We start from the raw sequence: 54,058 nt of genomic DNA on the forward strand, positions 1-54,058 counted from the left end.
GTGTCGCTGAGCTTCACAGAGCCATCGGTCAACCCGAGCGGCACGCTGTACACGGCGAGTTGCGCAACCGTCGATACCGGCACCACGGTCGGCACGGGCAGCAGTGGCCACACCCCCTTGAAGGTCACCGGTCTTGCCAACGGAAGCACCTATCTGTGCGGGATCACGTCCACACTGGCGGGCAAGGGAACAACCAAAGCGTCGGCTCCAGTGGTGCTGCCGGCGCTGGCTACCGTTCCCGGCGCGCCGACGAGTGTGTCTTTGACGGTCACCTGCAGCGGATCGCAAGGAGGTATTTCCGATGGGACCGTTTCCTGGGGTCTTCCGAGTTCGGATGGAGGCGCCGCGGTGGACTACTTCACCGTAACCCTCGTGCAAAGCGCCACCGGCAGCACAACCTCGAAGACGACCCAGAACACCACTGGCGCGGCGCCCGGTTCAATGCAATGGACTGACATTGGCAGTGGTGCGGGCAAACTGACCGTCAAGGTATCGGCACACAACGCCATTGGCAATGGTCCTACCGCTGACACGGCTCCAAAGGCCGTCTCATGCTGGAACGGTCAGGTTGCGACCTGACAAACGACGACCCGCCATCCAAAACACCGCCCTCCCGGGCGGTGTTTTTCATTCATCCCGCCTGCGTCGCCAGCGGATTCCTCAAGCGAATGTGCAGCTCCCGCAGCTGCTTCTCATCCACCGGGCTCGGCGCATGCGTCAGCAGGTCCTGCGCGCGATCGGGCATCGCCAACGCTGTCACACCGCCGTCTGCACAGAGTCTCCATATTTGACCGCCAAGCTCGCATCCCTCCGCAACCCAGGGATCGGACATGACCACAGCATCGCTTTCTCCAGCTCGCACCCTTGCTCCATGGCTTGGCTTCCCCCTGATGCTGCTGGCGGCTTGCGGAGGCGACGGCAGTGCAGACGGGGCTGTCGGTGATGCGAGCCTGAGCGCACCGCTCAACCTGCAGGCCATTCCGGGCGATGCCTCGGCGACGCTGAGTTTCACCGTCACCGTGCCGCGGACCGACCTGCTCTTCCAAGTCAGTTGCAGCGCTGACAACTCACAGGTGACGGTCAGCATGGTGTCGCACGCGACCGGCACCGAACAGATGCAGGTCACCGGCCTGACCAACGATCTCGCCTATTCGTGCACCGTGGCCATCACCGATGCCAGCGGCGCCAGCGCGACCTCACAGCCGGTCCAGGTGACACCCACCGCGGCCGCCCCGGTTTCGCAGGTACCCGCAGCACCCACCGACGTGCGGGCCACGGCCGCCGATGCGTCGGCCATCATCAGCTTCTCGGCGCCCGTCGCTACGGTGTCGTCGTACACCGTCACCTGCCAGGGAACCGAACTCAACGCCTACAGCACCGGCACGGCCAGCCCCATCACCGTCCCGGGGTTGGGCAACGGCCAGCGCTATGCATGCAGCGTCGTCGCAACGAACAGCGTCGGCGACAGCCCGGCTTCGGTGCAGGTCGAGGTGATCCCGGCAGCACCCGATGCACCGCCAGCCACCCGCCCCGACACGCCGACCATCCTCGGCGCTGCACCATCAGACGGCGCCCTGTCGGTGAGCTTCGAGCCCCCTGCCGGCATGGCCCCGCTGGCTACCTACCGCGCGACGTGTTCGGCGACCGGTGTCGTGGTGACCGCCGAGTCCAGCGCTTCGCCGGTGTTCGTCCCGGGATTGCAGAACGGCATGCCCTATGCCTGCAGCGTGACGGCCAACACCGCCGCCGGCGCGAGCGACGCGTCTGCCGGCGTGACGGCCACACCGCGAACGGTGCCGGATGCACCACGCGGGATCTCGGCGACGCCCGGCAGCGGCGCCGCCACGGTGTCGTTCGATGCACCCTCGTGGAACGGCGGGGCGACCATCACGGCATATCAGGTGCGGTGCGTGGCCGGACTGCATGAAGCCAGCGTCGATACCGCCACCGCAGGCACGGTGGTCATCGCCGGTCTGGCGAACGACAGCACGTACAGCTGCAGCGTCACCGCCAGCAACGCGGCCGGCAGCGGCCAGGCATCGACGCCGGCGATGCAGGTCACGCCCGTGCTGTCGACCGGCACGCCGATCCCGAGCGTCGATCCGGTGCCTGCCGCACCCTCGCTCGCCAGCGTGACTGCCGGCAACGCGCTGGCGATCGTGAACTTCGCGCCGAATGCCCCGGACGCGTCCATCCTCTCGTACACCGCCGCCTGCACGACACGCGATCTGCCGAAGGCCAGCTTCAGCACCACGAGGGCGGGTTCGCCGATCACCGTCAGCGGCCTGTCCAATGGTCGCCTCTACGACTGCGGCGTCACGGCACGCAACGCGAGTGGCGACAGCCTGCCGTCGCTGAGCCTGGACGTCACGCCGCGACCCGCCGTGCCGCAGGCGCCGGAGTTGTTGTATGCAGAGCCCGCGAATGCGTCCGCCGTGCTGCGGTTCACGCCGCGCTCGGACAACGGCTCGCCGATCATCCGCTACGACGCGAGCTGCGACCTTCTGCCCGCTTCGGGCACGGCTTCGCCGATCACGGTCGACGGACTGACGAACGGCACGCGCTACGCGTGCACGCTCACGGCCACCAACGCCGTCGGAAGCAGCGAAAGTTCGAACGCGCTGCCCGTCAGGCCGCTGACCATTCCGGATCCCGTCCAGGGGCTCGCCGCCCAGCCGGGCGACGGCAGCGTGACGCTCAGCTTCAGTGCGCCCGCGAGCAACGGCGGCGGCGACATCTCCGGCTATGCCGCCCGTTGCAGCGACAGCAACGGTACGAGCAAGTCCGTCCTTGCCGAGAGCACCGGCAGCCGCTCCATCATCGTTGTCGGCTTGAGCAACGGCGTCAGCTACAGCTGCGCGTTGATGGCCACCAACGGTGCCGGAAGCAGCACGGCCAGCCTCGTTGCGACCCCCAACGCATCGCTGCCCATCGCACCGACCTTCACGCTCAGTGACCCCGTCATCGGCGATGGCGCACTGACTTTCAAGTTCGGCAAGCCGGCCGCCAACCTGAGCGACGTCAGCTACGCGGTGGCGTGCAAGCAGACTGCGACACAGACTCCGGTGTCGCCAAGCGGCCTGAACCTCGCGGCGAACCCATTCTCCGCATCGCTCACCGGCCTGCTCAACGGCATCAGCTACACCTGCACAGCCACTGCCACCAACAGCAAGGGCTCGGTGTCTGCCAGCGCCAGTGCCACGCCGAACAAGGAACCTGCCGCACCGACCTATGCCGCCGGCAACACCGTCATCGGCGACGGCGCACTGACTTTCAAGTTCGGCAAGCCGGCCGGCAACGGTGCCGACACGGCCTACTCGGCGACCTGCAAGAACACCAGCACCAACGCCGGCGTCACGGCCACCGTCGCCACCGGCACGGACCCGTTCATCGTCTCGCTGACCGGGCTCGCCAACGGCAGCAGCTACACCTGCACCGCCGTCGCCACCAACAGCAGGAGTTCGGCCTCCGTCAACGCCAGCGCCACACCGTACACGGCACCGACCACCCCCACCGTGCTGAGCGAAGGCAACGGAAGCTCCGTCGGAAACCAGGCGGTGACAGTCGCCTTCGCTGCTTCCTCGTCCACCGGCGACACAAGCAGCAGCCTGATCTACAACGCCAGTTGCACCAACATCGCCAACGCGGTCGACCAGAAGATCGTCAGCGGCAGCGCGAGCCCGATCGTCGTGTCGCCACTCACGAACGGCGCGACCTACCGGTGCAGCGTCACGGCGAAGAACAGCCATTCAGCGGCAAGTTCTCCGTCGGCCGAGCTGCAGCTGAGCCCGTACACGCTACCCGACGCACCAGGTCTCACCGTCAGCGTGATCGGCCCGCCCGCGCTCGTCACCGACGCGACGGCAAGCGACTATTCGTCCGCAGCGAATGCCAAACTGAAGCTCACGGTGACGGCGCCGGCATCGAACGGCGGCCGAGCCATCAGCCGCTATGACCTCGGCTGCGCCGCCGCCGGCCAGGCCAGCGTCACGCCGGTCACGCTGACGGCAGCGGGCCCGGCGACCCTTGCCGGGCTGGCCAACAACGTCAGCTACAGCTGCTGGGCAACGGCCCACAACGTCGGCGGCGACAGCGCTGCAGCTGGTGGCGTCGCGTTGACGGCGAAGACTCAGCCAAGCGTTGTGACGTCGGTCAGCGCCTACGTCTGCAGCAGAAACCGTATCGTGCTCAAGTTCTCTGCACCGGCCTACAACGGCGCAGCCGCCGTCACAGGGTACGTCGCGAAGCTCCTGGTCAACAACGCCAGTGGCGCCCTGGTCAAGACCTACGGCACGACGACACCGGGACAGACCACGTTCACGGGCCTCGCCTACGACACGGAATACTCCATGGCCGTGTACGCCTCCAATGCCGTGGGCGACGGCCCCACCACCACGCTGACGCGAAAAACCTCTGGCGAAAGCGGCTTCGGGAGCGGATGGGAAAGTTGCCCGGAATAGCGGCGCGGCCCTCCGGGGCCGCACCCTTTGCTCATCCCGCCTGCGTCGCCTGCGGATTCCTCAGCCGGATGTGCAGCTCCCGCAGTTGCTTCTCATCCACCGGGCTCGGTGCATGGGTCAGCAGATCCTGCGCGCGCTGCGTCTTCGGGAACGCGATCACGTCGCGGATCGATTCGGCCTTGGTCATCAGCGTCACCAGGCGATCCAGCCCAAAGGCCAGGCCACCGTGCGGCGGGGCACCGTACTGCAGCGCGTCGAGCAGGAAGCCGAACTTGAGTTGCGCTTCTTCCGGCCCGATCTTCAGCGCGCTGAAGACCTTGCTCTGCACCTCGGCGCGGTGGATACGGATCGAGCCGCCGCCCAGTTCCCAGCCGTTGAGCACCATGTCGTAGGCCTTGGCGATGCACTTGCCCGGGTCGGTGTCCATGTAGTTTTCATGGCCGTCCTTCGGCGCGGTGAACGGGTGGTGCACCGCGTTCCAGCGCTCGCCGTCGTCGTCGTACTCGAACATCGGGAAATCGACCACCCACAGCGGTGCCCACTTGTCTTCGAACAGGCCGTTCTTCTTGCCGAACTCGCTGAGGCCGATCTTCACGCGCAGCCCGCCGATCGCGTCGTTGACGACCTTGGCCCGGTCGGCACCGAAGAAGATCAGGTCGCCGTTGCGCGCGCCGGTGCGCGCGATGATCGCGGTGATCGCCGCGTCGTGCAGGTTCTTCACGATCGGGCTCTGCAGGCCTTCGCGGCCCTTGCCGGCGTCGTTCACCTTGATCCAGGCCAGGCCCTTGGCACCGTAGATCTTCACAAAGTCGGTGTAGGCGTCGATCTCGCCGCGGCTCATCTCGCCGCCACCCGGCACGCGCAGTGCCACGACGCGGCCGTCGAGCGCGTTGGCCGGCGCCGAGAACACCTTGAAGTCGACGTCCTTCATCAGCTCGGTGAGTTCGGTGAACTCGAGCTTCACGCGCAGGTCGGGCTTGTCGGAGCCGAAGCGGAACATCGCGTCGGCATACGTCATCACCGGGTACACCGGCAGCTCCACGCCGATGGTGGTGCGGAACACCGTGCGGATCATCCCCTCGAACATGCCGCGGATCTCTTCCTCGGTCAGGAAGCTCGTCTCGATGTCGATCTGCGTGAACTCCGGCTGGCGGTCGGCACGCAGGTCTTCGTCGCGGAAGCACTTGGTGATCTGGTAGTAGCGGTCGAAGCCCGACACCATCAGCAGCTGCTTGAAGAGCTGCGGGCTCTGCGGCAGCGCGAAGAACATGCCTTCGTTGACGCGGCTCGGCACCAGGTAGTCGCGCGCGCCTTCGGGCGTGCTCTTCGTCAGCATCGGGGTCTCGATGTCGATGAAGCCGTTGGCATCGAGGAACTTGCGCACCTCCATCGCCACGCGGTAGCGCAGGATCAGGTTCTTCTGCATCGCCGGGCGGCGCAGGTCGAGCACGCGGTGCGTGAGGCGCGTGGTCTCCGACAGGTTGTCGTCGTCGATCTGGAACGGCGGCGTGACGCTCGGGTTCAGCACCTCGAGCTCATGGCACAGGATCTCGATCTTGCCGCTGGTGAGGTTGCTGTTCTCGGTGCCGGCCGGGCGCGGGCGCACCTTGCCGACGATCTTCAGGCAGAACTCGTTGCGCACGCCCTCGGCTGCCTTGAACATCTCGGCGCGGTCGGGGTCGCACACCAGCTGCACCAGGCCTTCGCGGTCGCGCAGGTCGATGAAGATCACGCCGCCATGGTCGCGGCGGCGGTGGGCCCAGCCCATCAGGGTGACGGTCTGGCCCATCAGTGCCTCGCTGACGAGGCCGCAATACGTTGTTCTCATGTGTCTTCTCCGGAATCGGTCATCGTGGCCGGCGCGCTGCGCACAGCGCGCGTCGGCATCATCAAAGTGGTAGGCGTTGGCGGGCGCGCTTGCAAGCCCCGCGGGGTGCGCACCGGTTGAGCGGCTGCCAGGCGCTCAACCGGTCTGATTTCGCGGCTCGTCCGGCGGCGTCCCTTGCGTCGTCCCTTGTGACATCACCAGCGGCGGCGTGGGCATCGGCGGCGCCACCACGCCCATCGAGATCACGTATTTCAGCGCTTCGTCGACGCTCATCGCGAGCACCACCACGTCGGCGCGCGGCACCATCAAAAAGAAGCCCGAGGTCGGGTTCGGCGTCGTCGGCACGTAGACGCTGAGGTAGTCGCCGCTCAGGTGCGTGGCCGCCTCGCCGCCGGGGCGGCCGGTGACGAACGCGATGGTCCACGACCCGGTGCGCGGGTACTGCACCAGCACGGCTTCGCGAAAGGCATTGCCGCTGCTCGAGAACAGCGTGTCCGACACCTGCTTCACCGAGCTGTAGATCGACTTGACGATCGGGATGTGGTTGAGCAGCCGGTGCGCCTGCGTCAGCCACCACTGGCCGAACATGTTCGCGGCGAACATGCCGGTGAGCAGCAGCCCGGCGATCAGCAGCACGATGCCCAGGCCCGGGATGTTGCGCAGGTCGGTCAGCGGCTGGCGCGCGGCCTCGGGCAGCACCGCCTGCGAGGCCGAGACCAGGCTGCCGAACACGTCGTCGAGCAGGCCCAGCACCGAGTGCAGCACCCAGATGGTCACGGCCAGCGGCAACCAGACCAGCAGGCCGGCGATCAGGTATTTCTTCACGGGTGTCCTTGGGGGCTCACTGGCTGGGCGGCGTGCTGCCGCCCTTGGTGCCGGCGCTGGGGGGCGGCGCAGAGGCAGCAGGTGCCGGCGCTGCAGCCGGGCTGGCGGAAGGTGCGGCGGCCGGTTTGTCGGTCGACGCCCCGGCGCCGTCGCCACCGTTCTTGGGTGCGTCGGCCTTGGCCCCATCGCCCGACGCCGCGGCGCCGCCGCTGGCCGGCGGGTTCGATCCGTTGCGGAAGTCGGTGACGTACCAGCCCGAGCCCTTCAGCTGGAAGCCGGCGGCGGTGACCTGTTTCTGGAAGGCCTCGGCCCCGCAGTTCGGGCACACGGTGAGCACGGGGTCGGAGATCTTTTGCAGGACGTCCTTGGCGTGGCCGCAGGCCGCACACCGGTAGGCGTAGATAGGCATGGCTAAGCCTTTGATTCAAAACACGAAATTATAGGTGGCCCCGGCTTTGCCCTCGGGGCCCGCGGTTGCAGACCCCGGCGCTCAGCCGTTCGAGCCCGCCATGTGGTGGCGCGGCTCGCTCCGGTTCTGCAGCACCTGGGGTGCCAGCGAACCCACGATCATGCCCGCAAACGCGGCGATCAGGCCGGCCAGCTGCCCCGGAAAGTGCTCGCCCCAGCTGGAGATCTGCGGAAAGAACACCAGCCACACCGCGATGCCGGCGCCGAGCGACACGATGGCGCCCTGCGTCGTCGAGCGCTTCCAGTACAGCCCCATCACCAGCGGCACGAAGGCGCCGACCAGCGTGATCTGGTAGGCCGCTGAGACCAGGTCGTAGATGGGCGTGCCCTTCATCGCGATCGCGTAGCCCAGCACCAGCGCGGCGAACACGACGATGGTGCAGCGCATCGCGAACAGCTGCTCGCGGTCTTTCATGCCGGGACGCAGGTTCTTCAGGATGTTCTCGACGAAGCTGGTGCTGGGCGCCAGCAGCGTGGCCGACGACGTGCTCTTGATGGCCGACAGCAGCGCGCCGAAGAACAGGATCTGCATCAGCAGCGGCATCTTGGTCAGCACGAACACCGGCAGCAGCCGCTGGTAGTCGTTCTTCGCGAGGTCCAGCGCGTTCTCGCCCATCACGATGACGGCGCACGCGACGATGAACATCGGCACGAAAGCGAACAGGATGTAGCTCACGCCGCCGATCACCGCGCCGTTGCGGGCGGTCTCGGCGCTGCGGGCCGACATCACGCGCTGGAACACGTCCTGCTGCGGAATGCTGCCCAGCATCATCGTGAGGCCCGCCCCGACGAACATCGCGATCTCGGTGAAGCTGGGGGCCGGCAGGAAGTGCCACAGTTCCTTCTGCTGGGCGAGCGCGAACACCTTGTCGGTGCCGCCGGCCAGGTCGCTCGCGAACACCGCGATGACGCTCAGGCCGATCACCAGCACGATCATCTGGATGAAATCGGTCCAGGCCACCGCCAGGAAGCCGCCCACCACCACGTAGACCAGCACCGCGAGCGTGCCGACGATCATGCCGGCGTTTTCGGACATGGCGCCGTTGGTGAGCACCGAGAAGACCACGCCCAGCGCGGTGATCTGCGCCGCCACCCAGCCGAGGTAGCTCAGGATGATGGCCAGCGAGCAGAACACTTCGACGCCCTTGCCGTAGCGCTTGCGATAGAAGTCGCCGATGGTCAGCAGGTTCTGCTTGTAGAGCTTGGTGGCGAAGAACAGGCCGACCAGGACCAGGCAGGTGCCGGCGCCGAACGGGTCTTCGACGATGGCGCCCAGGCCGCTCTGCACGAACTTGGCCGGGATGCCCATCACGGTTTCGGCGCCGAACCAGGTGGCGAAGGTGGTGGTGACCACCATGATCAGCGGCAGGCTGCGGCCGGCGATCGCGAAATCGCGGGTGGTCTTGATGCGCGTGCCGGCCCAGACGCCCAGGCCCAGGGTTCCCAGCAGATACAGCACGACGAAGGAAATCAGGGTGGTGTTCATCGACCTGGGCGCGCGGCGCGGGGTTGGAGGCGGGCGAGATTATCCATGCAAGTGCCGGGCCCGGATGCCATCCGGGACCCGGGTTACCGCCAGTGCGTCATCACCTGCGTCGCGACCAGGCCGAGCACGAACCCCACCGCCCCGTAGATGATCGCCCGCAGCAGCCGGTTGGTGCGCCGCTGCTCGGCGAGCACTGCCTCGAGCAGGCGCGGCTCGGTGCCGCGCGGCTGCTGCAGCGCGTGGTGCAGCAGGCGCGGCAGCTCGGGCAGCAGCTGCACGTAGCGCGGCGCCTCTTTCTTCAGGTTCTGCAGCAGCCCGCGCCAGCCGACCTGCTGGTTCATCCAGCGCTCGAGGAAGGGCTTGGCGGTGTTCCACAGGTCGAGTTCGGGGTCGAGCTGGCGGCCCAGGCCCTCGACGTTCAGCAGCGTCTTCTGCAGCAGCACCAGCTGCGGCTGGATCTCCACGTTGAAGCGGCGCGAGGTCTGGAACAGCCGCAGCAGCACCTGGCCCAGCGAGATGTCCTTCAGAGGCCGGTCGAAGTGCGGCTCGCAGACCGCGCGGATCGCGCCTTCGAGTTCGTCCACCCGCGTGGTCGACGGCACCCAGCCCGACTCCACGTGCAGCTCGGCGACGCGCTTGTAGTCGCGGCGGAAGAACGCGATGAAGTTCTGCGCAAGGTAGTCCTTGTCGAACTCGGTCAGCGTGCCGACGATGCCGAAATCGAGCGCGATGTAGTGCCCGAAGGTCTTCGGGTCGAGGCTCACCTGGATGTTGCCGGGGTGCATGTCGGCATGGAAGAAGCCGTCGCGGAACACCTGCGTGAAGAAGATGGTCACGCCGTCGCGCGCGAGCTTCGGGATGTCGACGCCGGCATCGCGCAGCCGTTGCGACTGGCTGATCGGCACGCCGTACATGCGCTCCATCACGATCACGCTGGTGGTGCACAGGTCCCACACCATCTCGGGCACCAGCACCAGGTTCAGGCCCTGCATGTTGCGGCGCAGCTGCGCGGCGTTGGCGGCCTCGCGCACCAGGTCGAGCTCGTCGTGCAGGTAGTTGTCGAATTCGGCCACCACCTCGCGCGGCTTCAGCCGCTTGCCGTCCGACGACAGGCGCTCGATCCAGCGCGCGATGCTGCGCAGCAGCGTCAGGTCGTCCTCGATCACCGCGAGCATGCCGGGGCGCAGCACCTTCACCGCGACCTGGCGGCCGCTCTTCAGCGTCGCGAAGTGCACCTGCGCGATCGACGCGCTGGCCACCGGCTCGGCCTCGAAGCTCGCGAAGATGTCCTCGATCGGCCGGCCGTAGGCCCGCTCGACCAGCTGGCGCGCCAGCACGGCCGGGAACGGCGGCACGTTGTCCTGCAGCCGGGCCAGCTCGTCGGCCAGGTCATCGGGCAGCAGGTCGCGCCGGGTCGACAGCACCTGGCCGAACTTGACGAAGATCGGCCCGAGCCGCTCCAGCGCCTCGCGCAGCCGCACGCCGCGCGGCGCATGCAGCCGGCGGCCGAGCGTCATCACGCGCACCAGCAGCCGCACCCAGCGCTGGCGGAAGCCCGAGAGTGCGAGTTCGTCGAGCCCGTAGCGCAGGACGATGAAGCCGATGAACAGCAGGCGAAGCAGGTGCCTCATCGGGGGGTGCCGCCCCCGTTGCGGTTCACGAGGCCCTGCAGCACGTGCACGGCCTCGCGCAGGCCGCCGGCCACCATCGCCGCGAAGCGCGACAGCTCATGCGCGGGGGCCGGGCCGATGATCTTGGCCAGGTCGTCCTGCAGGTCCCAGCGCAAGTTGTCGATCAGCCAGCTGACGTCGGCGGCGAAGGCCGAATCGCCCTCGATGCCGACCTTCGGGCGCACGCCGCTGAACCACTGGGCGGCCAGCCGCGCCGGGTTCGAGGCGTCGAGCGTCAGGCGCAGGTCCGGATTGGCGGGCGGTTCCTCGCCGCACCATTCGAGCAGCCCGGCCGGCGTCACGCGGAACGCGATCTGCGGGGGCGCCGGCAGCATCGACGGCCAGCCGCTGAGCGTGAGCTGCACGCTGCGGCCGGCATGCGGCTTGAGGCGATCGGTCGCGATGGTCTCGGACGCGATCACGTGGTTGAGCAACAGGGTGATGCGCTCCAGCGCACCGGCGCCTAGCGACGCGAAGAAGGCATTCAGCATGGGCGGGGATTGTAGGTGGCGGGGCGCTGCCCTTCATCCCGGGGGCTCTCGCCGCGGCCCCTGCAACCTATGATCCGTCGCCCTGCGCAGAACGAACGATCCCATGCCCACGATCCTGCTGACCGGTGCCACCGGCTACATCGCCTCCCACACCTGGCTTGCGCTGCAGGCCGCCGGCTTCGACGTGGTCGGCGTCGACAATTTCGCGAACAGCTCGCGCATCGTGCTGGACCGGCTGGCCGAACTGGGCGGCCGCACGCCAGTCTTCATCGAGGCCGATGTCTGCGAGCGCGCGGCGATGGATGCGGTGTTCCGCCAGCATCGGATCGACGCGGTGGTGCATTTCGCGGCGCACAAGGCGGTCGGCGAATCGGCGCAGAAGCCGCTGGAGTACTACCGCAACAACCTGGGCGGGCTGATCAACGTGGCGCAGGTGATGCAGGACCACGGTTGCAAGCGGCTGGTGTTCAGCTCGTCGGCCACCGTCTACGGCCAGCCCGAGCGGCTGCCGATCACCGAGGATTCGGCGCTGTCGGCCACCAACCCCTATGGCACCACCAAGCTGCTCGGCGAGGAGCTGTTGCGCGAGCTGGCGCGCTGCGACGCGGCCTGGCAGATCGCCTTCCTGCGCTACTTCAACCCGGTGGGCGCACACCCGAGCGGGCGCATCGGCGAAGACCCGCGCGGCGTGCCGAACAACCTGATGCCGTACGTGGCGCAGGTGGCAGTCGGCCAGCGCGAGTTCCTGCAGGTGTTCGGCGACGACTACGACACGCTCGACGGCACCGGCGTGCGCGACTACATCCACGTGATGGACCTGGCCGACGGGCACGTGGCGGCGTTGGGCTACTTGCTCGCGCAGCAGAAGTCGCTGACGGTCAACCTCGGGACGGGGCGCGGCTACAGCGTACTGGAGGTGGTGAAGGCCTTCGAGCGGGCCAGCGGCAAGGCGGTTCCGTACCGCATCGTGCCGCGCCGGCCGGGGGATGTGGCGGCCTGCTATGCGGATCCGTCGAAGGCGCGCGAGCTGCTCGGGTGGTCGGCGACGCGCGACATCGACGCGATGTGCGTGGATGCGTGGCGGTGGCAGAGCGGGAATCCGCGCGGCTTCTCGTCGCCCGGGTGACAAACCGGGACCCCGATTGGCATCCGGGCTACTTGAAGCGCTCCTTCAACCGCCTGCCGATCGCCGCCACCACCTGCTGCCTCGCCGCCTCGCGCGAGAACGTGTGGTCGGCCTCGTCGATGAACTCGAGCGCGAGGTCACCGCTCTTGATCGCCCGCCGCGCCGTCTGGCGCGCGCCGTCCTGCAGCATGTCCCAGCCCGGGTCGCCCGCTGACACGATCAAGGTCACGTGCCGCTTCGCCGCGAACAGCTGCCGCAGTTGCCGCGACAGCAGCGGCCCGCGCGACGGGAACAGCAGCTCGTTGACCGCGCTCACGCGCGATGCCACCTGCTTGCGCAGGTGCGACAGCACCACGCCCGCGAGGTAGACCAGGTTCACCTGCCCGCGCAGCAGCTTCTTCCAGCTGTCGAGCCGGCGCATCGTGCCCTTGTAGTGCGCCACCGCCGAGAAGTGCTTCGTGTCGACCGCGTCGCCCTCGACCCAGCGCCAGGTCAGCGGGTTGATCAGCACCAGCTCGCTGATCTGCGCCGCCTGCTCGACCAGCCCGGTCTGGAACGCGGTGTACGCGCCCGAGCACAAGCCCATCAGCACGAACTCGCGCACCCCGAAACGCTCGCGCAGGCTGTGCAGCACCTGCTGTGCGTCGGGCACCGCGCTGTCCGGGTAAGGATGATTCTCGCGCCCGGCGCCGCGTTGCACGCTGTCGCCCAGGCCCTCCAGGTCGCAGCGCACCGTCGGGAAACCGAGCGCGGCCAGTTCGCGCGCCAGCATCACGTACAGCCGGTTCGGGCCCACGTGGTGCACCGTGCCGGAGTTGAACAGCACGACCATCGGCCGCGTGGAAGACTCTGCAGGGGCATCGGCCTGCACATGCAGCCCGAACAGCTGCCCCTCGGTGCCGAGCGCGCACAGCGTCTCGGTCAGCGCCACCGTGCGGCCATCGGCCGTCGCATGCGTGAAGCGCGCCTGCGTCGCCCCCTCCGGTGACGGCAACAGCGGCACCGCCGCCTCGCGCAGCGCCGTCTGCGCCACCATCCACTGCACGATGCTGTCGAGCGCCTGGCGCGGCACGACGGTGTGCACCGGCTCGGCCATCATGTCGGCATAGCCGGCGCAGGCGATCGCATCGGTCGCGATGCCGAGCGTCATCAGGTGCTCGCGCAGCGCGTCCTCCTCGCCGATCAGGTCGTCGCGCGCGACCAGCAGCGCGCGGCCGCTGACGCGCAGCGCCTCGCGCGTCAGCTGCACGGCCTTCACGGCATCCTGCGTCTCGCGGCTCATCAGGAAGCCCGCCGGCTCCAGCGGCGCACTCACCGGCCGCTGCCCGCCACCGGCCGCCATGTCGAGCGCCTGCATCTCGCGCACATGGCGCCGGCCCGAGGCACACACGTTCCACAACACCAGCCAGTCGACCTCGCGCTGCGCGGCGACCAGCGCCGCGAGCGTCGCGCCCAGCCGCACGCCGAGCAGCCCGACGCGCGCGCTGCCGCTGAGCGACTGCGCGGCGGCGATCGCCGCATGCACATCGTCCTGCCAGCGCTGCAGCCGGCCGGCGTCGGTCTCCAGCCCCGGCGAATCGCCGGTGCCGTGGTAGTCGAAGCGCAGCGCCGGCACGCCGGAGCGCGCGAGGTCGTCGGCCAGGTGGCGCAGCGAGCGGTGGCCGTGCGCGTACTCGTAGCCCATCGGGTTGCAGATCACGACGACCGCGTCGCGGCGCGGCACCGCATCGGCCACGTGGTACCAGCCGAACAGCGGCTGCTCGGCGCTGCCGAGCATCAGCGGCTCGCGCCTCACCTCGGGGCGCCGCGCGGCGTCCGGCTGCAACGGGATGTCGTCAGTCCGCACGGACGGTCACCGTCTCTCGCAGGTTCAGCGCACCGAGGTGCGCCTTGAACTTGCGCGGCGCGGCGTCCAGCGGACGAAAGCGCAGCGTGCGGCGCGACTGCGGCGCCATGTGGAAATGAAGATCGTCGGCCGCGTAGCCGGCGCATTCGACGTGCAGCGAGTGGATGAGCGCGGTGCTCTGCAGCGTCACCTCGACGCTGCCGTCATCGAGGCGCGCGGCCTGCGCCGTCAACGCACCGGCGCGCTGCGGCGGCAGGTTCAGCCCGTGCGGAAAGTGGAAATCCTCGGCCAGCGTCTCGCCCGCTTCGTTCTTCAGCCGCGCGACCGCCACATCGTGCTGCGGCGGCCCGAAGCGGTACGCATACGCGGTGTCGGCGAAGTGGCCGACCAGCGCATCGGCCTGCAGCGCGAGGCTTTCGTTCGCGGCCAGCATCACGCCGATGCCGCCACCGGCGGTGCGCACCTGGCCGTCCTGGTACAGCGCGAACTCGACGCTGCCCGCGAACGGCGCAGCGCCCTCGTTGTGCACCTGCAGCTGCAGCCCGTCGAGCCCGCCGTCGGTGATCAGCACGGTGCGCGGTGCCCAGGCGCGCTTCAGCACCCAGTACACCGCCTTCGGCCGGCCGGTGCTGTCGATCAGCCCCCAGCCGGCGCCCGGCCACAGGTCCTTCAGGAACCAGACCAGGCCGCCGCCGCAGACGCTGCCCGGTGCGCGCCATTCGGCGAACACGCGCTTCAGCACCTCGCCGGTCACCGCGCGCGAGAGCGCGAGGTAGCGCGCGATGTCGGTGCTGCGCAGCGCGACCGGATCGAGCCCGGTGAGTTCGCGCAGGTAGTGGTCGCGGATGTCCTCGAAATCCCAGCCGGCGCCGTTGTCGCGCGGCTGGCGCTGCTTCCACAGCGGATGGTGCGGAGCGATCGTCGGGTGGCCGCCCATCAGCTCGATGGTCTCGGGCTCGGGCACGTGCGAGAAGCCGAGGCACTCGGTCGTGAACTTGACGCCCGCGTGCTTCACATCGCTGAGCGGGCGGCGGTAGGCGCCGACGCCGTAGTAGTGCGAAATGCCGACGCCCACATGGAAGGGCAGTGCGCCCTCGCACGGCGACGAGCGGAAGTACGGCACGCCGGCGTGGCGGCTCGCGCAATGCGCCGGCAGCGTCTCGCTGAAGAAATCGTTGCTCCACTCCGAGGCCGGCAAGCCCAGCATCGCGGCCTGCTGCTCGACCTCGCTGCCACCGCAGTACGCGGCGATGCACGGGTGCGCCTGCAGGCGCTGGAGCTGCTGCTCGGCCTCGCGCTCGATCTCGGCGCGGAAGGCTTCGTCGGCAACCGGGTAGTCCATGTTGGCGAACATGAAGTCCTGCCACACCAGGATGCCGAGCTCGTCGCACAGCGCGTAGAACGCGTCCGACTCGTAGGTCATCGTGCCGCCGATGCGCAGCATGTTCAGGCCGCCGTCGCGCGCGAGCGTCAGCGTGCGGCGCAGTTGCAGCGGGTCGCCGTGCAAGCACAGGAAATCGTCGGTCGTCCAGCAGGCGCCGCGGCAGAACACGGGGGTGCCGTTGACCTGGAACTGCACGAGGCCATCGTCGCGCCGCACCTCGACCTGGCGGAAGCCGATGCGGCCGCGGTCGATCGAATGCCATTGCGTGCCCTGGCGCAGTTCGATCGCGCAGTCGTGCAATGCCGGCGCGCCGTGCGTGTGCGGCCACCACAGCGGCACATCGGGCAGCCGCAGATCGGCCGACAGCGTGTCGCCGTCGAGCGCGAGCGCATGAGTCTGGTCGCCGATGCGCAAGCGCGCCTCGGCCACATCGCTGCCGGCCGTCAGCGTGGCGCTCAGCCGCAGCCGGGCCACGCCACCCGCGGCATCGCACTGCAGGTCGATCGATGCGAGGCCGCCCGGCGACACCGTCTCCAGCCACACCGGTTTCCACACGCCGACCGGGTGGATCGGCGGCGTCCAGCCGGGGATGCGGCCGAGCAGCGTGGTGCGCACCCAGCGCAGGTTCTGCGCGTCGACCAGCGCGGTCTTCCAGCGCGGGCGCGGCTTGCGCGTCGCGAGTTCGGCGTCGAGCGAGCGAAAGCGGATGCGCAGCTCGTTGTCGGGCCGCAGCCTGGCGGTCACGTCGACCCGCTCGGTCGTGAACATGTTGCGGGTGCTCAGCACCGGCTCGTCGTTCAGCCACACGTCGGCGATGCCGGCGAGGCCGTCGAAGCGCAGTTGCTGGCGGTCGCCGCTGCGCTGTGCAGGCGCCTTGAAGCGGCAGCGGTACCACCAGTCCTGCGTGTCGTAGCGACCATGTGGCGTGTCAAGCTCGACGCCGAGGCTCGCGCCGACGGTGCCGAGTTCACGCACCGGCGCCCAGGCCAAGCCCTCAGCCGCACCCGCGGCGATCTCCCAGCCGCTGTCCAGTGCGATCGCCGAGTTCATGGCCGCGTGCGTCACCCGTGCCGGCGCTTCAGCTCGCCGATACCCTGTGCCCAGGCCTCGCCCATCGCGTCGATCGGCGACAGGTCGAGCGCCTTCTTGCGCGCCATCGAGCGCGCGAGCTGGAACTGGAAGGCCTTCGCGGTCTGCGAGATCTGCGCGAACGCATCGGCCGATGCGGCCACGTCGACGCCCTGCGCGGCCAGCCAGCGCAGGTAGGTCTCGGACAACTCGAAGCACGCGCCGTACTGGCGCAGCGTCGCGAACGAATAGGTGTGGAAGACCGCGATGTCGGACTGCATCAGCCAGTCGAGGTCTTTCGCGAACTGCGTCTTGAAGCGCTCGAACGGGTTGGTCGCCGGCACGCGCGTCAGGTGCTTGCGCAGCAGCGTGAGCGAGCCGTCGACGAGTGCCGCGCCGGTCGGCGGCGTGAAGTTCGGCCGCGCCTTCAGGTACTCGATGTACGGCGGCAGCATGCGCTCGTGCACCAGCCCGTCGAGCTGGAACACGTCTCGGAAGTCATCGCCTTCCAGCGCGTAGAAGCCCTGGTTGTGGAAGTAGTCCATGCGACGCGCCTTCACGTCGATCGCATTGACGCCGACCGTCGACTTGGTGTGCGCGAGCCGGTAGGCCGAGCCGGCGGTGTCCGGCAGGAACCACGAGTCCAGCTCGACCAGCACCGGCCGGCCTTGCGCGACCTGGTCCTCGATGTGGTCGACGAGCGGCCGCCACACCGCGAGTTCCTGGATGTCGACACCGTACAGGTCGTACAGGTCGCCATCAGGGAACTTGAAGAAGGTCCACTGGTCGCCTTCGAAGTCGACGCCGAGCGTAAACGCGAGCGCCGGCACCGGGTCGTGGCCGAGGCCGTGCAGCAGCTCGATCAGCACGTCGGCGTAGCAGTTGGTCTCGGCCCAGGTGCGCGGCGCGGTGTGGATCGGGTGGCGCTGGAAGCTCGCCGGCTCGATCGGCAGGACACGTTTCATGCGGCCCTCGTCACGCCATCGCAAGCTGTTGGCGCACCTCGTGCGGCCAGCGCTTCGGATCGAACCCGTGCGTCTTCAGCAGCGCGAGCGCGATGCGTTCGAGCCCGAAGCCGATGCAGGCGGTGTGGGCCGGCGTGCCGTCGGCCTGCAGGATGTCGAACGAGATGCCGAAGTGGTCGAGGTGGTAGTTGCACGAGGTGATCGCGGTCGGCTTGTCTTCCTTGCAGATCGGCACCACCAGTTCGTACTTCAGGTCCTGCTCGCGCTGCGTGGCCTTCATGATGCGCGCGCCGCGGCCGAAGAACGGGTCGTCGGCAAGAACTTTCTTGACCGGCAGGCCCACCGATTCGAGGATGGCCTGGCCGCGCGCGAGCCAGTCGTTGCGGTGGTTCAGCGCCTGGTCGGGGGTGCCGAGGCGCACGAACTCGCGCTGGCGGAAGATCTGCATGCGCGCCGGATCGTCCGACGGCTCATGGCGGAACACGAAGGTCTTCAGATCGACGACGCGGCCTTGCGCCGTCAGCGTGCCGGTGGCCGTCGGATACAGCGGGTAGCAGGCGGCCGGCACCAGCATCACCTCGGCCGGCGTCAGCGAGGAAGTCCAGTCTTCCTTGGCTTCGAACTTGCCGAGCATGGCCTGGTGCTCTTTCTCGCCGCCGAGGAAGCTGTGCACCGAGCCCATCAGGTCCGGAAAGTTGTTGATGTGGTCGATGCGCGCGTAGTGCGCCCGCGGAAAGATCGGCGGAAAGCGCATCACCTCGGCGTTCTGGAACGCGCCTTCGCGCGTCACCAGGCCTTCGAACTGGTCGATGATGTTCTCGAAGGTGCCGCTGCGGCCGTAGACGCCGCGCACGCCCGAGGGGATCAGCAGGCCGGCCTCGATCAGCTCGGCCTGGTACTGCTTGTAGGGGTCGTCGTGTTGGGTGCACATGGCAGGAATCCTTGTGGTTCTTCAGCGTTGCACGATCTGCATCGTGGCGCTCTGCCCGAGGATGCGGTCGTTGTTGACCATCAGCGCCGCGCCATACGCATCGCGCAAGTGCCGGCCCAGCGTCAGCTTCGAATCGTTGCGGTAGCCCTGGATGCCGCAGATCAGCATCGCCTTGCCGACCACCTCGACCACGAACTGCGAGGCCGTCAGCTTCAGGTTGTTGATGTTGATCGCGAAGCTGAAGCCCGAGTAGGCCTCGGGATCGTTGGCGATCAGCACGTCGTGGTACTCGCGCAGCGTCTGGTACACGCCGCCGCGCATCGAGAACAGCACCGTGTCGAGCTCCGCCAGGCGCGTCGCCGAGATCGGCGTCACGCTCGGGTTCTTGCGCGCTTCGGCCCGCACCGCGCTGCGCGCACGGCTCACCGCGTCGATCGACAGGCCCAGCCACAGCGAGGCCCACACGACGTGCGAGAACGGGTGCATCGTGCGGCGGTGGATGTCGGCATACGGCTGCGGCAGGATCTGCTCCACTCGCCCTTGTGACTTCAGCACGAAGCCTTCGCTGCAGGTGCCGCGGAAGCCGAGCGTGTCCCAGCCCGAGAGCTTGGTCAGCTCGTAGTCGCTCTTGCGCACCAGCACCTGCACCTGGTCGTTGCGCGCCGCGTCTTCCGACTTGCGGCAGGTCACCAGGATCGCGTCCGCGGTGGCGCCGTACGAGATCACCGGCGTCTGCTTCTCGAGCGTGAAGCGGTCGCCAGTCACCTGCACCGCGCACAGGCTGGAGCGCACGTCGCCGCCGATGCCCAGCTCGGTCGTGGCCGACGCGATCAGGTATTGGTGCTCGACCATCTCGCGGGCATAGCCGCGGAAGAATTCGGAATCGAGCGCGTGGTGCACGATGCAGCCGACCTGGATCTGGTGCATCGCGAAGATCATCGCGGTCGAGCCGCAGTACTGGCCCAGCACCTCGCAGATCTGCGACAGGTCGCTGATGTTCAGCCCCATGCCGCCGTACTCCACCGGCACGTAGCAGCTCAGCAGCTTCTGCTGCTTCAGCGCCGCATAGGCCTCGTGCGGAAAGCGCGCGTCGCGGTCCACCTCGGCGGCGTGCGGCGCGATGATGTCGCGGCCGATGCCGTGCAGCCCTTCGAGCAAGGCAGGCAGTTGGGGGCTGAGTCGGGTGGGTTGCGACATATCGTCTCCAGGAATGGCGGCAATGCAGCGCTCAGGCGCTGACGAGTTCTTCGATGGCTTCGGACAGCGAGCGGATGCTCTCGAAGGTCTTGCGGCCGAGCATCTTGTCGGAGAACTCGATGTCGAATTCGTCTTCGAGCGCCAGCATCAGGTTGACCGTCGTCAGCGAGGTCAGCCCGGCGGCGTACAGGTCGCTGTCGTCGGTCAGCGTGGCGGCGTCCACCGACAGGCGGGCGTGCTTGGCGATGACGGAACGGATCTTGTCGGTGTGCATGTCGATGTCCTGCAGTTCAAGGGAAAGGGTTCTGCCGCGCGGCCCGTGCCGCGCAGCGTCAAGAAAGAATTCAGACGGTCTGGCGGGCGCGCTGCACGTACCAGCCGATCGCCTCGAGCAGCCCGGCGCGCACGTCGTGGCTGGGTTGGTAGCCGAGCAGCCGGCGCGCCTTCGACACGTCGGCCAGCGAGTGGCGCACGTCGCCCTCACGGAACGAGGCGTACTGCGGCGGCTCGACGCGCAGCGCCGGGCATTCGCGCAGCAGCGCCTCGGCGAGCGCGCCGTGCAGTTGGTTCAGCGTGGTGCGGTCGCCCACCGCCACGTTGAACACCTGGTTCGATGCCTCGGGCTCCTCGCAGAGGCCGGCGCGCAGGTTGGCCTGCACCGCGTTCGTCACGAAGCAGAAGTCGCGCGAGGTCTCGCCGTCGCCGTTGATCACGCAGCGCGAGCCTTCGAGCATCTGCGCCGCCCAGCGCGGGATCACCGCGGCATAGGCGCCGTTCGGATCCTGGCGCGGGCCGAACACGTTGAAGTAGCGCAGCCCGATCGTCGACAGCCCGTAGCAGCGGCCGAACACCTCGGCATACAGCTCGTTCAGGTACTTGGTGACGGCGTACGGCGACAGCGGCCGGCCGATGGTGTCCTCGACCTTCGGCAGCGCCGGCGAATCGCCGTACGTCGAACTCGACGCGGCATAGACGAAGCGCTTCGCGCCGGCGGTGCGCGCGGCTTCGAGCATCGTCAGGAAGCCGGTCGCGTTCGAGCGGTGCGTGGTCAGCGGGTCCTTGATGGAACGCGGCACCGAGCCGAGCGCGGCCTGGTGCAGCACGATCTCGGCGCCGTCGCAGGCCTGTGTGCAGCTCGCGAGGTCGGCGATGTCGCCGCGGATGAAGGTGTGGCGCGACCAGGCCTCCTCGCCGACGAGGCGGCGCACCTCGTCGAGGTTGGCCTGGTGGCCGGTCGAGAAGTTGTCGAGGCTCGTGACCTGCTGGCCGGCGCGCAGCAGGTTCTCCACCAGGTGCGAGCCGATGAAGCCGGCGCTGCCGGTGACGAGCCAGCGGCGCGGCGCGGCGCGCAGCTGCGCGAGCACCGGATCGAGGAATTCGTTGGTCGTCACGTTGGTTTCCATCACAGGCGCCAGACGTTCAGGCCACGCGCGCGCAAGGCTTTCGCATCGGCCTGGCTCTTCACGTCGACGTACAGCCCGTTCGGCACCAGCTTCGCGACGAAGTCGTCGATCGGGCGGGCCTTCAGCGCCTTGTGCGCGACGGCGGCCACCACGGCCTGCGCCTGCGGCAGCGCATCCCAGGCCACCAGGTCGACGCCGTACTCGTGCTTCGCCTCGTCGGCCGCGGCCACCGGGTCGTGCACGTGCACCGTCACGCCGTAGCTTTCGAGCTCGCGCACCACGTCGATCACCTTCGAGTTGCGCAGGTCCGGGCAGTCTTCCTTGAAGGTCAGGCCCAGCACGATGACGTCGGCGCCCTTCACCTGGAAGCCGGCCTGGATCAGGTTCTTGATGGTCTGCTCGGCCACGTACTTGGCCATGCCGTCGTTGATGCGACGCCCGGCCAGGATGACCTGCGGGTGGTAGCCCAGGCGCTCGGCCTTGTGCGTCAGGTAGTACGGGTCGACGCCGATGCAATGCCCGCCGACCAGGCCCGGGCGGAACGGCAGGAAGTTCCACTTCGTGCCGGCGGCTTCCAGCACCTCGAGCGTGTCGATGCCGATGCGGTGGAAGATCAGCGAGAGCTCGTTGACGAGCGCGATGTTCAGGTCGCGCTGGGTGTTCTCGATCACCTTCGCGGCCTCGGCCACCTTGATGCTGGTGGCCTTGTAGACGCCGGCGGTGATGACGCTGCCGTACATCTCGGCGACCAGCTTCAGCGTGTCCGGCGTGTCGCCCGACACCACCTTGGTGATGGTCGTCAGCGTGTGCAGCTTGTCGCCCGGGTTGATGCGCTCGGGGGAATATCCGACGAAGAAATCCTGCTTCCACTTGAGGCCGGATTCGCGCTCGATGATCGGAATGCAGACCTCTTCGGTCGCGCCCGGGTAGACGGTGGATTCGAAGACGATGGTCGCGCCGCGCTTCAGGTTGCGGCCGACCGAGGTGCTGGAACCTACCAGCGGCGACAGGTCGGGGTTGTGGGCGTCGTCCACGGGCGTCGGCACTGCGACGACGATGAAATCGGCCTCTTTCAGCGCGGCGGGATCGGTGGTGGGGTGCAGCTGGCTCGCGGCCTTCAGCGCCTCGGTGCTGACTTCACCGGTCGGGTCGATGTGTTCGCGGTATGCGGCGATTTTGGCGGCCGACAAATCAAACCCGATGGTCTTGTATTTCTTGCCGAATTCAACTGCCAGCGGCAATCCGACATACCCCAGGCCGACGATAGCAACGGTGGTCATGATTCTTTTGTTTGAAAGTGGTGCCGCGAATCTCGCCGCGACGTATTGAAAAAGCCCAGCGTTGCCATGGAAAAGAGCACGGTGCCGGACGACAGACGAATCGTAGATGACGTGTTTGACAAAACCCGCCCTGATTACCGATACAAGCTCCGGACCTCGCTGACGCTCCCAATTTGAATGGTGCGGATGATCGGAGAACCCCCCCACAGCGCCAATCCCTGAGTTGTGGGGTCCGCCGAAACGAGCACAGGTTCTCCGCAGGTATCTCCGGCGCCCTTCGCACCCACCCGCACGGGGCCGAAGCCCCTGCAAGTTCTGCCAGGCGGGCACTCCGGACCGGCACACTTTTCCGATTGTTTTTGTAACAGCGCTCCCGCGAACGAGGGGGTGCGTGGCGCGCCCCGGAACGGCAGGCGAAGCGGCCGGCGTTGCACGCGACCGACAGTCCGGCGCCACGATGTCAACCATTCGGACATCCGATGGATGGACTGTGTGCGCTGCACCACGAATCGCGGCGAGCGAACGCCCACACGCCGAACGGCCGTCGGCAGCAAGCCACAAGCATCTGTAACCTGTCTATCCCACATCTGGACACAGGTTGGTGAGTGGGTGCCAACACAATCCGCTTCGGCCACCGTCCGTGTCGGATCGTGGTGTTAGCTGGAAGCCGCGATGTCCCCGACCCCGATCTCCGCCCTGTCTTGTGTCTCGAAGTATCTGACGCTGTTCGCGCTCGGTGCGGCCCTCGCGGCCTGCGGTGGCAAGGGCGATGACGCCGCCGCCCCTTCCCCCGAACCGCAGATGTCGGTGCTGTCGATCAACCGCGTCGGCCAGGGCAGCATCGCATCGACGCCGAACGGCATCGACTGCGGCACCGACTGTTCCGGCTCGTACGCGAAGGACACCGAGGTCACGCTGCATGCCGCGGCGGCCCAGGGCAACCAGTTCGCCGGTTGGAGCGGCGTCGGCATCGACTGCGCAGGCACCGGCGATTGCAGCGTGATGCTCGACCAGTCGAAGTCGCTGGTCGCGACCTTCAGCGCCGTCAATGCAGCCGAGTACCCGCTCGACGTGGCGATCGCCGGCTCCGGAAGCGTCGCCGGCACCGCGCCGTTCTCGTGCAGCAGCGCCACCGACTGCGGCGGCACCTACACCGCCGGCACCGTCGTCACGCTGACGGCCACGCCCGCCTCCGGCTACACCGTCGGCGCATGGACCGTCAACGGCAGCACCTGCAGCGGCAGCACCTGCCAGGTCACGATGAGCACGGCGCGCAACGTCAGCGTCAGCTTCACGGCCGTGGCGGTGCCCACCTATGCGCTCGGCGTCACGGTGACCGGCTCGGGCTCGGTCAGCTCGTCGCCGGCCGGCATCTCGTGCGGCAGCACCTGCGCGCACACCTACAACCAGAACACCGTCGTCACGCTGAGCGCCACGCCGGCCAGCGGCTATTCGTTCGCCGGCTGGAGCGGCGCGGGCTGCTCGGGCACCAACACCTGCGTGGTGACGATGTCGGCCGCGCGCACGGTGGCGGCCAGCTTCACCGCGATCCCGGCCAGCAGCTTCGCATTGACCACCACCGTGACCGGCACCGGCCAGGGCACGCTGACATCGAACCCGTCCGGCATCAACTGCCCGACCACCTGCAGCAGCACGCTGGCGTCCGGCACCAGCGTGACGCTGACGGCCACCCGCAGCAACAGCAGCACGACCTTCAGCGGCTGGACCGGCGCCTGTGCATCGACCGGCACCGTGACGGCCAGCGGCGGCAGCTGCACCGTGCAGGTCAGCGCCGCGACGCAGGCCGGCGCGGTGTTCACGCTGGACACCTACGCGCTGGCCGTCACCAAGGTGGGCAGCGGCACGGTCGCGTCGAGCGGCGGCAACATCGCCTGCGGCAGCACCTGCGCCGCGAGCTTCAGCGCCGGCACCGCCGTCACGCTGACCGCCACGCCGGCCAGCGGCTACACCTTCACCGCCTGGGGCGGCGCCTGCACGGGCAGCAACAGCACCTGCGCGCTGACGATGAACGCCGCGAAGTCGGTCTCCGCGACCTTCACCGCGACCAGCACCGGTGGTGGTGGTGGCGGCACCAGCGGCAAGAGCTGGTTCGTCGCGACCACCGGCAGCGACAGCGCGGCCGGCACGCTGGCGGCACCGTTCAAGACCCTGACCAAGGCGGTCGGCGTCGCGACCGCGGGCGACATCATCGAGGTGCGCGCCGGCACCTACTCCGAGGCGGTGGTGATCCGCACCGCCGGCACCTCCACCGCCCGCATCACGATGCGCGGCTACAACGGCGAGCGCCCGGTGCTGCAGCGCACCGGCGCCGGCCCGACGATCTACTTCTACAACAGCGCCTGCGACGAAGACGCCATCGGCAGCGGCACCGGCAACACCGACTGCTTCGCCAGTTGGTGGACGATCCAGGGCCTGGAAGTGCGCGGCAGCACGACCGGCGGCGACGACGGCAACGTGATCAAGATCGACACCGCGAAGGTCCGCATCCAGGGCAACACGCTGTGCTGCAGCGTCGCCGACATCGTCAAGCTGGTGCGCACCGCGAATGACGTCGAGGTGCTGGACAACGAGATCTACCAGAGCAGCAGCGTCGTGACGCCGGGCACCAATGCGCAGGGCGTGGACATCGTCGGCGCCAACAACACCCGCGTGGCCGGCAACTACGTGCACGACGTGCCCGATTTCGGCATGTACGCCAAGGGCAACGCCCGCAACACGGTCTTCGAGAACAACCTGCTCTACAACATCGGGCGCAGCGACAACGGCCACGCGATCATGCTCGGCCAGGAGACCGACACCGATCGCCTGGTCGACGGCGTCTACGAGAGCTACGACGGCATCGTGCGCAACAACGTGGTCGTCAACGCCACCTGGGCCTGCGTCGCGACCTCGTCGTCGTCGAACGTGCGCATCTACAACAACAGCTGCTACAACACCGCCACCGCCGGCCAGGGCTCGATCTTCGTGTCGAACGAGTCGGAGATCGGCACCAAGGGCGTCAACATCGAGATCTACAACAACATCATCTACGGCTCGGCCGGACGCCCGCTGATCAAGGTGAACGCCGACGCGCTGGCCGATTTTGCGACGCTGCGCATCGACGGCAACATCTACTGGGTGACCGGCGGCGCGCCGACCTTCGTGCTGAAGGACAACAGCGTGTCGGCGTCGCTGTGGGCCCTGCAGTACGCGACCGCGAGCTCCGGCCGCACCGACACCAGCCGCATCGTCGACCCGAAGTACGCCAGCACCGCCGTGACCGGCGCGACCAGCCGGCCGCTGACGCTGTCGACCGGCAGCCCGGCGATCAACACCGGCGTCGCGACCCCGCTCGTCACGACCGACTACATCGGCACCGCTCGACCGCTGAACGGCAAGATCGACGTCGGCGCCTACGAATATTGACCCCCCCGAAGCGCCTTCGGCGCCTCCCCCCAAGGGGGCGCCGCCAGCGGCCCGGCAAAGCCGGTTCCGCGGCGTCTGCTGGGCTTTCTTGAGTTTTTGGAAGCACGCATGAAGCACTTTCGCCTGTTGGCTGCCCTCGCGGTCGCATTGACCCTCGCTGCCTGCGGCAAGGGCGAGGACGACACCCCCGCCACCGCCGACCAGGCCACGCTGACGGTCAGCCGCGTCGGCCAGGGCCAGGTGCAGTCCAGCCCCGGCGGCATCGACTGCGGCAGCGTCTGCGCGAAGAGCTTCTCGGCCGGTGCGTCGGTGACGCTGAGCGCCGAACCGGCCAGCGGCTACGACTTCATCGGCTGGAGCGGCAGCGCGCTCGATTGCAAGGGCAACGGCGACTGCGCGGTGACGGTCGAGGCGTCGAAGGCGGTGACCGCCACCTTCAGCCAGCAAGCCGCCACCCGCTTCAACCTCGCGCTGACGATCGCCGGCAGCGGCAGCATCGCCGCCGACGTCGGCGGCCTGACCTGCGCCACCGCCAGCGATTGCATCGGCAACTACGCGGCCAACACCGCCGTCACGCTGACCGCGACGCCGGCCACCGGCTACGCCTTCAGCGGCTGGAGCGGCAGCGGCCTCGCCTGCACCGGCAGCAGCTGCCAGGTGCAGATGAGCAGCGCGCGCTCGGTCACCGCCACCTTCACCGCGGTGCCGACCGCGAACTTCGCGCTCAACGTGATCCTGAGCGGCTCGGGCAGCGTCAGCTCGTCGCCGGCCGGCATCAGCTGCGGCACGGTCTGCAACAAGAGCTTCGCGCAGGGCAGCAGCGTCACGCTGACCGCGTCGGCTGGCAGCGGCTTCACGTTCAGCGGCTGGAGCGGTGCGGGCTGCACCGGCTCCGGCACCTGCAAGGTGACGATGAGCAATGCGCAGAGCGTCACCGCGAGCTTCACGCCGACGCCCGTCGGCATGGCGGCCATCAACGTCAAGGTCGACGGCAGCGGCAGCGTGCTGTCGGCACCGTCGGGCATCAACTGCCCCGGCGACTGCAGCGAATCGCTGCCGATGGGCACGCAGGTCAAGCTGACCGCGCAGGCCGCCGCGAAGCAGCGCTTCACCGGCTGGACCTCCGGCTGCACCGGCACCGACGCCACCTGCAACGTCACGCTGTCGAGCGCGACCTCGGTCAACGCAGGCTTCCAGGCCATCACGTACACGCTGACCGCGACCAAGACCGGCTCCGGCAGCATCACCTCGTCGACCGGCGGATTGAATTGCGGCGCGACCTGCGCCGTGAGCCTGGAGACCGGCACCGCGACCACGCTGACCGCGACGCCGGCCGACGGCTTCCAGTTCGCGTCCTGGGGCGGCGCCTGCGCGAGCAGCAAGGTCGCGACCTGCAGCCTGACGATGAGCGCGAACCAGGCGGTCAGCGCGAGCTTCACCGAGAAGCCGAAGTACACGCTGACGGTCGCGACCGCCGGCACCGGCAGCGGCACCGTGTCGATCGCGACGCCGACCGGCCTCGCCTGCGGCGCGTCGTGCACGCAGAACTTCACGTCGGGCACCGTCGTGACGCTGAATGCCGCCGCCGGCAGCAGCGCCAGCTTCAGCGGCTGGAGCGGCGCCTGCACCGGCACCGGCGCCTGCACGGTGACGATGTCGCAGGCGGCGTCGGTCACCGCGAGCTTCGCGTCGACCGCACCCGCCGACACCACACCGCCCACCGTCTCGAGCACGACGCCGGCCACCGGCGGCACCTCGATCGGCATCGCGACCACCGTGTCGGTGACCTTCTCCGAAGCCGTCAACTGCAGCACCGTGACGAGCGCGAGCCTGGGCATCACGGGTGTCAGCGGCACGGTCTCGTGCAGCGGCTCGACCGCGATCTTCACGCCGGCCGCGAGCCTGGCCTACGCGACGAGCTACACCGCGCAGGTCACGACCGCGGTGAAGGACACCGCCGGCAACGCGATGGCCGCCGCGAAATCGTGGGCCTTCACGACCGGCGCCGCGCCGGTCGCCGGCGGCGCGTTCAGCTTCATGGCCTACGGCGACAGCCGCTCGGGCAACGGCTGCGACGGCAACGTGGCGCACATGGCGCTGGTCAGCCGCATGGTGGCCGAGCCGGCGTCGTTCGTGTTCAACCTCGGCGACATGATCACCGGCTACGACAAGTCGACCAACTGGATCCAGCGTGGCGACTGCCCGAGCGATGCATCCAAGGGCAGCTTCAAGGAAATCATCGCGCCGCTGCAGACCAAGACGCCGGCGGCGGGCCTGCCGGTCTTCTACTACCCGGTGGTCGGCAACCACGACGACAACTTCGGCGACGGCTGGTACCCCGACAAGTTCGGCGACGGCTTCTGCAGCGTGTTCGACCCGAAGCAGCTGGTGCCGAACCACACGCAGAGCAAGGCGTACTTCAAGGACTGGACGACCTCGGCCATCAAGCACTACAGCGATGCCGAGTTCTACACCGCCGCCTGCGCAACCACGCGCAACGGCGTCTACCCGGACTTCATGTACTACTCGTTCGACTACAAGAACACCCACTTCGTCGTGCTGCGGATCAACTCCGACTACTTCGACCTGATGGAGTGCTCGAGCAACTGCACCGCCGCCAACGAAGGCAACTACGACGCCTACTACTACAAGCACCAGCTCGACTGGCTGCGCTACGACCTGGCGAAGGCGGTGGCCAACACCGCCATCCAGAACACCGTGGTGCTGATGCACGCGCCGGTGATCTCGTACTCCGACGGCCATGCGCCGGTGGCCTCGTGGCCGACGCTGGTCAAGGAGTTCAGCAAGTACAAGGTGAAGATGGTGATCTCGGGCCACAGCCACGTGTACGAGCGCTCGGTGCCGGTGTATGCCGACGATGCCAACCCGAACGGCGTGCGCGACGATGCCAAGGGCACCGTCTACGTGGTGACCGGCGGCGGCGGCTCGGCGCTGGCCGGCTTCAAGACGCTGGGGCCGCTGAATGCGAAGGCGACCGCGGCGCACCACTACATGAAGCTGGACGTGAACGGCAGCACGTTGACGGTGAAGACGATCGGCAAGGACGGCACCGTCCTCGACTCGTTCTCTCGATAACTTGAAGGATGCGGCGGCCACCCTGAGTGAGGGGGTGGGCCGGCGCAGGGCCACGGCCTTGTCAGACAATCGGGACTCGCCCGGGTATCGCCCGGGCGCGGTCGTTTTCCGAGGTCTCCGTGGTCATCAGCAGAATCCAGCAGTTCGCGGCAGCCGCCGCATTCGTCGTCGTCGGCCTGGCCGGGTGCAGCGGGGGCGGCGGTGGCAGTTCCAGTGACGGCGGCAACGGCGGCGAGCCGACCGGCCCGCAGCTCACGCTGCAGGCGCACGTCGACGGCTCCGGCAGCATCACCTCGACGGTGGCCGGGCTGGGCTGCAGCAGCGACTGCAGCGTCTCGCTGACCCAGGGCACCAGCTTCGTGCTGAACGCCGTGCCGGGCACCGGCTACGTGTTCAGCGGCTGGGGCGGCGCCTGCAGCGGCACCGGTGGCTGCACCGTGACGATGAGCGCGGCCGCGATCGTGAGCGCGAGCTTCACGCCCGGCGGCAGCTCCAGCGGCAAGAGCTGGTTCGTCGCCACCACCGGCAGCGACAGCGCGGCCGGCACGCTGGCGGCACCGTTCAAGACGATCACGAAGGCGGTCGGTGTCGCGACCGCCGGCGACACCATCGAAGTGCGTGCCGGCAGCTACACCGAAGCGGTCGTGATCCGCACGGCCGGCACGGCCACCGCGCGCATCACGCTGCGCGGCTACAGCGCCGACCTGCCGGCGCGCCCGGTGCTGCAGCGCACCGGCACCGGCCCGACGATCTACTTCTACAACGACGCCTGCGATGAAGACACCATCGGCAGCGGCAGCGGCAATGTCGATTGCTTCGCCAGCTGGTGGACGGTGCAGGGGCTCGAGGTGCGCGGCAGCACGACCGGTGGCGACGACGGCAACGTGATCAAGATCGACACCGCGAAGGTGCGCATCCAGGGCAACAAGCTGTGTTGCAGCAACGCCGACGTGGTCAAGCTGGTGCGCACCGCGAATGATGTCGAGGTGCTGGACAACGAGATCTTCCAGAACTCCGGCACGGTGACGCCCGGCAGCAACGCGCAGGGCATCGACATCGTCGGCGCCAACAACACCCGCGTGGCCGGCAACTACGTGCACGACGTGCCCGATTTCGGCATGTACGCGAAGGGCAATGCGCGCAGCACGATCTTCGAGAACAACTTGCTGGTGAACATCGGCCGCGCCGACAACGGCCACGCGATCATGCTGGGCCAGGAGACCGATTCGGACCGGCTGGCCGACGGCCGCTACGAGAGCTACGACGGCATCGTGCGCAACAACGTCGTGGTGAACGCCACCTGGGCCTGCGTCGCGACCTCGTCGTCGTCGAACGTGCGCATCTACAACAACAGCTGCTTCAACACGGCCACCGCCGGCCAGGGCTCGATCTTCCTGTCCAACGAATCGGAAGTGCAGCAGGCCGGCACCAACGTCGAGATCGTCAACAACATCATCTACGGCGCGGCGGGCCGGCCGGTGATCAAGGTCAACGACGATGCGCTGACCGACTTCACGACGCTGCGCATCAGCGGCAACATCTACTGGACGAGCAACGGCGCGCCGACCTTCTCGCTGAAGGGCACGGACGTGCCGGCGGGGCAGTGGTCGACGCTGTACAACACCATCACCGGCCTCACCGATGCGAGCCGCGTGCTCGACCCTCAGTTCGCGACCACCGGCGGCGGCACCCCGTTGACGCTGAAGGCCACGAGCCCGGCCATCAACACCGGCGTGCCGACTGCGCTGGTGGCGAAGGATTTCCTCGCCACGGCGCGGCCGCAGGGCGGCAAGATCGATGTTGGCGCTTATGAATACTGATCGGAGCACGGTGATGCATCGCTTCTTCCACATCACGCTGGCCGTCCTGGCGGCGATCGCGGCCTGCAGCGGCGGCGGTGGCGGCGAGTCGGCGGAAGCCGCGGCGCCGAGCGCGCCCGCCACCGGCGACGGCACGTCGTTCAGCTTCCTGGCCTATGGCGACAGCCGGGCCGGCGGCGGCTGCGACGGCAACGCGACCCACATCAACCTGGTGAGCAAGATGGCGGCCGAGGCCAACACCGCCTTCGTCTTCAACACCGGCGACATGATCACCGGCTACGACAAGTCGACCAACTGGGTGCAGCGTGGCGATTGCGCGGCCGATGCCTCGAAGGGCAGCTTCAAGGAAATCATCGCGCCGCTGCAGAACAAGGCGCCGGCGGCGGGGCTGCCGGTGTACTACTTCCCGGTGGTGGGCAACCACGACGACAACTTCGGCGACGGCTGGTACCCCGACAAGTTCGGCAACGGTTTTTGCGACGTGTTCAGCCAGGCGACGGTGCAGAAGCTGGTACCGAACCACACGCAGTCCAAGGCCTACTTCCAGGACTGGACGCGCCCCGACATCCAGCACCTGACCGACAGCGCGTTCTACGCGTCGGCCTGCGCGAAGGTCCGTGGCGTGTATGCGGAGTTCATGTACTACTCGTTCGACTACAAGAACACGCACTTCACGGTGATGCACCTGAACTCGGACTACTACAACCTGATGGAGTGTTCGAACACCTGCACGGCGGCGAACGAGGGCAACTACGACTCGTACTACTACAAGCACCAGCTCGACTGGCTGCGCTGGGACCTGGCGAAGGCGGCGGCCAACCCGACGATCAAGAACACCATCGTGCTGACGCACGCGCCGCTGGTGACCTACTCCGACGGGCACGCGGCGAACGCGTCATGGAACACGCTGCTGCAGGAGTTCAGCAAGTACAAGGTGAAAATGGTGATCTCGGGCCACAACCATGTGTACGAGCGCTCGGTGCCGGTGTATGCCGACAGCGCGAACCCGGCCGGCGCGCGCGACGACGCGAAGGGCACGGTCTACGTGATCACCGGTGGCGGCGGGTCCGACCTGGCGGGGTTCCGCGCGATCGGCTCGCTGAACGCGAAGGCCACGGCGACCTACCACTACCTGCGGCTCGACGTGAAGGACTCGACCATCACGGTCAAGGCAATCGGTGCCGACGGAAGCGTCGTTGATTCGTTCTCGYGCTGACTGTTCTTTTTGTGCGTGCCGCGAGGAGGCGGGGTGCCCCTCTCCGGTCATGTCCCCCGCGAAACGCCCGCCTCGCGGCAGGCCTTCCGCTCCTCCTTTACTTCCCTCCGAGGGGCACCCCGCCTCCTCGCGGCGCCACCGCTCTCTCACTTCCCCCAAAAAAGCGGCGCGCGCACTCTTGTTTTTGACGAAGTGCACGGTTCGGGGTGGGGAGCTGGGGGGCTCCTCGGAGGGAAGTAAAGGAGGAGCCCGTTGATGGCCGCCAGGCCAGCAACGGGCGGGGGACATGACCGCAGAGGAGCCCCCCAGCTCCCCGCCCCGCGAAGGCAAAAGAAATTACTTCCGCAGCCGAACCAGCTCAGCCTGTGTCTCTTGCCAGAGGTCCATGCCGATGCCAGCGCCGATGCCGGCGTTGACGCGCGTCAGCTTGTCGCGCATGCGCCCTGCTTCCACAGGAGACAGTTCGTTGATCTGCATGCCCTTGGACTTCAGGTCGGCGAGTGCCTTGCCGGCTTCCTCACGCGTGTCCTTGCGCTCGAAATCGCGGCTCGCCTTCGCGGCATCGGCCAACACCTTCTGCTCGTCCTTCGACAACCCGTCCCACCACTTCTTGCTCACCAGCACGATCCACGGGCTGTAGACGTGGTTGGTGATGCTGAGGTACTTCTGCACCTCGAAGAACTTGCTCGACAGGATGGTGTTGTACGGATTTTCCTGGCCGTCGACGGTGTTCGTCTCCAGCGCGCTGAACAGCTCCGAGAACGGCAACGGCACCGCATTGGCACCCAGCGTCTTGAAGCTGTCGAGGTAGACGTTGTTCTGCATCACGCGCAGCTTGACGCCGTTCAGGTCTTCCAGCTTCGTGATCGGCCGCTTGCTGTTGGTCAGGTTGCGGAAGCCGTTCTCCCAGTACGCCAGGCCGACCAGGCCCTTCTCGGTCAGCTTGGCATTCACCTTCTGGCCGATCGGGCCGTCCAGCACCGCGTCGGCTTCCTTCGCGTTGTTGAACAGGAACGGCGTGTCCCACAGCGCCATCTCCTTCGTGATGCCGACCAGTGTCGCGGTCGAGCCGACCATCATCTCCTGCGCGCCGCCGATCAGCGCCTGCTGCATCTGCACGTCCGGGCCGAGCGCGGAGGCGCCGATCGCGCGCACCTTCATCTTGCCGCCCGAGGCCTTCTCGACCTGCTCGGCGAAGAACTTCGCGGCGCGGCCCTGGTTGCTCTGCTCGTTCAGGCCGTAGCCGAAACGGATCAGGCGCGGCTTGATGTCCTGCGCGAAGCCGGCCAGCGGCGCTGCCAATGTAGCGAGCGCGGCGGCGGCCACGAGCGTACGGCGAATCATGTTCATGCTTGTCTCCTCAGGGGGATGGAAGGGAAAGGGGAATCTCTGCACCGTCAGCGCATCCAGTGCACCGGCGCGATCACGATCTGCGGGAACACGACGAACAGCGCCAGGACCAGCACGTAGACCAGCAGGAACGGGTTGACGCCCTTGATCACGCTGCTCATCGACAGCCGGCCCACGCCGGCCACCACGTTCAGCACCGTGCCCACCGGCGGCGTGATCAGCCCGATCGCGCCGTTCAGGATGAACATCAGCCCGAAGTAGACCGGGTCGATGCCGGCCTTCACCGCGATCGGCAGCATCACCGGGCCGAAGATCAGGATCGTCGGCGTCAGGTCGAGCGCGGTGCCGATCAGCACCAGCACGATCATCATCACCGCCATCAGCAGCCGCGGGCTCTCGACCAGCGGGCCCAGCCAGTTCGTCAGCACGCTCGGCAAATCGGCCAGCGTGATCATGTAGCTCGCGACCTGCGCGCCGGCGCACAGGAACATCACGATGGCGGTGGTCTTGGCCGCCCGCTCGAGCACGCCGACGACCTCGGCAATGCGCATCTCGCGGTGCACGAACAAGGCCACCACCAGCGCATAGAAGGCCGCGACCACCGCCGCCTCGGTCGGCGTGAACACGCCGCTCTTCATGCCGCCGATGATGATGATCGGCATCAGCATCGCCCAGAACGCGCGGGCCGTGGCCTTCAGGCGATCGCGCATCGGCAGCGGCGTGCCGCGCGGCAGCTCGATGCGGCGCAGCACCCATTTCCACGCGACGATCAGCCCCACGCCCATCAGCAGCCCCGGCACGATGCCGGAGATGAACAGCGCCGAGATCGAGGTGTTGGTCGTCACGCCGTAGATCACGAACGGCATCGACGGCGGGATGATCGGCGCGATGATCCCGCCCGACGCGATCAGCCCGGCCGAGGTCGCCATCGGGTAGCCCTGCTGGCGCATCATCGGCAGCAGGATGGTGGCGAGCGCCGCGGTATCGGCCAGCGCCGAGCCGCTCATGCTGGCCATCAGCACCGCCGCGCCGATCGCCACGTAGCCGAGCCCGCCGCGGATGTGGCCGACCCAGGCCTGCGCCATGTCGATGATGCGGCGGCTGATGCCGCCCGAGTTCATCAGCTCGCCGGCCAATATGAAGAAGGGCACGGCCAGCAGCGGGAAGCTGTCGATGCCGGCCACCAGGTTCTGCGCCAGCAGCTGGGTGTCCCAGAAACCGAGCACCCAGGCCATGCCGGCGCCGGTGAGCACCAGCGCGAGCGCCATGTTCATGCCGATGCCCATCAGCAGCAGCATGCCGGCCGAGAAGACGACGAAGGCGAGACCTTCTGGCGACATCATTCGACCTCCGCGCCGTGGCCTAGCTGGATCGGCCGGTTGCGCACCAGCTCGATGAGCGCCATCACGCCGATCGCACCGGCGCACAGGAAGGCCGGCAACGGCAGCAGCGCCGCCGGGTAGCCGAGCACCACCGAGTGGCTGTCCATGCCGACCACCACCTGTTGCCACGCGCCCCAGGCCAGCAGCACGCTGGCCAGCACGACCAGCGCGCGGATCAGCACGGTGAGCAGCCGCAACGCGAGCGGCTTGCGCTGCAGCGCGCCCAGCAGGCTGGTGAAGGCCATGTGCTCGCCGAGCGGGTACGCCGCGGTCGCGCCGATGAACACCATCCAGACGAACAGCAGCCGCGACAGCTCCTCACTCGCCACGACGCCGCTGCCGAAGCCGTAGCGCAGCACGACGTTGATGAACACCGCCACCGCCATCACGCCCAGGCAGGCGGCCATCGCCCAGTTGGCGAGGCGCAGCAGCCGGTGCGGCCGCGGGGAAGAGGTTGTTGTCATGGGGTCTCCGTGGCATGCAGCCAGGCCGAGATGCGGGTCTGCAGTTCGGCCAGTGGGGCGGTCGCGTCGACACGCAGCACGAGCGGCTCGCCGACCGGCGATTCGAGCGTCTCGAACTGGCTGTCGACCAGGGTGGCCGAGAAGAAGTGCGACGACGCCCGCGCGGTGACGCGCGCCAGCGCCTGGTCGCGCGTCAGGTCGAGGAACACGAAGCGCAGCGCCGGCGAGGCGGCGCGCAGCTGCTCGCGGTACGCGCGGCGCAAGGCCGAACAGGTGAGCACGATGCCCTGCGGCTGCGCCGCCAGCTCGCCGGCCAGCGTCGCCAGCCAGCCGACGCGGTCGGCATCGGTCAGCGGGATGCCGCGGCTCATCTTGTCGCGGCTGGCCGCGCTGTGGTGGTCATCGCCTTCCACCAAGGGCATGCGCTCGGCGTGCGCGACCACCGCGCCCACCGTCGATTTGCCGCACCCGGCCACGCCCATCATCACCACCGAACCGATCATCTGCCGCCGCACGAGAAACTGTAAAAACAAGGCCTGGGCTGCCCGGCCGGGTACCGGCCAAGACAGCGCTGTCCTCCATCATTTCGATGGAAGGTATCAGGGGAATCACTGCATCATTCGTGTTGCAGGACAGCGCTATCCTAGTCAACAATGGTCCGCCCACCGATGCGGACTTTCCCTGATCGGTCTCCCTGATCCACGCGCCATGACCACCGACGCGAGCCCACTCGCCAGCACAGGCACCAGCACCAGCACCAGCACCAGCACCAGCCCGTCGCGCCCCCGCGCCACCGGCCGCGTGACGCTGGCCGACGTGGCGCGGCTGGCCGAGGTGAGCCCGATCACGGTGTCGCGCGCGCTGCGCGGCGAGCGCGCGGTGCACCCCGACCTGGTCGCGCGCGTCAAGAGCGCGGCGCAGCGCCTGGGCTACGTGCCCGACCCGGCGGCGCGCGCCCTCGCCTCGCGGCACAGCGCGCACGTCGCGGTGCTGATCCCGATGCTGTCGAACGCGCTGTTCGTCGACCTGCTCGAAGAGGTGCAGCGCACACTGCGCGCGGCCGGCTACCAGAGCCTGATCGGCGTCACGCACTACGACATCGGCGAAGAAGAACAGCTGCTGCGCGAGCAGCTGCAGCACCGCCCGGCCGGCCTGATGGTGACCGGGCTCGATCGCAGCGAGGCCACGCGGGCGCTGATCGCGCAGAGCGGCGTGCCCTGCGTGCACCTGATGGAGCTGTCGGAGGTGCCGGGCGTCTACAGCGTCGGCTTCTCGCAGGCCGATGCGGCCGCCACGCTGACGCGCCACCTGCTGTCGCGCGGGCGGCGCCGCATCGCGTTCGCCGCCGCCCAGCTCGACCCGCGCACGATGCAGCGGCGCGAAGGCTGGCGGCGCGAGCTGAAGGCGGCCGGTGCCTACGACGCGACGCTCGAATGGCTGAACCCGGCGCCGTCGTCGCTCGCGCTCGGCGGGCAGATGCTGGAGCAGATCCTCGAGCTGAAACGGCCGGTCGACGCGATCTTCTTCTGCAACGACGACCTCGCCCAGGGCGCGCTGCTGGCCGCGCTGCGGCTGGGCGTCGCGGTGCCGGAGCGCATCGCGATCGCCGGCTTCAACGACCTGACCGGCAGCGATCAGATGCTGCCGGCGCTGACCACCGTGCGCACGCCGCGCGGCGAGGTCGGCGCGGCGGCGGCCCGCATGCTGCTCGCGCTGATGCGCGGCGAAGGCGTCGCGCAGCCGGCGGTGGATGCGGGCTATCAGTTGATGGTGCGCGCCAGCACCTGAGGAGCCTGAAGGGGCCCCTGCAAGGGTGAAGTACTGAGGTACGCTTGCGCGTTCCGGATTCCCGGCCCGCAACCGACCCCACGCCGTCGTGCCCGACCTGTTCCGCCGCCAGGCCATCGACCAACAGCGCCAGAAGTTCCACGGTGCCATCGTGCTGACGCGCAGCCCGCAACAGGCCGCGTGGACGGTGTTCTTCGTGCTGCTGGTGCTCGCGCTGATCGCGTTCGCCGCGACGCAGGGCTTCGCGCGCCAGGAGACCGTCAGCGGCGTGCTGCTGCCGAGCGGCGGCGTGCTGCGGCTGGTGGCGCCGCAGGCCGGCGTGGTGCTGCCGGGCGGCGTCGCGCAGGGGCAGCCGGTGGCGGCGAACGCGCCGGTGCTGCGCCTGTCGGCCGAACAGTCCAGCGCGACGGGGCCGACGCAATCGGCGGTCGCCGATTCGCTGACGAGCCGCCAGCGCGCGCTGCTCGACGAACTGAAGCAGCAGGCCGAGCAGGCGCGCCAGCAGGCCGCCGCGCTCGACGCGCGCATCACCAACCTCGACGCCGCGCTGCAGCAGCACGAGCGCGAACTCGCGCTGCAGCGCGAGCGCATCGCGGTGATGCAGGACATTGCCGCGCGCTACCCGGAGCTGGTGCGCAGCGGCGCGGTGTCGCCGGTCGAGGTGGCCGAGAAGAACGCCGAGGTGCTCGACCAGCGCGCGCGGCTGTCGACGCTGGAGCGGCAACGCCTGGCGCTGCAGCAGGACCTGGCGAGCGCCCGCGCGCAGCGCCAGGCGGTGCCGCTGCAGGCCGAGCGCGAAGGCTCGCAGCTGCGCCGCGAGGCGCAGGCCTTGTCGCAGCAGCAGGCCGAGAACGAGGCCCGCCGCGAGACCGCCGTGCTCGCGCCGCAGGCCGGGCGCATCGGCACCGTGCTGGCGAGCCCCGGCCAGTCGGTCGCGGCCGGGCAGTTGCTCGCGACGCTGCTGCCCGGCGGCAGCGGCAGCGCGCTCGAGGCCGAGCTGGAGGTGCCGACCCGCGCCGCCGGCTTCGTGAAGCCGGGCACGTCGGTGAAGCTGCGCGTCGATGCGTTCCCGTATGCCCGTTTCGGGCAGCTGCCGGCGCACGTGCGCGAGGTGTCGCAGAGCGCGGTCGCGATGGCGCCCACCGACGACACGCCCGCCGCCAACAGCGGCGCCAATCCGGGCAACGGCAGCGGCAACGGCGTCTACCGCGTGCGCGTCGTGATCGACGCGACCGACGGCGCCGCCCTCGCCTGGCGCGACTCGCTGAAGGCCGGCATGCGCGTGCAGGCCAGCCTGGTCGCCGAGAAGCGCACGCTGGTCGAATGGGTGCTGGAGCCGCTGGCCGGCCTGCAGGTGGCGGCCCGATGACGCTCGACCAGGATCCGGTGCCGCCCGGCGTGACGCGCCGGCTCGGCCTCGCGCGGCACCTGCCGGTGATCGTGCAGACGGAGGCCACCGAATGCGGGCTCGCCAGCATCGCGATGATCGCGGTCTACCACGGCATCGACACCGACCTGCCGACGCTGCGGCTGCGCTTCGCGCTGTCGCGCAAGGGCACCAACTTCGAGAGCATGGTGCGCATCGCCGCCGCGCTCGGGCTCGACAACCGGCCGCTGAAGCTCGAGATGGAGCACCTGACGCAGCTCGCGCTGCCGTGCGTGCTGCACTGGGACATGAACCACTTCGTGGTGCTGAAGTCGGTGTCGGCGCGGCGCATCGTGATCCACGACCCGGCGATCGGCGTGCGCTCGTTCACGCCCGGGGAATTCGCGCAGCACTTCACCGGCATCGCGATGGAGCTGACGCCGGCGGCCGGCTTCGAGCCGCGGCGCGAGAAGCTCGAGTTCACGCTGCGCGGGCTGATGGGCCGCATCACCGGGCTGGGCGCGAGCCTCGGGCAGATCGTCGCGCTGGCGGTGGCGCTCGAGGTGGTGGTGATCTCGCTGCCGTTCTACCTGCAGTGGGTGGTCGACCACGGGCTGCTGGCGGCCGACCTCGACCTGCTGGCGATCCTCGCGATCGGCTTCAGCCTGCTGGTGCTGCTGCAGAGCGGGCTCGGCGCGGTGCGCGGCTGGTGGGTCGCGACGCTGAGCGCGCGGCTGAACTTCCAGTGGCTGGGCAACGTGTTCGGCCACCTGGTGAAGCTGCCGCTGGAGTTCTTCGAGAAGCGGCACGTCGGCCACATCATCTCGTGCTTCGGCTCGGTCACGGTGATCCAGAAGACGCTGACGACCGGCGTGGTCACCGCGCTGGTCGACGCGCTGATGGTGCTCGGCACCGCCGCGATGATGGCGGCCTACAGCCTGCAGCTGATGGCGGTGTCGGTGGTCGCGACGCTGCTGTACGCCGGGCTGCGCTGGTCGGTGTTCCGCGCGCTGCGCGCCGCCAGCTCCGAGGAGATCATCCACGCCGCGCGCCAGCAGACGCACTTCCTCGAGACCGCCAGCGGCATCCAGAGCGTGCGGCTGTTCGGCCGCGGCAACCTGCGCCGCGCCGGCTGGATGAACATGCTGGCCGACCAGTTCAACGCCGGGCTGCGCGTGCAGCGGGTGCACATCGGCAACGAGACGGCGCAGACGCTGCTGTTCGGGCTGGAGCGGGTGCTGGTGGTGTGGCTCGCGGCGCGCTCGGTGCTGGCCGGCAGCTTCACCGTCGGCATGCTGTTCGCGTACATGGCCTACAAGGAGCTGTTCTCGACCCGCGTCGCGTCGATGATCGACAAGCTGTCGGAACTCGCGATGCTGCGCCTGCACGGCGAGCGCGTGGCCGACATCGTGCTGGCCGAAGCCGAGGCGGCCGAGGGGCTGGCCGGCGCGAATGCGGTCGAGGTCGACCTGTCGCGCCGGCCGGCGCGCATCGAGCTGCGCGGCGTGTCGTACCGCTACGCGAGCACCGAGCCCTGGGTGCTGGAGAACGTCAACCTGACGGTGGAGGCCGGCGAATGCCTGGCGCTGACCGGTGCCTCGGGCTGCGGCAAGACGACGCTGGTGAAGGTGATGCTCGGGCTGCTGCCGCCGACGCAGGGCGAGGTGCTGTTCGACGGCACGCCGATCCTGCACCTGGGCCTCGCGAACTACCGCGCGCTGATCGGCACCGTGATGCAGGAGGATCGGCTGTTCTCCGGCTCGCTGGCCGACAACATCTGTTTCTTCGATGCCGAGCCCGACATGGCGCGCATCGAGGCCTGCGCGAAGATCGCGGCGATCGACACCGAGATCCAGGCGATGCCGATGGGCTACCACACGCTGGTCGGCGATGTGGGCGTCGGCATCTCGGGCGGGCAGAAGCAGCGCGTGCTGCTGGCGCGCTCGCTGTACCGCGAGCCGCGCATCCTGGTGCTCGACGAAGCCACCAGCCACCTCGACCTGCGCAACGAGCAGACGGTGAACCACGCGGTGGCGGCGATGCGGCTGACGCGCGTGGTGGTGGCGCACCGGCCGGACACGATCGCGATGGCCGACCGGGTGGTGGTGATCGAGCGGGGGCGCGTGGCGGGAGAGGAGCGGAAGGCGGAGGCCTCGGTGACGTGAGAAATGTCCGCAATCTCAGTCCTTAAATTGATTTGGACTGGGATTGCAGACAAAGTCCATTTCCCTACAATGTCTGCAATATCAGTCCGTAACCTCATAACGACTGTGATTGCAGATGAAGTACGCTGATCGCACCACCCTGCCCGCTGAAATGCTCGCTGACGCCAAAGAGGTCGGCGACAAGTTGTCCCGCCTGCGCAAGGCACGTCGCGTCCTGCAGTCCGAGGCGGCCTTGCGCGCCGGCCTTTCCCGCTCGACGGCCGTCTTGCTGGAGGCCGGAGACCCGGGGCGAACCCTCAGCCAGGTGTTGCGCTACCTGAACGCCTTGTCTCCGGGAGCCACGATGCTCGACCTGCTGAACGAAACCGATCCTGCGCTGAAGACCTTGCAGCAAAAGGAAGCCACGAAGCGCGTGCGCACGCTCTCCGCGGCCGAGCTGCGGGAGGTCGACTTCTGATGGCCATCGACAAGCTCTATGCCTTCGCGCACCTGGGTGACGCCGGCTTCGTGCCGGCAGGCGTCCTGACGCTGACCCAAGGCCCGCGCGATGTGGAGGCCTCGTCCTTCATCTACGGCACGCGCTACCTGGACCGGCCGGGTTGCATCGAGATCGACCCGGTCAGCCTCGCACTCGACGGCAATGTGAAGGGCGTCGAACTGCTTCCCGCGAACCAGCTGCGGCAGTTCGGCGGCATCCGCGACGCGGCACCCGATGCCTGGGGTCGGCGGGTCATCGAATCCCGCCTGAAGGCGCCGGCGAACAGCCTGCCGGAATCCCGCTACCTGCTGGAGGCCGGCAGCGAGCGCGTCGGCGCACTCGACATGCGCAAGCAGCCCGACAGCACGAGCAGCGATGGCGTGGCGCCGGTGCGCGACCTCCAGTACATGCTGGAGGCCGCCGAGCGCGTCGAGGCGGGCGAGGACGTGCCCGCCGGGCTGCGCGACTACCTCGGCTCGGGCGCCACGGCGGGCGGCGCCCGTCCGAAGTCCACGGTGCGGGATTCGGACGGCCTGCTGTACCTCGCCAAGTTCCCCAGCCGGTCGGACACCTTCGATGTCGCCCTCGTCGAGTGCGCCACGCTGAAGCTCGCCAGACTCTGCGGCCTGACGGTGCCGGCGGTGCAGGTGCGCGACATCGGCGGACGGAACGCGCTGCTGATACGCCGCTTCGATCGCCACTGGATCGGCACCGAACCCACGCCTGCGGCGATGGCCCTGCATGACACCGTCCCCGGCCCGGGCTTGCAGGAGCGGCGGCTGCCCTTCGTCAGCGGGCTGACGATGGTCGGATGCGACGAATACGACTCCCCGACGAAAAGCTACGTCGACCTCGCCCACGCGGTGCGCCAGCACGTGGCGGCAGAGTGCATCCGCGCCGACACCACCGAACTGTTCGGGCGGATGGTGTTCAACATCTTCGTCAGCAACGACGACGACCACCTGCGCAACCACGGCTTCGTTCGCGACCCTCGCGTCGGCGGCTGGCGGCTCAGCCCGCTGTACGACGTCGTGCCGCGTGCAAGTCACGCCTTCGAACGCACGCTGCACCTCGAAGTCGGCGAACACGGCAAGCAGGCGACGCTCGACAACGCGATGAGCGCCCATGCCGGCTTCATTCCCGAGCGGCCCGATGCCGTCGCGGTGATCCGCAACGTGTGGGGCGTGATGCGCGAATGGAAGTCGCACTTCGAGGCGTTCGGCGTCCCGGGCCGGCTGATCGACACGATGGCGCCAGCGATGCGCAACCTCCAGGACATCGCGCTCGAGCCGCGGCTGATGAAGGAGATCAGGCAGTCTTCGTGAGCGTGACCGGCTTGAACGCGATCACGTCGATCTCGACCTTCGCGTCCACCATCAGCCGCGCCTCGGTCGTCGAGCGCGCCGGCTTGCCGTTCGGGAAGTAGCTCATGTAGATGCGGTTGAACGCGCCGAAGTCGCGCGCGTCCTGCAGCCAGCAGGTGCTCTTGCAGACGTCGTCGAACGTCGCGCCGGCCAGCGCCAGCACCGCCTTCAGGTTCTCCATCACCTGGCGCGTCTGCGCCTCGATGCCACCGGCGACGATCTCGCCGTTCGCATCGGCCGGGACCTGTCCTGACACGTAGATGAAATCGCCGGCGCGCACGGCCGGCGAGAAAGGCCGCGCCTGGCGGTCGGAAGCCACCGGCGGGGCGCCAAGGTATTCAAGGGGCATGGAAGACTCCTTCAGGGTGAAAACAGTGCAGCTGCGCACCATAGATGTGAAAGTGTCTTTCAGTCAACACCGCCACATAGCGGGTAAACCCCGATTATTTGGCATGAGGATTGCTCCATAGTCGCGTCGTTCTGAAAAATACTTTCAGATTTCAGCCGCACTGCCTTTGGAGACCCGCCATGTCCCGCATCGACTCCCTCCCCCGCCGCACCCTGCTGAAGCTGCCCGCCGCGCTCGGCCTGGCCGCCTGCCTGCTCGGGGCCGCCGGCGCCGCGCAGGCCCAGGGTCCGCGCAACTTCGCGACGCTCGCGATGGTCGGCGAACCGCAGACGCTGGACCCGATGGGCTCCACCGCCGACCTGGTCGGCACCATCATGCAGCACGTCTACGAGCCGCTCTACACCTTCGATGCGAAGTGGAACGTGGTGCCGATGCTGGCCGAGTCGCAGCCGAAGATCAGCGCCGACGGCAAGACCTACGTGATCACCCTGCGCAAGGGCGTGATGCTGCACAGCGGCCGCGAACTGACCGCCGATGACGTGGTCGCGAGCCTGCAGCGCTGGATGGAACAGGCGCCGCGCGGCAAGGCCGTTGCGAAGGAGCTCGACAGCCTCAAGGCGACCGGCCCGCTCGCGGTGCAGATCGTGCTGAAGAACCCCTACGCCCCGCTGCTGGCCCAGCTCGCGCTGCCGAGCGGCATGGCCGCGATCATGGCCAAGGAGTCGATCGCGACGCCGCTGAAGGAGTTCGTCGGCACCGGCCCGTACCGCTTCAAGGAACGCAAGCCCGACGCCTACGTGCTGCTGACGCGCTTCGACAAGTACAGCGCCCGCAAGGAGCCGGCGAGCGGCTACGCCGGCAAGCGCGAGGCCCTGATCGAGGAACTGCGCTTCGTGCCGGTGCCCAACGCGAACACCCGCGTCGAAGGCGCGCTCGCCGCGCAGTACGATTTCGCCGACCTGCTGCCGGTCGAGGCGCTGTCGCGGCTCGAGAAGGCCGGCGGCAAGACGGTGCCGATCCTGACCACCTCGTTCGGCTTCCCCTACCTGGTGCTCAACACCAAGGAAGGCGTGAATGCCAACGTCGGCGTGCGCCGTGCGCTGCAGACCGCGATCGGCGAAGGCGAGATGCTGGCCGCCGGCTTCGGCGACACCCGCTTCTTCAGCGCCGAGGGCAACCACTTCCCGAAGGGCTCGCCGTTCTACTCGAACGTCGGCACCGACCTCTACAACCAGCGCAACGCGAAGAAGGCCAAGGACGAGGCCGAGAAGGCCGGCTACAAGGGCGAGCCGGTGCGCGTGCTGACGAGCCGCCAGTACGACTTCCACTACAACATGGCGCTGCTGATGGCCGAGCAGCTGAAGCGCGCCGGCTTCAAGGTCGAGCTCAACGTGGTCGACTGGGCCACGCTGGTGCAGCGCCGCAACGACTCGAAGCTGTGGGACCTGTACGTCACCCACTCCGGCCAGTTCCCCGAGCCGATGCTGTCGCCGCCGCAACTCGGCGAAGGCGCGCCGGGCTGGTGGAGCTCGCCGGCCAAGCAGGCGGCGCTGTCGGCCTTCAACCAGGAGACCGATGCGGCGAAACGCGGCGCGCTGTGGGGCAAGGTGCAGCAGGTGGTGTACGACGAGGTGCCGTACATCAACGTCGGCCGCTTCAACGGGCTGTCGGCGCGCAGCCTGGCGCTCGACGGCTACGTGCCGGCGACCTGGCCGTTCTTCTGGAACGCGCGCATCAAGTAAATGCACCGCTACCTCCTCTCACGCCTGGCCGGCATGCTGGCGGTGCTCGCCATCGTCGCGGTGATGGTGTTCGTGCTGACGCGCGCGGCGTCGGGCGACCCGATCTCGGTGCTGCTGGGCGACCAGGCCACCGCCGAGGACATCGCCCGCGTGCAGAAGGACTACGGCCTCGACAAGCCGCTGCCGGTGCAGTTCGCGTACTGGCTCGGCGAGGTGCTGCACGGCAACCTCGGCCAGTCGATCTTTTTGCAGCGCCCGGTCACGCAGGCGCTGTGGGAGCGCGCCGAGCCGACCACGCTGCTGGCGCTGATGGCGGTCGCCATCGCGGCGCTGATCGGCATCCCGTGCGGCATCGTCTCGGCGGTGTACCGCGGCCGCTGGCTCGACCAGGTCGTCACCGGCGCCGCGATGCTGGGCGCCAGCATCCCGAGCTTCTGGTTCGGCATCGTGCTGATCCAGCTGTTCGCGGTGTCGCTCGGCTGGTTCCCGGTGTCGGGCTACGGCGCGCCCGACGCGTCGCTCGGCGAACGCCTGCATGCGCTGATGCTGCCGTCGCTGGTGCTCGGCGTGCTGAACTCGGCGCTGATCATCCGCTTCACGCGCGCGTCGATGCTCGACGTGCTGGGCGAAGACTACGTGCGCACCGCGCGCTCGAAGGGCCTCGGCGAAGGCACGGTGGTGCTGAAGCACGCGCTGCGCAACGCGCTGGTGCCGGTCGTCACGGTGCTGGGGCTGACGGTCGCGCTGATGATCGGCGGCGCGGTCGTCACCGAGACGGTGTTCGGGCTGCCCGGCATCGGCAACCTGGTGGTCAATGCGGTGCTGCGGCGCGACTACCCGGTGATCCAGGGCGCGCTGCTGGTGATCGCGGCGATCTATGTGCTGATCAATTTTGCGATCGACCTGCTCTACGTGGCCGTCGATCCGCGGGTCAAGCTGTGAACGTTCCTCGCCTCCTTCGACAACTGATGCATCGCCGCATCGTGATGGTCTCGGCCGCGCTGCTGCTGATCATTGCGGTGCTGGCGCTCGGCGCGCCGTGGTTCGCGTCGTTCGACCCGAACGACACCGCGGTGCTCGACCGCCTGAAGGCGCCGAGCGCCGCCCACCTGCTCGGCACCGACGAGCTTGGCCGCGACCTGTACGCCCGCATCGTGCACGGCGCGCGCTACTCGCTGGCCATCGCCGCGCTGACGGCGCTCGGCTCGGTGCTCGCCGGCACGCTGCTCGGGCTGGTGGCCGGCTTCTTCCGCCGGCTCGACACGCCGCTGATGCGGGTGGTCGACGCGATGATGTCCTTCCCCGACATCCTGCTGGCGATCGCGCTGGTCGCGATCCTCGGGGCCTCGCTGCTGAACGTGGTGCTGGCGCTGGTGCTGGTCTACACGCCGCGCGTCGCGCGCGTGGTGCGGGCCTCGACGCTGGTGGTGCGCGAGCTGCTGTTCGTCGAGGCGGTGCGCGCGCTGGGCGTGCGCACCTCACGCATCCTGTGGCGCCACATCCTGCCGAACCTGCTGTCGCCGATCCTGGTGCAGGTGTCGTTCATCTTCGCGTACGCGATCCTGGCCGAGGCCGGGCTGTCGTTCCTAGGCGTCGGCGTGCCGCCGGAGATTCCCACCTGGGGCACGATGGTCGCCGGCAGCCAGCAGTACGCCGACCGCGCGTTCTGGGTCGTGCTGTTCCCCGGCCTCGCGATCATCGTGACCGCGCTGTCGCTGCAGATCCTCGGCGACGGCGTGCGCGACCTGCTCGATCCGAAGCTGAAGAAGACGCTCTGATGACCACGAACCGCCTCACCGTCACCGGCCTCAGCACCTGCTTCCCGACCGAAGACGGGCTGGTGCGCTCGGTGGCCGATGTAAGCTTCGGCATCGCGCCCGGCAAGACCACCGCGATCGTCGGCGAGTCGGGCTCGGGCAAGTCGGTCACCAGCCTGACGCTGATGCGCCTGCTGCCGAAGACCGCACGCGCGCAGGTCGAGGGCAGCGCGCGTTTCGTCACGCGCGCCGGCACCGAGGTCGACCTGCTGACGCTGGCCGATGCGCCGATGCGCGCGCTGCGCGGCAACGAGCTGGCGATGATCTTCCAGGAGCCGATGACGAGCCTGAACCCGGTCTTCACGGTCGGCGAGCAGATCGCCGAGAGCGTGCGGCTGCACAAGCGCCTGGACCGCAGCGCCGCGCTGGCGCATGCGAAGCGCATGCTCGACCTGGTCGAGATCCCGGCCGCCGCGCAGCGCCTGCACGAGTACCCGCACCAGCTGTCGGGCGGCATGCGCCAGCGCGTGATGATCGCGCTGGCCATGGCCTGCGACCCGACGCTGCTGATCGCAGACGAGCCGACCACCGCGCTCGACGTGACGATCCAGGCGCAGATCCTGGTGCTGATGCGCCGGCTGCAGGCCGAGACCGGCATGAGCATCCTGTTCATCACGCACAACCTCGGCGTGGTCGCGCACCATGCGGACGACGTCGTCGTGATGTACGCCGGCCGCGTGGTCGAGTCGGCCCCGGTGCGGCCGCTGTTCGCATCGCCCGCGCATCCGTACACGCAGGGGCTGCTGGCCTGCCTGCCGGGCAAGGCGCATGCAGCAGGTCAACCCCGGCCGAAGCGCCTGTTCGCGATCCGCGGCCAGGTGTCGAGCCCGCTCGCGCCGCCGCCGGGCTGTGCGTTCGAGCCGCGCTGCGACCAGGCGATCCCGGCCTGCGCGCAGGCGGTGCCGCCGCTGGTGGCCACCGATGAATCGCGACAGGCGCGCTGCATCCGCGTGCCGTCGGTTGAAAGGAACGCGGCATGAGCGCGACGGCCATCCCGCTGATCGAGGTGAAGAACCTGAAGCGCTATTTCGGCAGCGCCGACAAGCCGGTGCGCGCCGTCGACGACGTGTCGTTCGAGATCCGCGCCGGCGAGACGCTGGGCCTGGTCGGCGAATCCGGCTCGGGCAAGAGCACGATCGGCCGCACCGTGCTGCGCCTGATCGAGCGCACCGGCGGCCAGGTGCTGTACCGCGGCGACGACCTCGGCGCGTTGTCGGCCGAGCGCATGCGCAAGCTGCGCAGCAAGCTGCAGATCATCTTCCAGGACCCGTACGCGAGCCTGAACCCGAAGATGCGCATCAGCGCGATCCTCGACGAGGCGCTGTCGACGCACGGGCTCGCGAAGGGCCGCCGCAAGGAGCGCATCGCCGAGCTGCTCGACTTGGTGGGGCTGCGGCCGGAGCATGCGAGCCGCTTCCCGCACGAGTTCTCCGGCGGCCAGCGGCAGCGCATCGGCATCGCGCGCGCGCTGGCGGTGGAGCCGGAGTTCATCGTCGCCGACGAGCCGCTGTCGGCGCTCGACGTGTCGATCCAGGCGCAGGTGATCAACCTGCTGGCCGAGCTGCGCGAGCGCCTGTCGCTGACGATGCTGTTCATCTCGCACGACCTCGACGTGGTCGAGTACCTGTGCGACCGCGTGGTGGTGCTGTACCTCGGGCGCGTGATGGAGGTGTCGACGACGGCCGAGCTGTTCGCGCGGCCGCTGCACCCGTACACGCAGGCGCTGCTGGCCGCGAGCCCGAAGCCCGACCCGCTGGACAAGACCGAGATCATCCCGCTGAAGGGCGACATCCCGAGCCCGATGAACCCGCCGTCGGGCTGCGTGTTCCGCACGCGCTGCCCGAAGGCGATCGATGCGTGCGCGCAGACCATTCCGCCGCTGGAAGAGAAGGCACCCGGCCGCTTTTCCGCCTGCATTCGGACGTGACCATGACCAACGACCTGATCGACCCGCTGCTGCAACCCGGCCTGAAGGGCTACCCGCTGACCGCTGCACCGCGCCGCCGCAGCGAGGTCGCCGCGGCCGGCTGGAACGTGCTCGCCGGCGACCTGCCGCTGCCGCTGGCGCTGCTGAAGCGCGAGGCGCTGGAGCACAACATCGCGTGGATGCAGCAGCGCACCAAGGACTGGGGCATCGAGCTCGCGCCGCACGGCAAGACGACGATGTCGCCGCAGCTGTTCCGCCGCCAGCTCGACGCCGGCGCCTGGGGCCTGACCTTCGCGACGGTCAACCAGCTCGCGATCGGCGTCGCCGCCGGCGCGCGCCGCACGCTGATCGCCAACCAGGTCGTGCACGACGCCGACCTCGCGGCGATCCAGGCGCTGCTGCGCGGCCACGCCGAGCTGCGCATCGTGTTCCTGGTCGACTCGCTCGCGCAGCTCGACCTGATCGAGGCCTGGGCGCAGGCCCACCCCGGCGCCCTGCCCTTCGAGGCGATGCTCGAGGTCGGCGTGGCCGGCGGCCGCAGCGGCGTGCGCACGCCCGAAGAAGCCACCGCGCTCGCGCGCCGGATGCACGCGAGCGCGGCGCTGAAGCTGGTCGGCATCGAATGCTACGAAGGCCTCGGCGCCAAGGGCGAGACCGATGCCGACGTGCCCTACGCGAAGGCGCTGATGGACCGCGTCGAGGCGATTGCGAAGACCGCCGATGCCGAAGGCCTGTTCGATGCCGACGAGGTGCTGCTGTCGGCCGGCGGCTCGGCCATCTTCGACCTGGTGGCCGGCCGGCTCACGCCGTCGCTCGGGCGGCCGGTGCGCGGCCTGCTGCGCTCGGGCTGCTACGTGACGCACGACCACGGCTTCTACCAGCGCATGGTGAACAGCGTCGAGGCCCGCCTGGGCTGCGGCTGCGGCGAAACGCTGCGCCCGGCGATGGAGGTCTGGGCGATGGTGCAGTCGCGACCGGAGCCGGGTCTCGCGATCCTCGCGGTCGGCAAGCGCGACATCTCGTTCGACCTGGCGCTGCCGGTGCCGATCGCACGCGCCGCGCGCGGTGCGCTGCAGACCTCGCCGGTGCCGGCGGGCTGGTCGATCACCGGCCTGAACGACCAGCACGCGTATCTGCGCTGGGCCGCGGATGACGAAGCCACCGCCCCCGCGGTCGGCGAGCGCATCGGCCTCGGCATCTCGCACCCCTGTACCACCTTCGACAAATGGCACTGGATGCCGGTCGTCGAGAACGACTACCGCGTCAGCGACGCGGTGGCGATGCACTTCTGATCCGCCGACCATGACCAAGAGCCTGCTGGAGAACGTGGCCGCGGCGCGCGAAGGCGCACCGACCGCACGCCGCGCGATCCTCGACCTGATCCTCGACGACCCCGACCGCGTGCTCGAGGAAAGCTTCGAATCGCTGGCCGCGCGCGCCGGCAGCTCGGTGCCCACCGTGATGCGCACCTGCCGCGACCTCGGCTTCGCCGGGCTGCGCGAGTTCAAGCTCGCGCTGGCCCATGCGCTGGCGCTCGGCGGCTCGCCGCTGCACCGGCGCGTCAACATCGAGGACAGCGCCGACGAGGTGGTCACGAAGATCTCGCGCAGCGCCGCCGCGTCGGTGGCCGGCGTGCGCGCACAGCTCGACATGGCGGCGCTCGGCGCCGCCGTCGACGCGCTCGCGGTCGCGCGCCACGTCGACCTGTATGGCGCCGGCTCCACCTCGTGGTTCATGGCGCAGGACCTGCAGGCGCGGCTGTTCCGCCTCGGCCTGTCGGCCACCGCGTGGGCCGACTACCACCTGCAGCAGGTGGCGGCCGCGGCGCAGGACGAGAGCGGCGTCGTGATCGCGATCTCGCACGTCGGCGGCATGCCGTCGCTGCTCGATTCGGTCGACATCGCGCGCGCACAAGGCGCGAAGGCGGTCTGCATCACCCGCCCCGGCACGCCGCTGGCCGAGCGCGCCGACATGCTGATCGCGCTGAGCGTGCCCGACGACGCGGTGATGCACGTCGGCATCGACGCCTACCTGACCCACCTGACCGTGATCGAGATCCTGACCGTGCTGGTCGCGCAGCGCCGCGGCGACCCTGCGGTGCAGCGGCTGCGCTACGTGCGCGAAGCACTGCAGCGCCACGGCATCGACGTGCGCACGCACCCGCTGCAGAGCTGGGATGGCGGTGGCGTGGGAGCGAAGCCATGAGCACATCGGCCACGCTATTCCAGAACGGCCTGGTGATCGATGGCTCGGGCACGCCCGGCTGGACCGGCGACGTGCTGATCGCCGGCGACCGCATCCTGCGCACCGGCGCCGGCCTGCGCGACCGCCTGCCCGAGGGCCTGTCGCCCGACGAGGTCGAGACCGTCGACTGCAGCGGCCTGGCCATCGCCCCCGGCTTCATCGATGCCCACACGCACGACGACGCGATCGTGCTGCGCGACCCCGACGGACTGCCGAAGCTGTCGCAAGGCATCACCACCGTCGTCACCGGCAACTGCGGCATCTCGCTCGCGCCCTTCGTCACCGACACCGCGAAGCCGCCGCTGAACCTGCTGGGCGCCGGCTCGTTCCGCTACCCGACGATGGCCGCCTACCGCGACGCGGTGCGAGCCGCGCAGCCGTCGCTGAACGTCGCCGCACTGGTCGGCCACACGACGCTGCGCTTCGCGGCGCTGGCCGACCTGTCGCAGCCGGCCAGTGGCGACGAGCGCGCGCGCATGGCCGCGCTGCTCGAGGCCAGCATGGCGGACGGCGCGCACGGCCTGTCGTCCGGGCTGTTCTACGAAGAGGCCTACCCGGCGCCGGCCGACGAGGTGACGCAGCTCGCCCGCATCGTCGCGCGCCACGGCGGCATCTACGCGACCCACCTGCGCAGCGAGATGGCGCAGATCATCGAGGCGCTGCACGAGGCCGGCGACACCGCGTTCGAGGCCGGCGTGCCGCTGGTCATCTCGCACCACAAGTGCGCCGGCCCGGCCAACTGGGGCCGCACCCGCGAGACGCTGCCGCTGATCGACGCGCTCGGCGCGCGCCAGCCGGTCGCGATGGACGTGTACCCCTATGTGGCCGGCTCCACCGTGCTGCGCGAGGACCTGGTCGACGGCGTGATCGACGTGATGCTGACCTGGAGCGACACCCATCCGGAGCACACCGGCCGGATGCTGTCGGCGATCGCCGACGACTGGGGCGTCGACCAGAAGACCGCGTGCCGCCGGCTGCAGCCGGGCGGCGCCTGCTACTTCCAGATGAACGAAGAAGACGTCGAGCGCGTGATCGCGCACCCGCGCACGATGATCGGCTCCGACGGCCTGCCGCACGACCGCCATCCGCACCCGCGGCTGTGGGGCGCGTTCCCGCGCGTGCTGGCGCGCTACTGGCGCGAGCGCCGGCTCTTCACGCTGGAGCAGGCAGTGCACAAGATGACCGGCCTGACCGCGCGCAACTTCCGCATCGCCGAGCGCGGCCTGCTGCGCCCGGGGATGATGGCCGACGTGGTGGTGTTCGACCCGGCGCGCATCGCCGACACCGCCACCTACGACGTGCCGATCAGCGCGAGCATCGGGATTGCCTCGGTGCACGTGAACGGCGTCCGCGCCTATGCTGCGGGACCGGTGCCGCAGGTGCTGCGGCGTGCCGGGCGGATGTTGACGAGGGGAACATCGGATGTCGTCTGAACAGATGCTCGAGAAGTCGCTCGACGTGTTGGCCATCGGCGAGGCGATGGCCGAGTTCAACCAGCAGCCCGACGGCCGCTACCTCGCCGGCTTCGGCGGCGACACCTCGAACTGCGCGATCGCCGCCGCCCGCATGGGCGCGCGCACCGGCTACCTGACGCAGCTCGGCGACGACCTGTTCGGCGAGCAGCTGCTGGCGCTGTGGCGGCACGAAGGCATCGAGACGCAGGGCGTGCAGCGCATCGCGGGCGCCGAGACCGGGCTCTACTTCGTGACGCATGGGGACGGCGGCCACCGCTTCTCGTACCGCCGTGCCGGCAGCGCCGCGAGCCGCATGCGCCCCACCGACCTGCCGCCCAGCGTGGTGCAGGGCGCGCACTGGCTGCATTGCTCGGGCATCTCGCAGGCGATCAGCGCGTCGGCCTGCGATGCGGTGTTCGAAGCCATCGCCCGCGCACGCAGCGCCGGCACGCACGTCAGCTACGACCTGAACTTTCGCCCGGCGCTGTGGCCGGCCACCCGCGCACTCGCGATCGCGCGCGAGACGCTGGCGCACTGCGACCTGTTCTTCCCGAGCATCGACGAGATCGGCGCGCTGACCGGGCTGCTGCGGCACGACGACATCCTGCGCTGGTCGCACGACCAGGGCGCGAAGCGGGTCGCGCTGAAGCTCGGCGCCTCGGGCTGCCTGGTGTCGGACGCGAACGGCACGCGCTTGATCGCGCCACACCCGGTGACGCCGGTCGACGCGACCGGTGCCGGCGACTGCTTCGCCGGCGCGCTGCTCGCGCGGCTGTCGGCCGGCGACACGCTGGACCGCGCGGCCCGGCTGGCCAACATCGCCGCGGCGCTCAGCACCTGCGGGCACGGCGCCGTCGCGCCGCTGCCGACGCTGGCCGACGTCTTCGCGGCCGAGGGCTGAACCCGGGCGCGACCGTCAGGCGCCGTGCAGCATGCGCTGGCAGCCGATCTCGATGAAGTCCCAGGCCCGGCCTTCGGCCAGCATCGCCCAGCGGACCATCAGTTCCCCCAGGCCCGCCAGCGTGTCGGGCGCGCGCACCTCGATGCGCACCACCGGCTTCTCGATCTGCTGCATGTCTTCGTTCGTGACGGCGCGCACCGCGAACGCCGCGCCCTCGGGCGGTGGCGGCATGTCGCCCCCCGGCAGCGGCATCGGGCGCCCTTCGAACATCCGGCGCTCGGCGTACTGCAGCATCGATTCGCCGAAGGCATCGGCGACCTGGCGCCATGCATTCACCAGCGCCTCCAGCGCATCACGCGTGTCGGCATCGGGCATCGCCATGTAGTGGATGCCGGTCAGCGGTGCGATCCGCCGAGGCGTCGAGCGGCGCGCGCCGGCAGGCAGCGAAGGTGCAACGAAGCGCCGGGTCCAGCGGTGGTGGCGGCCGCCGCGGGCCGCCGCGCAAGGCACCGGCTCCGAGGCGGGCTCGCCTCGCCTCTGAAGGGGGGAAACGTGCCTGAACTGATGCTGGAATCGCCGCATACCGAACTCCCGATGAGTCGGTCGGCGGCACCGCGCCACGCCGACCCGCCCGCTGAGTAACGGCAGGTGGCGGCGGGTTCCAAGGTCGATGTTCCGGTGCTATTGAACCTCGCCGGCGCGCCGCAGTTCGTCGCACTGCGCGTGCTTCGCGAACTGCGGCTTGGCGCACTGCGCCTGCATGCAGTAGAGCAGTGCGAAATTCACGCGCGAGCCGCAAGCGGCACGCGGGTTGGTCGCATTCGCCACGATGGCCTCGGCCGGCGGCTTCGCGGTGGTGGGCTTGGCCGGTGCCTCGATGGATTGCGCCGGTGGGGCCGCGGCCGGCGCAACGGCCCCCGGCTCGGACACCGGCGGGGTCGCTGCCGCGGCGGGCGTGGACTCCGGCGTGTCGTCGTCGGCCGATTTGTCCGGCTCGACGACCGGCACCAGGCGCGTCGGCGGTGCCAGCGGCTGCAAGGCCACTGCGGGCACCGGCACGGGTTTGGGCGCGCGGGGGCGCAGCGTGAGGTAGAGCGCCGCGCCCGCCAGCGAGGCCGCGCACAGCAGCACCAGCCAGGTGCCGGTGCGGCGGGGAGGCGCCACCGGCAACGGCGGCGGATCGAAGCGCGACTGGAAGCGTGAATCGCCGAAGCCGGGCTCGGCGCGGCCGCTGCCATTGGCGCGCGTCGCCGGCCGGACCGGCGGCGCGAGGGCCCGTTC

41 protein-coding genes and 1 pseudogene are annotated in these 54,058 nt (G+C 69.0%); 21 read left to right on the top strand and 21 right to left on the bottom strand.

Annotated features, from left to right (window positions below; genetic code table 11):
* Both ACXJLU_RS17455 and ACXJLU_RS17460 read left to right on the top strand, forming a co-directional pair.
* Nucleotides 1-579 (top strand): hypothetical protein (locus ACXJLU_RS17455; RefSeq protein ID WP_457333063.1); only part of this gene is annotated, 579 nt, incomplete at its 5' end.
* Nucleotides 580-890: 311 nt separating this feature from the next.
* Nucleotides 891-4,460 carry a fibronectin type III domain-containing protein gene (locus ACXJLU_RS17460; protein ID WP_457333065.1) on the top strand — a complete coding sequence of 1,190 codons (3,570 nt, stop codon included), beginning with the start codon at nt 891-893 and terminating at the stop codon, nt 4,458-4,460.
* A 31-nt stretch (nt 4,461-4,491) separates the two neighbouring features.
* Here ACXJLU_RS17460 and aspS read toward each other — a convergent pair whose 3' ends face one another.
* The 6 genes from aspS to ACXJLU_RS17490 all read right to left on the bottom strand — a co-directional run bounded on the left by aspS (nt 4,492) and on the right by ACXJLU_RS17490 (nt 11,228).
* On the bottom strand, nt 4,492-6,288 hold the full coding sequence (aspS, locus tag ACXJLU_RS17465) for an aspartate--tRNA ligase (RefSeq protein WP_457333067.1): 1,797 nt from the start codon (nt 6,286-6,288) through the stop codon (nt 4,492-4,494).
* A 135-nt stretch (nt 6,289-6,423) separates the two neighbouring features.
* Nucleotides 6,424-7,113: a DUF502 domain-containing protein gene (locus ACXJLU_RS17470; protein WP_457333068.1), complete on the bottom strand. Its 690-nt coding sequence runs from the start codon at nt 7,111-7,113 to the stop codon at nt 6,424-6,426.
* Nucleotides 7,114-7,129: 16 nt separating this feature from the next.
* Complete coding sequence (locus ACXJLU_RS17475; protein ID WP_457333070.1) at nt 7,130-7,522, bottom strand: FmdB family zinc ribbon protein; 393 nt, start codon at nt 7,520-7,522, stop codon at nt 7,130-7,132.
* Nucleotides 7,523-7,603: 81 nt separating this feature from the next.
* Entirely contained in the window at nt 7,604-9,067 is a 1,464-nt protein-coding gene (locus ACXJLU_RS17480) for a high affinity choline transporter 1 (protein WP_457333072.1), read from the bottom strand.
* 83 nt (nt 9,068-9,150) lie between these two features.
* The gene (ubiB, locus tag ACXJLU_RS17485) at nt 9,151-10,698 is read right to left on the bottom strand and encodes a ubiquinone biosynthesis regulatory protein kinase UbiB (RefSeq protein WP_073463721.1); all 1,548 of its coding nucleotides are present in this window, start codon (nt 10,696-10,698) and stop codon (nt 9,151-9,153) included.
* The gene (locus ACXJLU_RS17490; RefSeq protein WP_457333074.1) at nt 10,695-11,228 is read right to left on the bottom strand and encodes a hypothetical protein; all 534 of its coding nucleotides are present in this window, start codon (nt 11,226-11,228) and stop codon (nt 10,695-10,697) included. The genes ubiB and ACXJLU_RS17490 overlap by 4 nt, the downstream gene beginning before the upstream one ends.
* 103 nt (nt 11,229-11,331) lie before the next feature.
* Here ACXJLU_RS17490 and galE point away from each other — a divergent pair, with 103 nt between their 5' ends.
* A complete protein-coding gene (galE, locus tag ACXJLU_RS17495; RefSeq protein WP_457333076.1) occupies nt 11,332-12,354 on the top strand; it encodes a UDP-glucose 4-epimerase GalE in 1,023 nt (340 codons plus the stop codon).
* Between the two features lie 28 nt (nt 12,355-12,382).
* Here the strand turns inward: galE and ACXJLU_RS17500 are convergent, their stop codons facing one another.
* The 8 genes from ACXJLU_RS17500 to ACXJLU_RS17535 form a co-directional block, all read right to left on the bottom strand.
* Nucleotides 12,383-14,200, bottom strand: coding sequence for an alpha/beta fold hydrolase (locus ACXJLU_RS17500; protein WP_457333078.1), 1,818 nt, complete (start codon nt 14,198-14,200; stop codon nt 12,383-12,385).
* Nucleotides 14,190-16,634 carry a glycoside hydrolase family 2 protein gene (locus ACXJLU_RS17505; protein WP_457333080.1) on the bottom strand — a complete coding sequence of 815 codons (2,445 nt, stop codon included), beginning with the start codon at nt 16,632-16,634 and terminating at the stop codon, nt 14,190-14,192. The genes ACXJLU_RS17500 and ACXJLU_RS17505 overlap by 11 nt, the downstream gene beginning before the upstream one ends.
* Nucleotides 16,635-16,645: 11 nt before the next feature.
* Entirely contained in the window at nt 16,646-17,617 is a 972-nt protein-coding gene (locus ACXJLU_RS17510) for a DUF1839 family protein (RefSeq protein WP_457333082.1), read from the bottom strand.
* A gap of 10 nt (nt 17,618-17,627) precedes the next feature.
* Nucleotides 17,628-18,548: an amino acid--[acyl-carrier-protein] ligase gene (locus tag ACXJLU_RS17515; protein ID WP_073463726.1), complete on the bottom strand. Its 921-nt coding sequence runs from the start codon at nt 18,546-18,548 to the stop codon at nt 17,628-17,630.
* Between the two features lie 21 nt (nt 18,549-18,569).
* Complete coding sequence (locus tag ACXJLU_RS17520; protein WP_457333084.1) at nt 18,570-19,745, bottom strand: acyl-CoA dehydrogenase family protein; 1,176 nt, start codon at nt 19,743-19,745, stop codon at nt 18,570-18,572.
* 31 nt (nt 19,746-19,776) lie between these two features.
* Complete coding sequence (locus ACXJLU_RS17525; protein ID WP_457333086.1) at nt 19,777-20,019, bottom strand: acyl carrier protein; 243 nt, start codon at nt 20,017-20,019, stop codon at nt 19,777-19,779.
* 70 nt (nt 20,020-20,089) lie between these two features.
* Nucleotides 20,090-21,148 carry an SDR family oxidoreductase gene (locus ACXJLU_RS17530; RefSeq protein WP_457333088.1) on the bottom strand — a complete coding sequence of 353 codons (1,059 nt, stop codon included), beginning with the start codon at nt 21,146-21,148 and terminating at the stop codon, nt 20,090-20,092.
* Nucleotides 21,148-22,428, bottom strand: coding sequence for a nucleotide sugar dehydrogenase (locus ACXJLU_RS17535; RefSeq protein ID WP_073463729.1), 1,281 nt, complete (start codon nt 22,426-22,428; stop codon nt 21,148-21,150). The genes ACXJLU_RS17530 and ACXJLU_RS17535 overlap by 1 nt, the downstream gene beginning before the upstream one ends.
* Nucleotides 22,429-23,100: 672 nt before the next feature.
* On the opposite strand from ACXJLU_RS17535, the gene ACXJLU_RS17540 reads away from it, so the two are divergent.
* From ACXJLU_RS17540 to ACXJLU_RS17555, 4 genes are all read left to right on the top strand, one after another.
* Nucleotides 23,101-25,854, top strand: coding sequence for an InlB B-repeat-containing protein (locus tag ACXJLU_RS17540; protein WP_457333090.1), 2,754 nt, complete (start codon nt 23,101-23,103; stop codon nt 25,852-25,854).
* A 108-nt stretch (nt 25,855-25,962) separates the two neighbouring features.
* Nucleotides 25,963-28,950, top strand: a complete 2,988-nt coding sequence (locus ACXJLU_RS17545) for an InlB B-repeat-containing protein (RefSeq protein ID WP_457333092.1) — start codon at nt 25,963-25,965, stop codon at nt 28,948-28,950.
* Nucleotides 28,951-29,069: 119 nt separating this feature from the next.
* Nucleotides 29,070-30,770, top strand: a complete 1,701-nt coding sequence (locus ACXJLU_RS17550; protein WP_457333094.1) for a right-handed parallel beta-helix repeat-containing protein — start codon at nt 29,070-29,072, stop codon at nt 30,768-30,770.
* Between the two features lie 13 nt (nt 30,771-30,783).
* On the top strand, nt 30,784-31,986 hold the full coding sequence (locus tag ACXJLU_RS17555) for a metallophosphoesterase (RefSeq protein ID WP_457333096.1): 1,203 nt from the start codon (nt 30,784-30,786) through the stop codon (nt 31,984-31,986).
* A 336-nt stretch (nt 31,987-32,322) separates the two neighbouring features.
* Here ACXJLU_RS17555 and ACXJLU_RS17560 read toward each other — a convergent pair whose 3' ends face one another.
* From ACXJLU_RS17560 to ACXJLU_RS17575, 4 genes are read right to left on the bottom strand one after another with little or no spacing between them, the layout of a single operon-like run.
* On the bottom strand, nt 32,323-33,336 hold the full coding sequence (locus tag ACXJLU_RS17560; RefSeq protein ID WP_457333098.1) for a TRAP transporter substrate-binding protein: 1,014 nt from the start codon (nt 33,334-33,336) through the stop codon (nt 32,323-32,325).
* A 47-nt stretch (nt 33,337-33,383) separates the two neighbouring features.
* Nucleotides 33,384-34,676, bottom strand: a complete 1,293-nt coding sequence (locus ACXJLU_RS17565) for a TRAP transporter large permease (RefSeq protein ID WP_457333100.1) — start codon at nt 34,674-34,676, stop codon at nt 33,384-33,386.
* On the bottom strand, nt 34,676-35,182 hold the full coding sequence (locus ACXJLU_RS17570; protein ID WP_457333101.1) for a TRAP transporter small permease: 507 nt from the start codon (nt 35,180-35,182) through the stop codon (nt 34,676-34,678). The genes ACXJLU_RS17565 and ACXJLU_RS17570 overlap by 1 nt, the downstream gene beginning before the upstream one ends.
* Nucleotides 35,179-35,685: a gluconokinase gene (locus ACXJLU_RS17575; protein WP_457333103.1), complete on the bottom strand. Its 507-nt coding sequence runs from the start codon at nt 35,683-35,685 to the stop codon at nt 35,179-35,181. The genes ACXJLU_RS17570 and ACXJLU_RS17575 overlap by 4 nt, the downstream gene beginning before the upstream one ends.
* A gap of 205 nt (nt 35,686-35,890) precedes the next feature.
* On the opposite strand from ACXJLU_RS17575, the gene gntR reads away from it, so the two are divergent.
* The 5 genes from gntR (at nt 35,891) to ACXJLU_RS17600 (ending at nt 42,304) form a co-directional block, all read left to right on the top strand.
* Nucleotides 35,891-36,970 carry an HTH-type transcriptional regulator GntR gene (gene gntR / locus ACXJLU_RS17580; RefSeq protein ID WP_457333105.1) on the top strand — a complete coding sequence of 360 codons (1,080 nt, stop codon included), beginning with the start codon at nt 35,891-35,893 and terminating at the stop codon, nt 36,968-36,970.
* An 88-nt stretch (nt 36,971-37,058) separates the two neighbouring features.
* Nucleotides 37,059-38,339, top strand: coding sequence for an HlyD family secretion protein (locus ACXJLU_RS17585; RefSeq protein WP_457333107.1), 1,281 nt, complete (start codon nt 37,059-37,061; stop codon nt 38,337-38,339).
* Nucleotides 38,336-40,501, top strand: coding sequence for a peptidase domain-containing ABC transporter (locus ACXJLU_RS17590; RefSeq protein ID WP_457333109.1), 2,166 nt, complete (start codon nt 38,336-38,338; stop codon nt 40,499-40,501). The genes ACXJLU_RS17585 and ACXJLU_RS17590 overlap by 4 nt, the downstream gene beginning before the upstream one ends.
* Nucleotides 40,502-40,616: 115 nt before the next feature.
* The gene (locus tag ACXJLU_RS17595) at nt 40,617-40,958 is read left to right on the top strand and encodes a helix-turn-helix domain-containing protein (RefSeq protein ID WP_457333111.1); all 342 of its coding nucleotides are present in this window, start codon (nt 40,617-40,619) and stop codon (nt 40,956-40,958) included.
* Entirely contained in the window at nt 40,958-42,304 is a 1,347-nt protein-coding gene (locus ACXJLU_RS17600) for a type II toxin-antitoxin system HipA family toxin (RefSeq protein WP_457333112.1), read from the top strand. The genes ACXJLU_RS17595 and ACXJLU_RS17600 overlap by 1 nt, the downstream gene beginning before the upstream one ends.
* Here the strand turns inward: ACXJLU_RS17600 and ACXJLU_RS17605 are convergent.
* Nucleotides 42,288-42,692: a RidA family protein gene (locus tag ACXJLU_RS17605; protein ID WP_457333115.1), complete on the bottom strand. Its 405-nt coding sequence runs from the start codon at nt 42,690-42,692 to the stop codon at nt 42,288-42,290. The two genes, ACXJLU_RS17600 and ACXJLU_RS17605, sit on opposite strands and share 17 nt — an antisense overlap.
* A 179-nt stretch (nt 42,693-42,871) precedes the next feature.
* Between ACXJLU_RS17605 and ACXJLU_RS17610 the strand changes: the two genes are divergently transcribed.
* From ACXJLU_RS17610 to ACXJLU_RS17650, 9 genes are read left to right on the top strand one after another with little or no spacing between them, the layout of a single operon-like run.
* Nucleotides 42,872-44,434 carry an ABC transporter substrate-binding protein gene (locus ACXJLU_RS17610; RefSeq protein ID WP_457333117.1) on the top strand — a complete coding sequence of 521 codons (1,563 nt, stop codon included), beginning with the start codon at nt 42,872-42,874 and terminating at the stop codon, nt 44,432-44,434.
* Complete coding sequence (locus ACXJLU_RS17615) at nt 44,435-45,376, top strand: ABC transporter permease (RefSeq protein WP_457333119.1); 942 nt, start codon at nt 44,435-44,437, stop codon at nt 45,374-45,376. It begins immediately after the preceding gene.
* Nucleotides 45,373-46,212: an ABC transporter permease gene (locus ACXJLU_RS17620; RefSeq protein ID WP_457333121.1), complete on the top strand. Its 840-nt coding sequence runs from the start codon at nt 45,373-45,375 to the stop codon at nt 46,210-46,212. Before ACXJLU_RS17615 ends, ACXJLU_RS17620 begins: the two co-directional genes overlap by 4 nt.
* Nucleotides 46,212-47,231: an ABC transporter ATP-binding protein gene (locus ACXJLU_RS17625; protein ID WP_457333122.1), complete on the top strand. Its 1,020-nt coding sequence runs from the start codon at nt 46,212-46,214 to the stop codon at nt 47,229-47,231. Before ACXJLU_RS17620 ends, ACXJLU_RS17625 begins: the two co-directional genes overlap by 1 nt.
* Complete coding sequence (locus tag ACXJLU_RS17630; RefSeq protein WP_457333124.1) at nt 47,228-48,178, top strand: ABC transporter ATP-binding protein; 951 nt, start codon at nt 47,228-47,230, stop codon at nt 48,176-48,178. The genes ACXJLU_RS17625 and ACXJLU_RS17630 overlap by 4 nt, the downstream gene beginning before the upstream one ends.
* Nucleotides 48,179-48,180: 2 nt before the next feature.
* Nucleotides 48,181-49,470 (top strand): amino acid deaminase, encoded by a 1,290-nt coding sequence (locus ACXJLU_RS17635; RefSeq protein ID WP_457333126.1) that lies wholly within the window; start codon nt 48,181-48,183, stop codon nt 49,468-49,470.
* A gap of 10 nt (nt 49,471-49,480) precedes the next feature.
* Complete coding sequence (locus tag ACXJLU_RS17640) at nt 49,481-50,383, top strand: MurR/RpiR family transcriptional regulator (RefSeq protein WP_457333128.1); 903 nt, start codon at nt 49,481-49,483, stop codon at nt 50,381-50,383.
* Nucleotides 50,380-51,855: an N-acyl-D-amino-acid deacylase family protein gene (locus ACXJLU_RS17645; RefSeq protein WP_457333130.1), complete on the top strand. Its 1,476-nt coding sequence runs from the start codon at nt 50,380-50,382 to the stop codon at nt 51,853-51,855. Before ACXJLU_RS17640 ends, ACXJLU_RS17645 begins: the two co-directional genes overlap by 4 nt.
* On the top strand, nt 51,845-52,777 hold the full coding sequence (locus ACXJLU_RS17650) for a sugar kinase (protein WP_457333132.1): 933 nt from the start codon (nt 51,845-51,847) through the stop codon (nt 52,775-52,777). Before ACXJLU_RS17645 ends, ACXJLU_RS17650 begins: the two co-directional genes overlap by 11 nt.
* 15 nt (nt 52,778-52,792) lie before the next feature.
* Here the strand turns inward: ACXJLU_RS17650 and ACXJLU_RS17655 are convergent, their stop codons facing one another.
* Together ACXJLU_RS17655 and ACXJLU_RS17660 are read right to left on the bottom strand one after the other, a co-directional pair.
* The gene (locus tag ACXJLU_RS17655; RefSeq protein WP_457333134.1) at nt 52,793-53,287 is read right to left on the bottom strand and encodes a hypothetical protein; all 495 of its coding nucleotides are present in this window, start codon (nt 53,285-53,287) and stop codon (nt 52,793-52,795) included.
* Nucleotides 53,288-53,458: 171 nt separating this feature from the next.
* Nucleotides 53,459-54,058, bottom strand: a pseudogene (locus tag ACXJLU_RS17660) (hypothetical protein); the annotation flags it as partial.

This window comes from Rhizobacter sp. P5_C2 (assembly GCF_054049715.1).

What these genes read in the sequence shown, in the direction of transcription:
- ACXJLU_RS17460 (WP_457333065.1), top strand. Translation starts at nt 891, where the DNA reads ATGCTGCTGGCGGCTTGCGGAGGCGACGGCAGTGCAGACGGGGCTGTC.
- aspS (WP_457333067.1), bottom strand. Translation starts at nt 6,288, where the DNA reads ATGAGAACAACGTATTGCGGCCTCGTCAGCGAGGCACTGATGGGCCAG.
- ACXJLU_RS17475 (WP_457333070.1), bottom strand. Translation starts at nt 7,522, where the DNA reads ATGCCTATCTACGCCTACCGGTGTGCGGCCTGCGGCCACGCCAAGGAC.
- ACXJLU_RS17480 (WP_457333072.1), bottom strand. Translation starts at nt 9,067, where the DNA reads ATGAACACCACCCTGATTTCCTTCGTCGTGCTGTATCTGCTGGGAACC.
- ubiB (WP_073463721.1), bottom strand. Translation starts at nt 10,698, where the DNA reads ATGAGGCACCTGCTTCGCCTGCTGTTCATCGGCTTCATCGTCCTGCGC.
- ACXJLU_RS17490 (WP_457333074.1), bottom strand. Translation starts at nt 11,228, where the DNA reads ATGCTGAATGCCTTCTTCGCGTCGCTAGGCGCCGGTGCGCTGGAGCGC.
- galE (WP_457333076.1), top strand. Translation starts at nt 11,332, where the DNA reads ATGCCCACGATCCTGCTGACCGGTGCCACCGGCTACATCGCCTCCCAC.
- ACXJLU_RS17505 (WP_457333080.1), bottom strand. Translation starts at nt 16,634, where the DNA reads ATGAACTCGGCGATCGCACTGGACAGCGGCTGGGAGATCGCCGCGGGT.
- ACXJLU_RS17510 (WP_457333082.1), bottom strand. Translation starts at nt 17,617, where the DNA reads ATGAAACGTGTCCTGCCGATCGAGCCGGCGAGCTTCCAGCGCCACCCG.
- ACXJLU_RS17515 (WP_073463726.1), bottom strand. Translation starts at nt 18,548, where the DNA reads ATGTGCACCCAACACGACGACCCCTACAAGCAGTACCAGGCCGAGCTG.
- ACXJLU_RS17520 (WP_457333084.1), bottom strand. Translation starts at nt 19,745, where the DNA reads ATGTCGCAACCCACCCGACTCAGCCCCCAACTGCCTGCCTTGCTCGAA.
- ACXJLU_RS17525 (WP_457333086.1), bottom strand. Translation starts at nt 20,019, where the DNA reads ATGCACACCGACAAGATCCGTTCCGTCATCGCCAAGCACGCCCGCCTG.
- ACXJLU_RS17530 (WP_457333088.1), bottom strand. Translation starts at nt 21,148, where the DNA reads ATGGAAACCAACGTGACGACCAACGAATTCCTCGATCCGGTGCTCGCG.
- ACXJLU_RS17535 (WP_073463729.1), bottom strand. Translation starts at nt 22,428, where the DNA reads ATGACCACCGTTGCTATCGTCGGCCTGGGGTATGTCGGATTGCCGCTG.
- ACXJLU_RS17540 (WP_457333090.1), top strand. Translation starts at nt 23,101, where the DNA reads ATGTCCCCGACCCCGATCTCCGCCCTGTCTTGTGTCTCGAAGTATCTG.
- ACXJLU_RS17545 (WP_457333092.1), top strand. Translation starts at nt 25,963, where the DNA reads ATGAAGCACTTTCGCCTGTTGGCTGCCCTCGCGGTCGCATTGACCCTC.
- ACXJLU_RS17560 (WP_457333098.1), bottom strand. Translation starts at nt 33,336, where the DNA reads ATGAACATGATTCGCCGTACGCTCGTGGCCGCCGCCGCGCTCGCTACA.
- ACXJLU_RS17565 (WP_457333100.1), bottom strand. Translation starts at nt 34,676, where the DNA reads ATGTCGCCAGAAGGTCTCGCCTTCGTCGTCTTCTCGGCCGGCATGCTG.
- ACXJLU_RS17570 (WP_457333101.1), bottom strand. Translation starts at nt 35,182, where the DNA reads ATGACAACAACCTCTTCCCCGCGGCCGCACCGGCTGCTGCGCCTCGCC.
- ACXJLU_RS17575 (WP_457333103.1), bottom strand. Translation starts at nt 35,685, where the DNA reads ATGATCGGTTCGGTGGTGATGATGGGCGTGGCCGGGTGCGGCAAATCG.
- gntR (WP_457333105.1), top strand. Translation starts at nt 35,891, where the DNA reads ATGACCACCGACGCGAGCCCACTCGCCAGCACAGGCACCAGCACCAGC.
- ACXJLU_RS17590 (WP_457333109.1), top strand. Translation starts at nt 38,336, where the DNA reads ATGACGCTCGACCAGGATCCGGTGCCGCCCGGCGTGACGCGCCGGCTC.
- ACXJLU_RS17595 (WP_457333111.1), top strand. Translation starts at nt 40,617, where the DNA reads ATGAAGTACGCTGATCGCACCACCCTGCCCGCTGAAATGCTCGCTGAC.
- ACXJLU_RS17600 (WP_457333112.1), top strand. Translation starts at nt 40,958, where the DNA reads ATGGCCATCGACAAGCTCTATGCCTTCGCGCACCTGGGTGACGCCGGC.
- ACXJLU_RS17605 (WP_457333115.1), bottom strand. Translation starts at nt 42,692, where the DNA reads ATGCCCCTTGAATACCTTGGCGCCCCGCCGGTGGCTTCCGACCGCCAG.
- ACXJLU_RS17610 (WP_457333117.1), top strand. Translation starts at nt 42,872, where the DNA reads ATGTCCCGCATCGACTCCCTCCCCCGCCGCACCCTGCTGAAGCTGCCC.
- ACXJLU_RS17615 (WP_457333119.1), top strand. Translation starts at nt 44,435, where the DNA reads ATGCACCGCTACCTCCTCTCACGCCTGGCCGGCATGCTGGCGGTGCTC.
- ACXJLU_RS17625 (WP_457333122.1), top strand. Translation starts at nt 46,212, where the DNA reads ATGACCACGAACCGCCTCACCGTCACCGGCCTCAGCACCTGCTTCCCG.
- ACXJLU_RS17630 (WP_457333124.1), top strand. Translation starts at nt 47,228, where the DNA reads ATGAGCGCGACGGCCATCCCGCTGATCGAGGTGAAGAACCTGAAGCGC.
- ACXJLU_RS17635 (WP_457333126.1), top strand. Translation starts at nt 48,181, where the DNA reads ATGACCAACGACCTGATCGACCCGCTGCTGCAACCCGGCCTGAAGGGC.
- ACXJLU_RS17640 (WP_457333128.1), top strand. Translation starts at nt 49,481, where the DNA reads ATGACCAAGAGCCTGCTGGAGAACGTGGCCGCGGCGCGCGAAGGCGCA.
- ACXJLU_RS17645 (WP_457333130.1), top strand. Translation starts at nt 50,380, where the DNA reads ATGAGCACATCGGCCACGCTATTCCAGAACGGCCTGGTGATCGATGGC.
- ACXJLU_RS17650 (WP_457333132.1), top strand. Translation starts at nt 51,845, where the DNA reads ATGTCGTCTGAACAGATGCTCGAGAAGTCGCTCGACGTGTTGGCCATC.